This is a genomic window from Chitinilyticum aquatile DSM 21506, assembly GCF_000430805.1.
GTDB lineage: Bacteria > Pseudomonadota > Gammaproteobacteria > Burkholderiales > Chitinibacteraceae > Chitinilyticum > Chitinilyticum aquatile.
This window is the reverse complement of sequence record NZ_AUMS01000004.1, coordinates 56,767-112,167: the sequence shown is the minus strand read 5'-3', so window position 1 is coordinate 112,167 and position 55,401 is coordinate 56,767. Positions and strand designations below refer to the sequence as shown.

56 protein-coding genes (1 of these 56 only partly in view) are annotated in these 55,401 nt (G+C 62.6%); 26 read left to right on the top strand and 30 right to left on the bottom strand.

What is annotated here, in order from left to right; genetic code table 11:
• On the bottom strand, positions 1-1,065 hold the 5' portion of the coding sequence (gene proB / locus H559_RS0103265) for a glutamate 5-kinase (protein ID WP_028451511.1). It extends 66 nt beyond the left edge of the window; 1,065 of the gene's 1,131 nt are visible here — the first part of the coding sequence; it begins with the start codon at positions 1,063-1,065; the stop codon falls past the left edge of the window.
• A 373-nt stretch (positions 1,066-1,438) separates the two neighbouring features.
• Here proB and H559_RS0103260 point away from each other — a divergent pair, with 373 nt between their 5' ends.
• Both H559_RS0103260 and H559_RS0103255 read left to right on the top strand, forming a co-directional pair.
• Positions 1,439-2,209, top strand: coding sequence for a threonine/serine exporter family protein (locus H559_RS0103260; RefSeq protein ID WP_155845271.1), 771 nt, complete (start codon positions 1,439-1,441; stop codon positions 2,207-2,209).
• A gap of 10 nt (positions 2,210-2,219) precedes the next feature.
• Positions 2,220-2,678, top strand: coding sequence for a threonine/serine exporter family protein (locus tag H559_RS0103255; protein WP_162143287.1), 459 nt, complete (start codon positions 2,220-2,222; stop codon positions 2,676-2,678).
• Between the two features lie 20 nt (positions 2,679-2,698).
• Here H559_RS0103255 and H559_RS0103250 read toward each other — a convergent pair whose 3' ends face one another.
• The 3 genes from H559_RS0103250 to H559_RS0103240 all read right to left on the bottom strand — a co-directional run bounded on the left by H559_RS0103250 (position 2,699) and on the right by H559_RS0103240 (position 5,864).
• Complete coding sequence (locus tag H559_RS0103250) at positions 2,699-3,682, bottom strand: hypothetical protein (protein WP_051278873.1); 984 nt, start codon at positions 3,680-3,682, stop codon at positions 2,699-2,701.
• Between the two features lie 68 nt (positions 3,683-3,750).
• Positions 3,751-5,103, bottom strand: a complete 1,353-nt coding sequence (locus H559_RS21315) for a GGDEF domain-containing protein (RefSeq protein ID WP_051278872.1) — start codon at positions 5,101-5,103, stop codon at positions 3,751-3,753.
• Positions 5,104-5,111: 8 nt separating this feature from the next.
• A complete protein-coding gene (locus H559_RS0103240) occupies positions 5,112-5,864 on the bottom strand; it encodes a GntR family transcriptional regulator (RefSeq protein WP_028451507.1) in 753 nt (250 codons plus the stop codon).
• Between the two features lie 217 nt (positions 5,865-6,081).
• Here H559_RS0103240 and H559_RS18645 point away from each other — a divergent pair, with 217 nt between their 5' ends.
• The 5 genes from H559_RS18645 to H559_RS0103215 all read left to right on the top strand — a co-directional run bounded on the left by H559_RS18645 (position 6,082) and on the right by H559_RS0103215 (position 11,154).
• Complete coding sequence (locus H559_RS18645; protein WP_051278871.1) at positions 6,082-7,206, top strand: DUF3616 domain-containing protein; 1,125 nt, start codon at positions 6,082-6,084, stop codon at positions 7,204-7,206.
• A 187-nt stretch (positions 7,207-7,393) separates the two neighbouring features.
• Complete coding sequence (locus H559_RS0103230; protein ID WP_028451506.1) at positions 7,394-8,530, top strand: MGDG synthase family glycosyltransferase; 1,137 nt, start codon at positions 7,394-7,396, stop codon at positions 8,528-8,530.
• Positions 8,527-9,468, top strand: coding sequence for a phosphatase domain-containing protein (locus H559_RS21310; protein WP_081412850.1), 942 nt, complete (start codon positions 8,527-8,529; stop codon positions 9,466-9,468). Before H559_RS0103230 ends, H559_RS21310 begins: the two co-directional genes overlap by 4 nt.
• Positions 9,469-9,584: 116 nt before the next feature.
• Positions 9,585-9,956: a glycosyl hydrolase family 18 protein gene (locus tag H559_RS0103220; protein ID WP_081412849.1), complete on the top strand. Its 372-nt coding sequence runs from the start codon at positions 9,585-9,587 to the stop codon at positions 9,954-9,956.
• Between the two features lie 181 nt (positions 9,957-10,137).
• Positions 10,138-11,154: an NAD(P)/FAD-dependent oxidoreductase gene (locus tag H559_RS0103215; RefSeq protein WP_028451504.1), complete on the top strand. Its 1,017-nt coding sequence runs from the start codon at positions 10,138-10,140 to the stop codon at positions 11,152-11,154.
• A gap of 60 nt (positions 11,155-11,214) precedes the next feature.
• Here H559_RS0103215 and H559_RS0103210 read toward each other — a convergent pair whose 3' ends face one another.
• A complete protein-coding gene (locus H559_RS0103210; protein ID WP_028451503.1) occupies positions 11,215-12,159 on the bottom strand; it encodes a carbohydrate kinase family protein in 945 nt (314 codons plus the stop codon).
• A 122-nt stretch (positions 12,160-12,281) separates the two neighbouring features.
• Here H559_RS0103210 and H559_RS0103205 point away from each other — a divergent pair, with 122 nt between their 5' ends.
• A complete protein-coding gene (locus H559_RS0103205; RefSeq protein WP_028451502.1) occupies positions 12,282-13,517 on the top strand; it encodes a GGDEF domain-containing protein in 1,236 nt (411 codons plus the stop codon).
• Between the two features lie 37 nt (positions 13,518-13,554).
• On the opposite strand, the gene H559_RS0103200 is transcribed toward H559_RS0103205, so the two are convergent.
• From H559_RS0103200 to H559_RS0103175, 6 genes are all read right to left on the bottom strand, one after another.
• Positions 13,555-14,169: a response regulator transcription factor gene (locus H559_RS0103200; protein ID WP_028451501.1), complete on the bottom strand. Its 615-nt coding sequence runs from the start codon at positions 14,167-14,169 to the stop codon at positions 13,555-13,557.
• 13 nt (positions 14,170-14,182) lie between these two features.
• Positions 14,183-15,604: an HlyD family type I secretion periplasmic adaptor subunit gene (locus H559_RS0103195; protein ID WP_028451500.1), complete on the bottom strand. Its 1,422-nt coding sequence runs from the start codon at positions 15,602-15,604 to the stop codon at positions 14,183-14,185.
• Positions 15,604-17,778 carry a type I secretion system permease/ATPase gene (locus H559_RS0103190; protein ID WP_051278869.1) on the bottom strand — a complete coding sequence of 725 codons (2,175 nt, stop codon included), beginning with the start codon at positions 17,776-17,778 and terminating at the stop codon, positions 15,604-15,606. Before H559_RS0103190 ends, H559_RS0103195 begins: the two co-directional genes overlap by 1 nt.
• Before the next feature lie 73 nt (positions 17,779-17,851).
• A complete protein-coding gene (locus H559_RS0103185; RefSeq protein ID WP_028451498.1) occupies positions 17,852-19,243 on the bottom strand; it encodes an FAD-binding oxidoreductase in 1,392 nt (463 codons plus the stop codon).
• A gap of 83 nt (positions 19,244-19,326) precedes the next feature.
• A complete protein-coding gene (locus H559_RS0103180; protein WP_028451497.1) occupies positions 19,327-20,265 on the bottom strand; it encodes a homoserine kinase in 939 nt (312 codons plus the stop codon).
• Positions 20,266-20,305: 40 nt separating this feature from the next.
• Entirely contained in the window at positions 20,306-20,629 is a 324-nt protein-coding gene (locus H559_RS0103175; protein WP_028451496.1) for a DUF2782 domain-containing protein, read from the bottom strand.
• Between the two features lie 155 nt (positions 20,630-20,784).
• Between H559_RS0103175 and polA the strand changes: the two genes are divergently transcribed.
• The 6 genes from polA to H559_RS0103145 all read left to right on the top strand — a co-directional run bounded on the left by polA (position 20,785) and on the right by H559_RS0103145 (position 29,583).
• Entirely contained in the window at positions 20,785-23,562 is a 2,778-nt protein-coding gene (polA, locus tag H559_RS0103170) for a DNA polymerase I (protein WP_028451495.1), read from the top strand.
• A 126-nt stretch (positions 23,563-23,688) separates the two neighbouring features.
• Positions 23,689-25,527, top strand: a complete 1,839-nt coding sequence (locus H559_RS0103165; RefSeq protein ID WP_028451494.1) for a type IV pilus assembly protein FimV — start codon at positions 23,689-23,691, stop codon at positions 25,525-25,527.
• Between the two features lie 75 nt (positions 25,528-25,602).
• Positions 25,603-26,547 carry a hydroxymethylbilane synthase gene (gene hemC / locus H559_RS0103160; protein WP_028451493.1) on the top strand — a complete coding sequence of 315 codons (945 nt, stop codon included), beginning with the start codon at positions 25,603-25,605 and terminating at the stop codon, positions 26,545-26,547.
• A complete protein-coding gene (locus H559_RS0103155; protein WP_028451492.1) occupies positions 26,544-27,302 on the top strand; it encodes a uroporphyrinogen-III synthase in 759 nt (252 codons plus the stop codon). Before hemC ends, H559_RS0103155 begins: the two co-directional genes overlap by 4 nt.
• 35 nt (positions 27,303-27,337) lie before the next feature.
• Positions 27,338-28,375 (top strand): uroporphyrinogen-III C-methyltransferase, encoded by a 1,038-nt coding sequence (locus tag H559_RS0103150; protein ID WP_028451491.1) that lies wholly within the window; start codon positions 27,338-27,340, stop codon positions 28,373-28,375.
• Positions 28,372-29,583 (top strand): heme biosynthesis HemY N-terminal domain-containing protein, encoded by a 1,212-nt coding sequence (locus H559_RS0103145; protein WP_028451490.1) that lies wholly within the window; start codon positions 28,372-28,374, stop codon positions 29,581-29,583. The genes H559_RS0103150 and H559_RS0103145 overlap by 4 nt, the downstream gene beginning before the upstream one ends.
• Positions 29,584-29,858: 275 nt before the next feature.
• Here H559_RS0103145 and H559_RS0103140 read toward each other — a convergent pair whose 3' ends face one another.
• The 6 genes from H559_RS0103140 to H559_RS18630 all read right to left on the bottom strand — a co-directional run bounded on the left by H559_RS0103140 (position 29,859) and on the right by H559_RS18630 (position 37,744).
• A complete protein-coding gene (locus H559_RS0103140) occupies positions 29,859-31,574 on the bottom strand; it encodes a potassium/proton antiporter (protein WP_028451489.1) in 1,716 nt (571 codons plus the stop codon).
• A gap of 452 nt (positions 31,575-32,026) precedes the next feature.
• A complete protein-coding gene (locus H559_RS0103135) occupies positions 32,027-33,931 on the bottom strand; it encodes a bifunctional metallophosphatase/5'-nucleotidase (RefSeq protein WP_211230886.1) in 1,905 nt (634 codons plus the stop codon).
• A gap of 338 nt (positions 33,932-34,269) precedes the next feature.
• Positions 34,270-35,103 (bottom strand): class I SAM-dependent methyltransferase, encoded by an 834-nt coding sequence (locus H559_RS0103130; RefSeq protein WP_028451487.1) that lies wholly within the window; start codon positions 35,101-35,103, stop codon positions 34,270-34,272.
• 91 nt (positions 35,104-35,194) lie between these two features.
• Entirely contained in the window at positions 35,195-36,106 is a 912-nt protein-coding gene (locus tag H559_RS21305; RefSeq protein ID WP_028451486.1) for a helix-turn-helix domain-containing protein, read from the bottom strand.
• Positions 36,107-36,219: 113 nt separating this feature from the next.
• Positions 36,220-36,648: a DUF4019 domain-containing protein gene (locus tag H559_RS0103120; RefSeq protein ID WP_051278868.1), complete on the bottom strand. Its 429-nt coding sequence runs from the start codon at positions 36,646-36,648 to the stop codon at positions 36,220-36,222.
• 133 nt (positions 36,649-36,781) lie between these two features.
• Positions 36,782-37,744 (bottom strand): LysR family transcriptional regulator, encoded by a 963-nt coding sequence (locus H559_RS18630; RefSeq protein WP_051278867.1) that lies wholly within the window; start codon positions 37,742-37,744, stop codon positions 36,782-36,784.
• Between the two features lie 95 nt (positions 37,745-37,839).
• On the opposite strand from H559_RS18630, the gene H559_RS0103110 reads away from it, so the two are divergent.
• The 8 genes from H559_RS0103110 to H559_RS0103075 all read left to right on the top strand — a co-directional run bounded on the left by H559_RS0103110 (position 37,840) and on the right by H559_RS0103075 (position 43,194).
• Complete coding sequence (locus H559_RS0103110) at positions 37,840-38,040, top strand: hypothetical protein (protein WP_028451484.1); 201 nt, start codon at positions 37,840-37,842, stop codon at positions 38,038-38,040.
• 85 nt (positions 38,041-38,125) lie between these two features.
• Entirely contained in the window at positions 38,126-38,401 is a 276-nt protein-coding gene (locus H559_RS0103105; RefSeq protein ID WP_245579327.1) for a FeoA family protein, read from the top strand.
• Positions 38,398-40,695 (top strand): Fe(2+) transporter permease subunit FeoB, encoded by a 2,298-nt coding sequence (gene feoB, locus H559_RS0103100; protein ID WP_028451482.1) that lies wholly within the window; start codon positions 38,398-38,400, stop codon positions 40,693-40,695. The genes H559_RS0103105 and feoB overlap by 4 nt, the downstream gene beginning before the upstream one ends.
• A 14-nt stretch (positions 40,696-40,709) precedes the next feature.
• Complete coding sequence (locus H559_RS18625; RefSeq protein WP_051278866.1) at positions 40,710-40,940, top strand: FeoC-like transcriptional regulator; 231 nt, start codon at positions 40,710-40,712, stop codon at positions 40,938-40,940.
• A 220-nt stretch (positions 40,941-41,160) separates the two neighbouring features.
• Positions 41,161-41,496 (top strand): hypothetical protein, encoded by a 336-nt coding sequence (locus H559_RS0103090; protein ID WP_028451481.1) that lies wholly within the window; start codon positions 41,161-41,163, stop codon positions 41,494-41,496.
• A gap of 76 nt (positions 41,497-41,572) precedes the next feature.
• Complete coding sequence (locus H559_RS0103085; protein WP_028451480.1) at positions 41,573-42,106, top strand: DUF1523 family protein; 534 nt, start codon at positions 41,573-41,575, stop codon at positions 42,104-42,106.
• Between the two features lie 21 nt (positions 42,107-42,127).
• Positions 42,128-42,784, top strand: coding sequence for an esterase/lipase family protein (locus tag H559_RS0103080; RefSeq protein WP_028451479.1), 657 nt, complete (start codon positions 42,128-42,130; stop codon positions 42,782-42,784).
• 47 nt (positions 42,785-42,831) lie between these two features.
• Entirely contained in the window at positions 42,832-43,194 is a 363-nt protein-coding gene (locus H559_RS0103075; RefSeq protein WP_028451478.1) for a hypothetical protein, read from the top strand.
• On the opposite strand, the gene H559_RS18620 is transcribed toward H559_RS0103075, so the two are convergent.
• From H559_RS18620 to purE, 6 genes are all read right to left on the bottom strand, one after another.
• Positions 43,191-43,463, bottom strand: coding sequence for a hypothetical protein (locus H559_RS18620; protein WP_034639563.1), 273 nt, complete (start codon positions 43,461-43,463; stop codon positions 43,191-43,193). The genes H559_RS0103075 and H559_RS18620 overlap by 4 nt on opposite strands.
• A gap of 78 nt (positions 43,464-43,541) precedes the next feature.
• Positions 43,542-44,783, bottom strand: coding sequence for a TIGR03862 family flavoprotein (locus H559_RS0103065; protein WP_028451477.1), 1,242 nt, complete (start codon positions 44,781-44,783; stop codon positions 43,542-43,544).
• Positions 44,784-44,870: 87 nt separating this feature from the next.
• On the bottom strand, positions 44,871-45,554 hold the full coding sequence (locus H559_RS0103060) for a DNA alkylation repair protein (RefSeq protein ID WP_034639561.1): 684 nt from the start codon (positions 45,552-45,554) through the stop codon (positions 44,871-44,873).
• 18 nt (positions 45,555-45,572) lie between these two features.
• Positions 45,573-46,739 carry a 5-(carboxyamino)imidazole ribonucleotide synthase gene (locus H559_RS0103055; protein ID WP_028451475.1) on the bottom strand — a complete coding sequence of 389 codons (1,167 nt, stop codon included), beginning with the start codon at positions 46,737-46,739 and terminating at the stop codon, positions 45,573-45,575.
• Complete coding sequence (locus H559_RS0103050) at positions 46,736-47,032, bottom strand: hypothetical protein (protein WP_028451474.1); 297 nt, start codon at positions 47,030-47,032, stop codon at positions 46,736-46,738. The genes H559_RS0103055 and H559_RS0103050 overlap by 4 nt, the downstream gene beginning before the upstream one ends.
• Positions 47,033-47,044: 12 nt before the next feature.
• Complete coding sequence (gene purE, locus H559_RS0103045; RefSeq protein WP_028451473.1) at positions 47,045-47,533, bottom strand: 5-(carboxyamino)imidazole ribonucleotide mutase; 489 nt, start codon at positions 47,531-47,533, stop codon at positions 47,045-47,047.
• Between the two features lie 539 nt (positions 47,534-48,072).
• On the opposite strand from purE, the gene H559_RS0103035 reads away from it, so the two are divergent.
• Positions 48,073-48,801 carry a GNAT family N-acetyltransferase gene (locus H559_RS0103035; RefSeq protein WP_028451472.1) on the top strand — a complete coding sequence of 243 codons (729 nt, stop codon included), beginning with the start codon at positions 48,073-48,075 and terminating at the stop codon, positions 48,799-48,801.
• Positions 48,802-48,848: 47 nt separating this feature from the next.
• Here H559_RS0103035 and H559_RS21300 read toward each other — a convergent pair whose 3' ends face one another.
• The 5 genes from H559_RS21300 to H559_RS0103010 form a co-directional block, all read right to left on the bottom strand.
• Positions 48,849-49,250: an Imm10 family immunity protein gene (locus H559_RS21300; RefSeq protein WP_051278865.1), complete on the bottom strand. Its 402-nt coding sequence runs from the start codon at positions 49,248-49,250 to the stop codon at positions 48,849-48,851.
• A complete protein-coding gene (hemB, locus tag H559_RS0103025; RefSeq protein WP_028451471.1) occupies positions 49,250-50,254 on the bottom strand; it encodes a porphobilinogen synthase in 1,005 nt (334 codons plus the stop codon). The genes H559_RS21300 and hemB overlap by 1 nt, the downstream gene beginning before the upstream one ends.
• A 74-nt stretch (positions 50,255-50,328) precedes the next feature.
• A complete protein-coding gene (locus H559_RS18610) occupies positions 50,329-51,015 on the bottom strand; it encodes a hypothetical protein (protein ID WP_051278864.1) in 687 nt (228 codons plus the stop codon).
• Between the two features lie 117 nt (positions 51,016-51,132).
• Complete coding sequence (locus tag H559_RS18605) at positions 51,133-51,660, bottom strand: DUF3291 domain-containing protein (RefSeq protein WP_051278863.1); 528 nt, start codon at positions 51,658-51,660, stop codon at positions 51,133-51,135.
• 3 nt (positions 51,661-51,663) lie between these two features.
• Positions 51,664-51,921 (bottom strand): DUF2917 domain-containing protein, encoded by a 258-nt coding sequence (locus H559_RS0103010; protein WP_028451470.1) that lies wholly within the window; start codon positions 51,919-51,921, stop codon positions 51,664-51,666.
• A 91-nt stretch (positions 51,922-52,012) separates the two neighbouring features.
• Between H559_RS0103010 and H559_RS0103005 the strand changes: the two genes are divergently transcribed.
• The 3 genes from H559_RS0103005 to H559_RS0102995 all read left to right on the top strand — a co-directional run bounded on the left by H559_RS0103005 (position 52,013) and on the right by H559_RS0102995 (position 53,975).
• Entirely contained in the window at positions 52,013-52,921 is a 909-nt protein-coding gene (locus tag H559_RS0103005; RefSeq protein ID WP_028451469.1) for a LysR substrate-binding domain-containing protein, read from the top strand.
• A gap of 87 nt (positions 52,922-53,008) precedes the next feature.
• Positions 53,009-53,344, top strand: a complete 336-nt coding sequence (locus tag H559_RS0103000; RefSeq protein WP_028451468.1) for a hypothetical protein — start codon at positions 53,009-53,011, stop codon at positions 53,342-53,344.
• Between the two features lie 76 nt (positions 53,345-53,420).
• Positions 53,421-53,975 (top strand): thioredoxin family protein, encoded by a 555-nt coding sequence (locus H559_RS0102995; RefSeq protein WP_028451467.1) that lies wholly within the window; start codon positions 53,421-53,423, stop codon positions 53,973-53,975.
• Between the two features lie 21 nt (positions 53,976-53,996).
• On the opposite strand, the gene H559_RS22895 is transcribed toward H559_RS0102995, so the two are convergent.
• Together H559_RS22895 and H559_RS18595 are read right to left on the bottom strand one after the other, a co-directional pair.
• A complete protein-coding gene (locus tag H559_RS22895) occupies positions 53,997-54,704 on the bottom strand; it encodes a hypothetical protein (protein ID WP_051278862.1) in 708 nt (235 codons plus the stop codon).
• A 76-nt stretch (positions 54,705-54,780) separates the two neighbouring features.
• Complete coding sequence (locus tag H559_RS18595; RefSeq protein WP_034639557.1) at positions 54,781-55,254, bottom strand: GNAT family N-acetyltransferase; 474 nt, start codon at positions 55,252-55,254, stop codon at positions 54,781-54,783.
• Positions 55,255-55,401 lie beyond the last annotated feature (147 nt).

Genomic DNA, 55,401 nt, shown 5'->3' with positions numbered 1-55,401 from the left:
CGCCGCCTCGATCTGCCCGGTGGGCAGGCGCAGGATGCGGCGGGTTTCCGCCGCGCTGTAGTTGATCAGTCCGCGCGCGATTTCCTGGCCATCGGCGTCAACGCAGCTGACCACTTCGCCGCGCAGGAATTCACCTTCGACTGCCGACACGCCGATCGGCAGCAGGCTGGAGCCGTTTTGCTTCAGTGCGCGTACCGCGCCGGCATCAAGGACGACACGGCCGGCCAGTTGCAGGTGGTCGGCAATCCACTGTTTTTTCGCCGCCAGCGGACAGGTATTGGCGGTCAGCTGCGTGCCGATGCGCTCGCCGGCGGCAAGGCGGGTGAGCACGTTTGCCTCGCGACCGCAGGCGATGATGGTCGCCGCGCCGCTGCGCGCCGCACGCTTGGCGGCGATGATCTTGGTGTACATGCCGCCGGTGCCGACACTCGACCCCGCGCCACCGGCCATGATTTCCAGCTGCGGATCGCCGGCAGTGGCATCCTGCACCAGCGTCGCGGCGGGATCCTTGCGCGGGTCGGCGGTAAAGAGGCCGGTCTGGTCGGTGAGGATGATGAGCGCATCGCCTTCGATCAGATTGGTCACCAGCGCCCCCAGCGTGTCGTTGTCGCCGAATTTGATTTCGGCGGTGACCACAGTGTCGTTCTCGTTGATGATGGGGATGACGCCGAGATTCAGCAGCGTCAGCAGCGTCGAGCGTGCGTTCAGGTAGCGGGTGCGGTCGCGCAGGTCTTCGTGCGTGAGCAGTACCTGCGCGGTGTTCAGATTGTGCTGGCGAAACGCCTTTTCATAGGCTTCGCACAGGCCCATCTGGCCGACGGCGGCGGCAGCCTGCTTTTCGTGGATGGCGGTGGGTTTTTGCGACCAGCCCAGCCGCGCCACGCCTTCGGCAACGGCGCCGGAGCTCACCAGCACCACCTGCTTGCCCTGCTTCATCAGCTGGGCGATTTCGCTGGCCCAGCGCGCCAGGGCATGCGCATCCAGGCCCTTGCCGTCGTTGGTGACAAGGCTGGAGCCGACCTTGACGACGATGCGGTGGGCGGACTGGATCAGGCTGGGCGACATGGCGATATTCCGGCAATAGCAGGGTGGTGAAAGGGGCGGATTTTTGGCCGACATCAAGCGCCGGGCAAAGCCCGGAGCCAATCACTGTTGGCAAAATCAACGATTTATTTTTTGTTTCTCATACGTTTTTCCCGGCTTTGCCGTGAAAAACGGGCCACAGGCTGATTTTCAACAGCCTGCCAATATCCGGCTATTATATCGCCGTGCTTTCTGACAGACGGCAAATATAATACATTGCCATGTATTGCCTTTTGGATCTTGTTTTTGAAGGGTCGCGGCTATATACCCTCGTTATTGATGGCAATTAAACTCGCTGGCCGGAGGTTTGACCGTTCACAAGCTCCGGCTGGCACAATTCGATTATCATTTCAGCATGTTAGCGATCAAAGCCCTTCCCGAACTGCCCCTGACCGAGGTGCTCGACCTCGCGCTGCAGGCCGGCCTCCTAGTGCACCTGTCCGGCGGCGATACCGACCGTGCCGCCGACACCATGCGCCGCATTGCGCTGGCGCTGGGCGCGGCACGCGCCGATACCGTCGTGTCCTCGCTCAATATCGGCATGACCATCGAGCGCGGTACCGAGCGCGACACGGCCTTTCGCCGTGCGCCACATGTGGGCGCCAATTTTGCCAACCTGTCCGCCATCCAGCGCCTGCTGGACGAGCTGGAAGCCGGCCAGCTCGATGTGATTGCGCTGCGCAACGCGCTGGATCACATCGCGCGCCGCAAGCCCTTCCATTCCCGCACGCTGATGGCGCTGCTGATCGGCCTGTCCTGTGGTGCATTTGCCGCCCTGTTTGGTGGCGATTTTGCCGCCGTGCTGATTACCACGCTGGGTGGAACACTGGGCGTGGCGGTACGCTTTCTGCTGCTGGCACACGGCTTCAAGCCGGTCGTCTTCGCGATTTGCGCGAGTTTTACTGCCCTGCTGGTCGTCGGCCTGCTGCGCAGCCTGACGGCTACGCCCGATGCGGCACTGGCGGCATCGGTGCTGTTCCTGATTCCGGGTGTGCCGCTGATCAATGGCGCATCCGACATGCTGGCTGCCAATTACCTCAATGGCATGGTGCGGCTGACCATGAGCGCGATGATCGTGATCGGCATCGCCATCGGCGTCAGCATTGCGCTGCGCTTTGTAGGCTAGGAGCCCGATGATGCACGCGTGGTTGATCGAACTCTGGGCCGCGCCGGCCGCACTCGGCTTTGCGCTGCTTTTCAATGTGCCGACCCGGGCGCTGGCTGCCTGTGGCATGCTGGCCATTCTGGGGCATGCCTGTCGCAAGCTGGTGATGGATGTGGGCGGCGCCGACATCGTGTTCGGTACGCTCATTGCGGCGCTACTGATCGGGCTGGTCGCCGAATGGTGGGGGAGGCGCCAGCGCGATGTGCCGCTGATGTATGCCATTACTGCGGCGATTCCGATGGTGCCCGGTACTTACATGTACAAGGCCGTGCAGGGGCTGCTCGGCATTGCCCAGCTGCAGGCCAATGCGGCCGGCGAGGAAATCCTGGTCAGTGCCGGGGTCAATATCGTCAAGGCCAGCATGATCGTGCTGGCGCTGGCCTTCGGCATTGCCGCGCCGCATCTGTTCTGGCCGAAGAAGCATCATTAGCCATCTGCCCTGGCTGCAGGCTAGAACGAGCAGGCCAGTCCCACCGAGAAACCGTGCACGTTGTTGCCGAACATGTAGCGGCCGACGAGCCGAGTGCGGGTGATGATCATCGAATATGCGCTGGAATCCAGCTCGATGCCCGCACCGAGCGAGCTGAGGTAGTCAAAACCCAGCACGCCGGCCTGATCGCCGAAATAGCGCGAATGCGACGCTTCGAGCACATAGCGGAAGGGCTTGCCGAGCAGTTGCCAGTCGCTGATCGGTGCACGCCAGCGCGCGTAGAGGTTGGCGGTGGACGAATCGGCCTTGCTTTGCATGTCCTTGCTGCCGGCGATACCTTCCAGATGCATGTAGGAATAGCGCAGCTCCAGGTCGATTTCGTGCGTAGCCTCGACGTGCTCGTAATCGAGCATGAGCGCGGCTCCCAGGCCTCCTGCCGTCATCTGTCCGCCGTCGGCAAAGTCGAAATCGATGCCGGTCCTGTTTTCCAGCCACCACTGGCCTAGCCGCACATCACTGGCGATGGCACCGAGGGCGATATTGGCGATCGGTCGGACGACCCATTCGCCATCTTCGGAGAGCGGAAAATCCCAGCCCACGCCGCCCTGCAGCATGCCGGAATTCCACTTCAGCGGGAGCGCGCGCTGTTCGTTGCCTTTGCTGGCAATGAAGACCGGATCGTAGCGGCTGTAACCAATGGCGCCTTCCAGATAGATTGGCGTTTCCTTGCTCATCGTGGCACCGCCGCCCAGCTGGCTCATGGTTACCGAAGGGTTGCCGCTTTGCGCGTTATTGATCGACAGCGAGCTGGCGGTCAGGTCGAGAATGGCTGAATAGGACAGCAGCGCCAGCACCGCATCGCCCTGCTTGCGGATGAGTTGTCTGTCAACCTGAAAACGTTCGTTGTCGGCAGCCTGTGCCGGTACGGCAAGGATCAGCGCACTGGCTGCGCAGACAGCCAGGGCAGTGGAAGCCGGGGCCAGAGAACGATGAAGGGGCGCCATACATGGTAAGCCGGAAAAGGACGGCTCAGGATAGCACAGCCCCGATTCTGCAGACCGGAACCGCGCATTCATGCGTCCGCTGTGCTGCTGGCAAGACACACCTGGTTGCGTCCGCTGGCCTTGGCTTCATACAGGCCCTGGTCGGCGCGGATCAGCGTGTCGCTGATCGCTTCTTCCGGTCGGCGCATGGCAACGCCCTGGCTGATGGTGAAGCTGAATGGCTTGTTGCTGCCGCGCCCGAACACCTGCTGGCTGACCGTCACCCGCAGGCGCTCGGCAATGCGCGATGCGGTGACGAGATCGGTATCGGGAAACAGCAGCACGAATTCTTCGCCGCCCAGACGCGCCAGCAGGTCGATGCTGCGCAGCTGCTCGCGCAGCAGGTTGGCGAGGCCGACCAGTGCCTGATCGCCAATGTCGTGCCCGAAGTTGTCGTTGATGCGTTTGAAATGGTCGATATCGAGCATGATGGCGGCAAGCGGAGTGCCGCGCCGTTCACTGCGATCCTGCTCTTCCTGGGCGCGCTCGAAAAAGGCCCGGCGATTGAGTAGTCCGGTCAGCGGATCGGTGCGGGCGCTGACTTCCAGCTGGGCGATCAGGTCGGTGTTGTCCTGCAGCACGCGCAGCAGCTGGTCGTTGGCCTGCCCCAGTGCGGCCGAAACGGCTTTTTCCTGGCTGAGGTCGGTGAGCATCTCGAAAAATACCTGCTCCTGTTCGCTCGGCTTGTGCAGGGCGACGATCAGCGAGCGCAGATGATAACGGGTGCCGTGCGGATGAACTCCGCTGAACTCGAAACTGGCCGGGCAGCCCTGTTCGGCCAGTGACAGGTAATAGCGCAGATCCATCTCGGGGGGCAACCAGCTGGCCGGCCGGCGCTGGCCCAGCAGTTGATCGGGGAGCTGGCCGACCAGCCGTGCCAGCGAGGCGCTGATGTAGGTGAAACGACCCTTGCGGTCCATGGTACTGATCAGCGCGTGATCCTGCAGCGCGCGCAGCCAGCTGTTCTGTCTTTGCTCCTGCACTTTGAGCTGGGTATCAAGCTGCCGTTCGCGCGTGATGTCGAGCATGAAGCCCTGCAGGCCGACGGGTAATCCCTTCTCGTCGAGCACCAGCTGGCGGTGGCAGCGGATGTGACGCTGCATGCCGTCTGCCAGGTGCAGCGTTACATCGCTGGTCGCACCATGCCCGGCAAGCAGTGCCAGATCGTCGCGCAGCAGGTTCTGCGCAACCCAGAGCGGCAGCAGATGGGCATCGCTGCGGCCGTAGAGTGCTTCCGGGCTTTCCAGCCCCAGCATGTAGCACCACGCTGCACTGGCGCTGGTGTAGTGCAGTTGCAGATCTTTCTGCCAGGCCGCGACGGGCAGGCGGGCAATCCAGTCGGCATGCCGCTTGTCTGCAGGCGGGAGAATCAGCGTGTCCACGGCGTCCCCTAGTCGTTCAGCTCGACGACGTAGTGGTAGTAGTCACTACGGAAGTAGGAATAGGTCAGTTCGATGATCTGCCCGTTCTGCAAGGCGCTGACGCGGGTCAGCTTGAGCAGCGCCTGTCCGGCGGCAAGCCCGCAGCGTGCTGCCATTTCCGCATCGCAGACGACGGCCTCGATTTCCTCGACGGCCCGGGCGATGTTGAGCTGGTGATCGGTCATGTACTGGTAGAGCGAGCTGCCTACCTGCAGCGGGTCGGGCAGGATGCTGGTTGGCAGGCTGGAGCGCTCATAGCCGATGATGATTTCGTTGGCGAGCCGGATGCGCTCCATGCGCGCGACCTTGTTGCCGGACTGCAGGTTGAGCCGCCATTGTTCGTCCAGATCCGGCTCGGCTACCGTGCGGGCGATCCAGCGTGACCCGGGGGTGAAGCCGCGAGCGCGCAGCATGTCGGACAGGCTGCTGAGTTTCGATACCGGTTGATCGATCTTGGGCGTGATGCGGTCGTGCCCGTCTTCGCCGGTCGCAATCCAGTTTTCCTGGCGCAGCAGGGTGAGTGCCTGCTCGACATCACGCTGTGCCATACCGGTCACGATGGCAATGGCTGCCGCACCGGGCAGGGCCTCGCTCGGCATCCAGTAACCGGCGCAGACCGCAATGCGCAGCTTCTGGAAAAATTGCAGCAGGGCGGGTTGCGGCAGCGACGGGTCGGGGGCAAGCGCCAGCAGTTTGCGATCGGGATGCAGCGAGGAAGCCATCGGGCAGACACCATGGGCAGGGATGGTTTTAACCATAGACAAGGAACCTGTCTGCAGAAAACCCCATACTCGGGGTATGCCGGCCAAGCGATTGAAAAAGCGACGGTTTTTCTGCCCTGTTTGCCTTGTTGTCGCGCGGCATGCCAGTATCGTGCAGTCCTGTTTCTGTCATTTTTGCCTTCTATCATGAAGGCGTTCTCATCCGGAGCCACTGAACATGCCCCGTCAACTGCAAGCCTATTCGGTTCGCCTGGAATTTGGTGGCGAAGCGCTGGTGCACGCCAATCTGTCGGGCGTGGCCTTCGTGAATCACGACCTCTGGGTGGCGGGGGATGAGGCGGCAGGGCTGATGCGCCTCACGCGCCTGCCCTCGGTAGCGGGTGAAACGCTGCGCTTTGGCGATTCGCGGTTTTTCCCGCTGGCCGAATATCTGGATCTGCCGGATGCGGCCGATGTCGAAGCCGATCTGGAGGGCATGGCGTATCACGACGGCTATCTGTGGCTGGTTGGCTCGCACGGCCTGAAGCGCAAGGCGCCCAAGGCTGGACGCAGCATCACGGAGAACCTGAAGCGGCTGGCGACGGTCAGCCACGATGGCAACCGCTGCCTGCTCGCCCGTATCCCCGTCATCGAAGGCAAGCAGGGCAGTGAACTGGCGCGCAAGACCGCCGACGGCCGTACCGCCGCCGTGCTGAGCGGCAATGATCGCGAGAATGAACTGAGTGCCCGCCTTGCTGACGACCCGCACTGGGGCGCTTACCTGCGGATTCCGGGCAAGGATAACGGTTTCGACATCGAAGGGCTGGCCGTACACGATGGGCATCTGCTGCTGGGCTTGCGTGGCCCGGTCCTGCGTGGCTGGTCGGGTCTGCTGGAAGTGCGGCTGAAGGATCGCGACGACGGCTTGCGCCTGGGCAAGCTGGGCGAGAAAGTGCGTTACCGCAAGCATTTCGTCCGGCTGGCCGGGCTGGGCGTGCGCGATTTGCTCTGGGATGGCGACGATCTCTTCATTCTGGCCGGCCCGACCATGGTGCTTGATGGTGCCATCCGCGTTTTCCGCTGGGACAACGCAGCCGCTGCGCTGGCCAGCGTGCCCGAGGAGTGCCCGGCCATGCTGTGGGAGACCGGCCCGCAGGAGGTGTTCAGCCTGCCGCATGGCATCGGCACTGACCGCGCCGAAGCCATCACCCGTCTGCCGCAAACCCTGCTGCCGGGGCCGGCCAGCTGGCTGGTGCTCTACGATGCGCCCAGCCCAGCCCGCAGCCCGGCCACGCATGTCGTGCTGGGCGACCTGCTGCAGCGTGATCCGGTGCTGAAAAAGGCACCGATCAGAAAGGCATAGATACAGTGGTTTGTATATTGATAAGACCTTTTTATTAAAAGGGCTGCATGGATATACCCATGTGTATTTCGCCGGGTGGCCCTCCTTGCTGCGCCTGCAGGCAGCGGCTGCTGTAGGCGGAATCACTTGTCATGCCGCAGAAAACGCTGCACATTGCCGTTTTCTTGCACAAAGATGACGAAGCCCGATGAGTTCCCCGCTTCTGCTGCTGCATGCCACCGCCGGCGCCGGCCACACCCGCGCGGCGCAGGCGATCGCCGCCGCGCTTGAACTGGCCGGCAGCCCCGGCCACCAGCTTGTCGACACGCTCGATTGCACGACGGCTTTCTTTCGCAGGATGTACGCCAAGGCCTACATCGATCTGGTGCAGGCCGCGCCGAATGTCTGGGGGCATCTGTACGAGCGCTACGATGTGGTGAAGGCGCCGAAAAGTAAAACGGCGCGCACGCGACTGGCCTTCGACAAGGTCAACAGCCGTGCCTTCCGCAAGTTGCTGGACGAACAGGCGCCACAGGCCATTCTCTGCACGCATTTTCTGCCGCTGGAGCTGCTGTCCGACCTGAAGGGCCGCGGCAAGCTGGCGACGCCGGTACACGCGGTGGTGACCGACGTCAGCCCGCACGCCTTCTGGGTGTACCCGCATATTGATCTGTACCATGTGGCGACGCCGGCCGGAGCGCGCGAACTGGAGCGCAAGGGCATTCCGGCCGCGCGGATCAATGTGACCGGCATTCCGGTCGACCCGGTATTTGCCCGGCAAACAGCGGCACCGGAAATGCGCCGCGAGCTCGGCCTGCCGGAGCGCCCGACGGTGCTGCTGCTCTCGGGCGGTTTCGGCATCGGTCCCTTGCTGGCGATGCTGGATTCCTTCGGTGACACGGACAACGGTCTGAGTCTTGTCGTGGTCGCCGGTCGCAATGCCGAGCTGGAAGCCGCCTGTCGCGAGAAAGCCGCGACCATGCCGGTGCCGGTGACGGTGCACGGCTTCGTGAGCAATATCCACCAGCTGATGGATGCCGCCGATCTGGTGGTCACCAAGCCCGGCGGCCTGACGACCAACGAGATTCTGGCCAAGGGCAAACCGATGGCTCTGGTGGCGCCGATCCCGGGGCAGGAGCAGCGCAACTGCGAATTCCTGCTGGAAGAGGGGGCCGCCGTGCGCCTCTACGATGCGGGTGATGCGGCCTGGTATTTCAGCCAGCTGCTCGGCAACACCGACAAGATCCGCGCGATGCAGGCGTCTGCCCGGCGCATTGCCCGGCCCCATGCGGCCGAACAGATTGCCCGGTGCCTGCTTGCCGAGCTGAAGGCCTTGCCCCAATGAAGTTATTGAAATCAATGAAGCCGCTGCTGACTTTGCTGCTGCTGTTGCTGGCCGGTAGCCTGCTGGCCGCAGGGCAGAACATCATCGACGACGGCTGGGCCACCGCGCAGGGCTACCGGTTTTCCGGCCGGCTGACCGAGGACACGCATCAACCGGCCAAAGCCGACAGCGGCAGCGTCACTGCGGCCTACCGCTCCACGCGCCTGCTGTTTTCCAGCGGTGCCGAGGGCGAGGTGGGCTGGTCGGTCGGCAAGCTGGTCTGGCGCAGTCGCGCGGACGATCATGGCTACTGGGCGCTGATGACCAACCAGCCCCTCACGCTGCCTGCTGGCTGGCACGCAATCGCCAGCCCGATACCCGCCAGCAGTGCGGCCAGCCTGCTGGTGCACGACCCGCAGAACCGGCTGGGCATCATTTCCGATATTGATGACACGATTCTGGTCAGCGAAGTGACGAACAAGGCGAAGCTGCTGAAAAACAGCCTCGCCGTACCGCCGGAAGCGCGGCAGGCGGTCGCCGGCGTGGCCGCCCTGTATGCGCGCACCGCGCAGCAGAATCCGAACCCGGCCGCGACGCCGATTTTCTACCTGTCCGCCTCGCCCAAACAGCTGACCGATAGCCTCCGTCGCTTTCTGGCCAAAAATGCTTTCCCGCGCGGCGTGCTGATGCTGAAAGAAGTGGGGCATGAAAGCCGCGATCCGCTGACCGACCAGCAGAATTACAAGCTGGGCCGCATCGAGGCCATCCTGCAGGCTTTTCCCGACGTGCAATTCATGCTGATTGGCGACGACGGCGAGCGGGACCCCGAAGTCTATGCCGAGATTGCGCGGCGTTACCCGCAGCAGATCAGCGGCGTCTGGATCCGCCGCGTCAGCGCCGACCCGAAACGTGCCCGCATTGCCGGCCAGCAGGATCTGGCAACGCTGCTGGCAAACTGAAACCCGGTGGATGAAAAGCAGCCAGCCGTTCAGCGGCCAGCTGCAACTGCGCGGCAGGACGACAAGGGCCGCGAAGTCGGCCGCAGTGCCAGGGCCCGACCGACTTCAAGTCGCATCTGCACGCCGATCCGGCCAGCAAGCGGGTACTCGGTGTGCCGTTCTATGGCCGCGGCTGGACAGGTGTTGCCAGTGGCAATAACGGCCTCTACCAGAAGGCCGGCAGCGCAGCGAAGGGTACCTATGAAGCGGGTATCGAAGACTACAAGGTGCTGAAAACTGCACCGGGCAAGGTCTTCGTGCATCCGGTGACCAAGCAGTCGTGGAAGTTCGACGGCAGCACGTTCTGGTCGTATGACACGCCGGAAGTGATCCAGACCAAGGTGGATTACGCCAAGCAGAAGGGTCTGGGCGGGGTATTCAGCTGGTCGTTCGATGGCGATACCAGCAATACCGAGCTGACCCGTGCGATGAACAAGGTTCGCCAGTAAGACGCATGCAGACCGCTACCTGCGGTATGCAGCAAGGAGCCCCGGCCTCGGCCGGGGTTTTTTCATGCGCCGTTTGGGGCCAGTCGGCCGGAGGGTGTTGTTGCAATGCCGCATGATCGGGCGATTGCTAGGCAAGGGCGGGCTGCTGTGCTGAACTGGCGGCTCGCAGGAGAGACGCGCAATGGATGCTGAATATGATGTGATCGTGGTGGGGGCTGGCATGGCGGGGGTGACTTACGCCCGTACTGTGCACGATGCCGGCCAGCGGGTCCTGCTGCTCGAGCGCTCGCGCGGGCTGGGCGGACGGATGGCGACCCGACGGAACGGCGACGATGTCTGGGATCATGGCGCGCAGTATTTCACGGTAACCCACCCCGACTTTCACACGCTGGTCACCGACTGGGTTGACGACGATCTGGCCGCAATCTGGCAGGGGCGGATTTATTGCTGGGATGGCGAAACCCTGCGTGAAAGCAGTCGTGCGATCCGCTATGTCGGCCTGCCCGGCATGACTGCGCTGTGCAAGGCGATGGCCGAACCACTGCCATGCCGGCTGCAATGCCGGGTTGAAGCATTGGAACGGCAGGACGGTCTGTGGCGGGTACGCAGTGGCCAGTCCATTTGGCTGGCTCCCCGGGTCGTGCTGGCGATGCCGCCGGAGCAGGCGGCACGCCTGCTGCCGGAAGAGCATCCGCTGTTGCGCCACACTACCGCCGCCGAGATGCTGCCGACCTGGACCTTGCTGATGAGTTTTGTCTCGCCGCCGCAATTGCCTTTCGATGGCCTGTTCATCAATCGCGAACCGCTGAGCTGGCTTGCCGACAATGCCAGCAAGCCGGGGCGGCCGGCATCAAACGATTGGGTGTTGCATGCATCGCCGGCCTGGTCGGCTGCACACTTGGCCTTGCCGGCGGAGGAAGTGGCGGCGCTGCTGGAGCACGCCTTTCTGGATCTGTGCGAACAGCTGGCGCCGGGCGTGCCGGTGCCGGCCAGGCAAAGCATGCAGGCGCATTGCTGGCGCTATGCCAGGCCGGCTGGCCAGGCATCAGCCCGGGCCTTTCTGGAAAGCGCTGACGGGCTGGCACTGATCGGCGACTGGTTGCAGGGTGGACGGGTGGAAGGTGCGTTCCTGTCGGGTGTGGCGCTGGCACGCCAGCATTGCGGCCTGCCAGCTACGCTCGACGAAGAAGAGGTTTGAATGGGTATGCCTCTGCAGCCATTTTAAATAAATGGCTACAGAGGTATGGAGGGTAGCGTATCAGGCTTCCGGCAGCGTCGTGCCAAAGGCGGCGTTGAATTGTTCCGCCAGCGAGGCGCGTGTGAAGCGGTGATTCTGGCAGCCGCGCTGGGCGATTTTCAGGCTGCCGAGCAGCGAGGCAAGCCGGCCGGTGGTCGGCCAGTCCCAGCCCTGCGTGATGCCGTAGAGCAGGCCGGCACGGAAGGCATCGCCGCAGCCAGTTGGGTCGACAACCGCGGCAGCAGGTACGGCCGGGATATCGTGGCAGACGCCGTCGGCGTAGATTTTCGCGCCCTCGCCGCCCAGCGTCACGACCAGTGCCTTGACCTTGCCGGCGAGCTGTTCCAGTGTCAGCCCGGTTTTCTGCTGCAGCATGGCCGATTCGTAATCGTTCAGTGCCAGATAATCGGCCTGTTCGATGAAGGTCAGCAGCTCCTCGCCATTGAACATCGGCATGCCCTGACCCGGGTCGAAGATGAAGGGAATGCCGGCGGCAGCCAGCTGTGCGGCATGTTCGATCATGCCATCGCGGCCATCGGGGGTGACAATCGCCAGCGAGACCGGTTCGCCGATCTGGTCGACGGTATTGAGGTGGCTGAAGCTCATTGCGCCCGGATGGAAGGCGGTGATCTGGCAGTCATCCAGATCGGTGGTGACGAAACACTGGCCGGTGAACTGATCGGGCAGTTCACGGATCTGGTCACGGCGGATGCCAAGTTCGTCAAAGCGTTGTGCATACGGTGCAAAATCGCTGCCGGCCGTCGCCATGATCAGCGGCTCGCCACCCAGCAGTTTTAAGCTGTAGGCAATGTTGCCGGCGCAGCCGCCGAATTCGCGTCGCATTTCCGGAACAAGAAACGAGACGGACAGCACGTGCAGCTGCTCGGGCAGGATATGATTACGAAACCGGTCCGGGTAGACCATGATGTTGTCATAGGCCAGCGAGCCGCAGATCAGGATGGACATCGGGAACTCCTTGCATGAATCCGCTGATTATAGCGACCTGCAAGGTACCCGCGCCGGGGATTGTATTCATGCTTCCCTGAATCTGGCATGCCGACTCCCAACCAGCCCCGACCAGGCAGACCGTGACGTACCAACTCGACCCCTTCACTCTTGCCGTTCTTGCCGTGTGCTGCGCCTGCCTCGGCTGGGGCGCCGTCGCCCTGCATGCAATCGAGAGCCGCAACGAGCGCGATGGCGCGGTTGCGAACCTGGCCTGGGGTATGGGTTTCCAGGCGTGTGGGAGCCTGCTGCTGTGTCTTGGTGGGATCTGGCTGCAGCCCTGGTGCATGGCGCTGGCGCAAACGCTGTTTACCGTTGCATTGCTGCTCTGGCTGGCCGGGGTACGCCGGCTGGCCCGGCGGCAGCCCCGTCTGGACTGGCTGGCGCTGCTGGCCCCGGGCTCCCTGCTGCTTGCACTCGCGCAAGCCTTGCTGCTGCCCCGCCCGGCACTCGCCTTGCTGGTTCCTGTCTTTTTCCAGCTTCCGCTGGCGCTGCTGCTGGCGCGCGAGCTCAGCCGCCTGCTGGCGGTCGATGAAATCAGCTGGGTGCGGCGCACGGCGATTACCGTCCTGCTTCTGCACGCTACTGCGCTGTGCGCGCTCGCCCTCGCCGGATTGTCCGGCAAGCTGGATTTTGCCCCACCCGGGCCGCTTGGACAGTGGCTGGACCTGCTGGTGTTCAACCTCTGCCTGCCTTTGAGTCTGCTCTTGCTCAGCGCGCACTTGCTGCGCGCGCGTCTTTCCAGCCTGGTGCGCCATGATGCGCTGACTGGGCTTCTGAATCGGCGCGGCATGGAAGAGTTGGCCTTGCGCGAGCTGCGCCGGGCCCGCAAGCGTAATGGCAAGCTGGGCGTGATCCTGTTTGATCTGGACCAGTTCCGCCTGGTGAATGATCGCTATGGTTTTGCTGTGGGTGACGCGGCGCTGAAGACCTTCAGCCATCAGCTGCGTGCAGCAGCGCCGGAAGGCAGCTGGCTTGGACGGGTTGGCGGCGACGAATTCTGCATCCTGCTCGAACTCAATGGCGGTGGCAGTCTTGCTGCACTGCGCTCTCGACTCGGGCTGCTGCTGGGTACGGTAGACATTGATAGTGGTGACGTGGCCATCCGCCAGCCGGCCTCGCTGGGCTGGGCGGTGATGGGCCTGGATGGCGAGGAATTCGAAGTGCTGCTGCAGGTTGCGGCGCAGCGCCTGCAGCAGGGCCGCAAGGGACGGGATACCGCTGGCGAGGGTGAAGAGGCAGCGCGCGACAGCTACGTCGTCAGCGAAGCCACCATTGCCCGTCTGCAAATGGAGCAGGGGCGTCCCGCACTACCCTGATTCCCAAAGAATAAAGCGGTTCATGCACAGCCCCGGTTCAGGGCATCAAACCGTTGATTTTGAGCGTGAGCTGAACGCGGTCGGCAACGCCAAGTTTTTCGAAGGCAGCGCTGAGGTGAGCTTTCACCGTTCGTTCGGTAATGCCGAGCTGGCGGGCAATTTCCTTGTTGGCCGCGCCCTGCGCAGCCAGCCGGGCCACATCCTGCTCGCGCTCCGACAACTTTGCCAGTGCGCCGGCCGGATTGGCGCCGGCAGGCACCGGAATCTGCCGGACAGTGGCAAGCAGATGCTGAACGAGTGTACGGCCTGCCCAGATTTCGCCAGCAGAAACCACATTCAGAACCTGCTGCAGCAACGCCGCGGGTGCTGCGGCATGGCAATAGCCGCGAACGCCGCTACCAAGCAGCCGCATTCCTTCGGCATCGTCCGGCAGTGTGTTTGTGGCGATCAGCAGGCCATCCAGGCTGCGCTGCTGCCACCAGGCTTCGCTGCGGTTCAGTAGATCAGGGTGGGCAAGATCGAGCAGAACCAGCGCGTGACTATCGGCAGGCCAGTCGCTATCGGCCGTGCGAATTTCGAATGCAGCGCCGGCCGCACTGCGCCAGTGCTGTTCCAGACCGGCATCCCGGGTGACTAGATAGAGCAGTTTCATTGTATTTTGCAGGTCACCGTTCGGTCAGTGCGCTGGATTTTGCGCGCAGCACCGGTTTCAGCAGATAGGCCAGAATGCTCTTTTTCCCGGTCAGGATATCGACCTCGGCGACCATGCCGGGTTTGATCGGCAGCATCTTGCCGTCCTTTTCGAGAAAGCCCTTGTTGGTTTTTACCTGCACGAGATAGAAGGCATTGCCCTTCTCGTCGGTGATGGTATCGGCACCGATCTGTACCACTTCGGCATCCAGCCCGCCATAGACGGCAAAATCATAGGCAGTGAATTTCACCAGCGCCTTCTGGCCGGGGCGCAGGAAGGCAATATCCTTCGGAACGACCTTGGCTTCCAGTAGCAGGCTGTCATCGGCCGGGACGATTTCGACGATGTCCTTGCCGGGCTGCACAACACCACCCACGGTATTGGCGTGCAGCTGCTTGACCACGCCCTTCATCGGCGCGCGGATTTCAGATTGCTTGACCCGGTCGGCCAGTGCAACGCTGCCCTCTGAGATGCTGTTGAGCTTGCTCATCGTTTCAGCCAGTTCTGACCTGGCCTGATTGCGGAAGGTCAGTTCGACTTCCTGCACCTTGCGGGTAAATTCACCAATCGCGGACTGAATGCGTGGCAGCTGGGCAGCGGCAGAATCACGTTCGCCACGAAAACGCGCCAGATCGCGTTCCAGCCGCAGGATTTCCACTTCGGAAACCGCGCCGCTTTTCAGCAGCGGTTTTGTCGCTTCCAGTTCGCGCTGCGTCAGGTCGTAGCTTTGGGCTGCCTGGTCACGGCGGGCGCGGACTTCATTCATTTCCTGGCTGCGCTGCGCCGCCTGCTGGCGCGCAACGCCAACCATGGCATCCAGTTCGGCCATCTTGGACTGGTAGAGTGATTCTTCCTGCATGGCAATGTCGGGTGCGTCGTTCTTCACATCTTCCGGCAGAACGAAGGGCTTGCCCGATGAAATGGCATCCAGCCGCGCGGCCTTTGCCTGCAGCGAGTAGTACTGCGCACGGTTTTCCTTCAGCGATGATTCGAAGCGGGTCGGGTCGATTTTCAGCAGCAACTGGCCTTTCTCCACTGCCTCACCTTCGCGTACCTTGATTTCCTGCACGATGCCGCCATCTAGGCTTTGCACGACCTGCAGCTGGCGCGACGGGATGACCTTGCCTTCGCCCTTGGTGACCTCATCGAGCTGGGCAAACGCAGCCCAGACAATCAGTACCAGAATGGCAAGCAGTGAACAGCGCACCAGAATGCGTGCGCCCCGCGGATTCTGCTCGGCGATCACCCAGTCGGCATCGGTGATGAAATCCGTCTCGTGCTGCGGATTCTTTTCGTCGCGCAGCAGCAGATAGCGGTCAAACCAGGCGCTGCTTTTCTCGACGAGGCGGTTCCACAGACGGGAGAAGCGGGTGTTGCGTTTGATCTTGATTTCCATCAGCTGGCCCGCCCTACTCGGCCCTGTTGCAGGGCTTCGACAACTTGTGCTTTCGGCCCGTCTGCGACAACCTGGCCACTGTCGATCACGATCAGGCGGTCAACCAGCTCGAGCAGCGAGGTGCGGTGCGTAACCAGCAGCACGCTCTTGCCGGCAATGTACTGGCGTAGACGGCCTTTCAGGCGTTCTTCGCTCTGGTGGTCCATCGAGCTGGAAGGCTCGTCCAGCAGCAGGATGGGGGGATCGTTGAGCACGGCCCGCGCAATCGTGACCGCCTGGCGCTGGCCGCCCGAGAGCGATTCGCCGCGTTCGCTGATCGGCATGTCGTAGCCGCGCGGATGGGCATTCGCAAACTCGTCGACACCGGCGAGTTCGGCTGCGGCCACGATAGTGCTGTCACTGGCGAAGGGGGCTCCCATGGCGATGTTCTGCTTGAGCGAGCCATAGAAAAGAATCGGTTCCTGCGGCACGAAACCGATGGCACGGCGCAGCTCGGCCGGATCGATCTGGCGGGTGTCGATGCCGTCGATCAGTACCGCCCCCTGCAGGGGATGGTACAGCCCCAGCACCAGCTTCTCGATGGTGGTTTTTCCCGAGCCGATGCGGCCGATCAGTGCCACTTTCTCGCCGGCCTTGACGCGGAAGGATACTCCGCGCAGCGCAGCGTCTTCGCGGCCCGGATAGCTGAAGTGCACATCGCGGAATTCGATGTCGCCACGGAATACGGCACGATGCAGGAAGCTGCTGTCGGCAGGCCGTTCGATCGGCATCTCCATGTGTGATTCGATGGCGGTAAGCGAGGAGCGGGCATTCTGGTATTGCATCAGGATGCCGGCAATCTGGCCCAGCGGCGCCATGGCACGTCCGGACAGCATGGATGCGGCGATGATGCCGCCCATCGACATCTGGCCCAGCGCCATCAGGTAGACACCGGTGATGATCATGACGACATAGACCAGCTGGCTGATCATCTGCGAAAAATTGACCGTGGTGCTCGACAGCAGTTTCAGCTGTCCGCCCTTCTGGGCGAGGAAGAGGGTTGCGCGCTCCCAGCGGCGCTGGAATTCGCCTTCTGCGGTGGCTGTTTTGATTGTTTCGATGCCGGTCAGGCTTTCGACTAGCGTTGCATTGCGCTGCGCAGTGGCGCGCTGGGTCTCTTCGACCATGTTCTGCATCTTGGCTTGCGCCAGTAGCGAGAACACCACGATCAGCAACATGCCGACCAGTGGCGGCAGCACCAGCCAGGGCGAAATCCAGACCAGTACCAGCAGGAATATCAGCACGAAGGGCAGATCGACCAGCGTGGAAATCGTGGCGGATGCAATGAAATCGCGGATGGATTCGAAAGCGCGCAGATTGGCGGAAAAGGAGCCGACCGACGCTGGACGCGCTTCCATGCGCAGGCCCAGTACGCGCTCCATGATGAGCGTCGAGAGCGTGATGTCGATGCGTTTCGACGCTACATCGAGAATGTAGCCGCGTGCGGTACGCAGCACGAAATCAAAGCCCAGCAGCAGCAGCGCGCCGATGGCCAGTACCCAGAGCGTATCGAAGGCATGGTTGGGAACGACGCGGTCATACACATTCATCGAAAACAGCGGGATGGCCAGCGCGAACAGATTGATCATGAAGGCGGCCAGCAGCGAATCGCGGTACAGCCGCCAGTTGTCGAAGACCACGCTCCAGAACCAGTGCCGTGCGCGGATCTTGCCGAGCTCCGGTGTGCGCAGGTCGAAGCGGAAACGCGGGCGGACATAGGCCACGATGCCCGAGTAGCGCTCGGCCAGCTCTTCTGCGCTCAGTTCGACAACGGATTCGGCGGCTTCGGTAAAGCGGAGCTGGTATTTGCCATCCGTCGTGCGGCCAAGCAACACGCAGGCATTCTGGTCGTTGAGCAGCAGAATGGCCGGCAGTAGGCGTTCGTCGAGCAGATGGAGTTCACGGCGCAGTACACGGGCGGTAAGGCCTGCCCGCGCGGCAGCCCTGGGCAGCAGCGACGGAGTAAGACGCTTGTCTTCCAGTGGCAGGCCGGCTGCCAGTGCTTCACGGGTCCAGGGGTCACCATTCAGACGGGTGATTTCAACCAGGCTATCGAGCAACGGGTCGAAATGGGCCTGATGCTCGCCGACATGCCAGTCAAAGGTTTGCGCGCGGAACGAAGCGGTGGTGGTCATCCGTGTGCCTGAAAGAAGAGTGCTGTTAGCTTACCGTGAGTGCCTGCCTGTCAGCAATCAGGGATAAGCCGGTTCATGGCAGAAACTTGCAAGGATTCAGTAAATTCTGCGGATCCAGTGCGGTTTTGATCTGCCGCATCATCGCCAGCTCGACGGGGCTGCGGTAAGTCGCGAGCAAGCGCCGCTTCAACTGGCCAATGCCATGTTCGGCGCTGAAGCTGCCCTGACGTGCGGCCACGGCGCTGTAGACCAGTTCGTTGACCGTACTTTCTTCAGCATAGACAGCTGCGCTGTGGTCAGGCAGGAAGATGTTGTAGTGCAGGTTGCCGTCACCCAGATGGCCAAAGGCAATGATCTGTGCGGCAGGGTAGGCAGCCAGCAGGCTCTGCCCGCATTCGTCGATAAAGCCGGGAATGGCCGAGAGCGGCACGCTGATGTCATGCTTGATGCTGACGCCTTCGAGGCGCTGGGCTTCGGGAATCGATTCGCGCAAATCCCAGAATGCCCTGGATTGGGCGCCATGTTGCGCCAGCAAGGCGTCTTCGCAACCGGCCGCAAAAAGTGCTTCGGCCAGCCGGTCGTTCAAGGTTTCGCTGTCGCCGCCATCGGCCAGTTCGACCAGCACTAGCCAGTCCGGAATCGGCTGGAAGGGTTGCGGCAGTGACGGAAAATGCTTGGCAAGCAATGCCATGCACGGTGCGGAAATCAATTCGAACGAGGTAATGCGGTCGCCGACACTGCCCTGCAGCCCGTGCAGCAGCTCGAGCGCGGCTTGCGGGCTGGCGATGTTCACCAGCGCGGTGGCGTGTGCAGTCGGCGCCGGATACAACCGCAGCACGGCCCGCGTGATGATGCCCAGCGTGCCTTCCGAACCGATGAAGAGCTGCTTGAGGTCGTAACCGGTGTTGTCCTTTCTGAGTCCGCGCAGGCCGTTCCAGATGGTGCCGTCGGCCAGCACCACTTCCAGCCCCAGAGTCAGGTTGCGCATATTGCCGTAGCGCAGCACGTTGATGCCACCGGCGTTCGTCGCCAGCGCGCCGCCGATCTGGCAGCTGGCGGCGGCCGCCCAGTCGGCGGGAAACAGGCGATCCGCATCGCGTGCGGCCTTCTGTACGCTGGCCAGCGTCGCTCCGGCAGCGACAGTGATGGTGTTGTTTTCCGCGTCGATCTGCTCGATGGCGTTGTAGCGCTCGAGGCTGATGACCAGCGCCGTGCCGCTGCTGTCGGGCGTTGCGCCGCCACACAGGCTGGTATTGCCACCCTGCGGCACGACAGGAACACCATGACGATGGCACAGGGCCAGCATCGCAGCGACTTCAGTTGTGTCGCGCGGGCGGGCGACCGCCAGCGCACTGCCCTGATAGCGGCGGCGCTGGTCCAGCAGGTAGCCGGCCATGGCGTCACCCATGAGGATGCCGGCGGCATCGGTCAGGGTGGCAAGCGCGGCAAGAAATTCAGCAGACATGGTATTGCCCAATCAAATACGGGTATACCAATAGCGGTATACCCGTAAGGCCGTTATTTATGAAAGGCTTCGGAGTTATACCCTTATAGCCAGAAGTCGGTGCGCTGGCGGTGGCACAGCAGTACGCGCTGGAAATGGCCCGGGTCCTTGGCAAACGTCATTTCACCGCTGGCCGGCTTGTGGAAGTCGAACAGGCGGGATACCCAGAAGCGCAATGCTGCGGCGCGCAGCATCGCCGGCCAGGCGGTGCGCTCGCTGTCGGTCAGCGGCCGCACCGACTGGTAGGCCGCAAGAAAGGCACGGGCACGCTCGGGGTCGATGTCACCGTTGCCGGTTACGCACCAGTCGTTAAGCGTGATGGCAACGTCGTAGAGCAGCGTGTCGTTGCAGGCGTAGTAAAAATCGATGAAGCCGCCAACGTGGTCGCCGTTCATCAGCACATTGTCGCGGAACAGGTCAGCGTGAATCACGCCGCGCGGCAATGCATTGCGCGACCATTCAGCCTGGAACAGCACTTCGTCGTGCAGTTGCGCGGCTTCCTCTGCAGGCATGAAGCCGTACACTTCGGCGGCGGTATGCGTCCACCAGTGCGGTCCGCGCGGATTGTCCATGTGGCCGCTGTAGCTGTTTGCGGCCAGATGCATCTGCGCCAGCATTTCGCCGACCTCGCCGCATTGTCCGGCGTTGGGATGGTCGACCACGACGCCCGGCAGGCAGTTCACCAGCAGGGTCGGGCGGCCATTGAGTTCATCCACGTACTGGTCGTCGAAATTGGCAATCGGCGCGGCGACCGCGATGCCATGGTGCGCCAGATGCGCCATCAGCTTCACGTAGTAGTCCAGCTCGTCCGCCATCAGCGTTTCGAACAGCGTCAGCACATAGCGGCCATGCGTGGTGGTGACAAAGTAATTGGTGTTGGTGACGCCGGCAGCAATGCCTTTGAGTTCGACGAGCGTTCCCAGCGCATAGCGCTTCAGAAAGGGCTGCAGATCGGCTTCGGAAACGGTGGTAAAAACGGACATGCGACTTCCAGGTGAATAGGGGGCGTGACAGGCGCTCAGCTTACCACTCGAAGAGGGTCCAGCGCGGCACGCTCAGGCGCGGGCCGTCGGTTTCGCGCCGGCTGAATTTGCCGTCGCCGTTTTCATCGACCAGATAATAGGGTTTGCCGACTTTCGGGGTGACCTTGACCATGTAAAGGCGCCCCTTGAGACGGTATTCGATCAGCGTGCGCTGGTCTTCGTTCACGATGCGCACTTCGGTTTCCGCTTCCTGCGCGGCAGGCTCGTCGGGCGCAGTGTTGACGGGTTCGGCCGGTTTTTCGTCGGCAGCCAGTACCGGCATTGCGGCCAGTGCAAGCAGCAGGCTCAGGTGATGCAGTTTCATGGTTGTATCCTCATGGGGGCTGGCCGCCTGCCAGCGCCGTGGCTGCCGCAAAAAACGGACTGCGTGCGCATTCAGCCGGTAATATGGCGTTCGCAGACTCGCTTATCGCTGGTCGCAGTGAATTTTCTTACACCGAAGTATAGAGGTTTTATCGCATGGCCACCCTGTTGCTGATTGATGGCTCGTCCTACCTGTACCGCGCTTTCCATGCGATTCGCGAATTGTCGGCGCCGGATGGCACGCCGAGCAATGCCCTGTTCGGTTTCGTGAACATGCTGAAGAAGCTGCGTGAAACCACGCCGGCCGATTATATCGCCTGCGTGTTTGATGCCAAAGGCAAAACCTTTCGCGACGACATCTATCCCGAATACAAGGCGCAGCGCCCGCCAATGCCGGATGAACTGCGCGTACAGATCGAGCCCATCCATCAGGCGGTGGCGGCCTTCGGCCTGAAAATCCTGATGGTTGACGGCGTCGAGGCCGACGACGTGATCGGCACGCTGGCGCGTGCGGCCAGCGAACAGGGCATCGAGACCATCCTGTCGACTGGCGACAAGGACATGGCGCAACTGGTCAACCAGCATGTGCGCATCGAAAACTCCATGAGTGGCGAAGTGCTCGACGAAGCTGGAGTGTTCGAGAAATTCGGCGTGCGGCCCGACCAGATCGTTGATTACCTCACGCTGGTCGGTGATACGGTCGACAATGTTCCCGGCGTACCAAAGTGCGGACCGAAAACGGCGGCGAAATGGCTGGGTGAATTCGGCACGCTGGATGCGCTGGTGGCGCAGGCCGACACCGTGAAGGGCGTGGTCGGGCAGAATTTGCGCGACAGCCTGGCATGGCTGCCGACCGCGAAGACGCTGGTGACGATCAAGTGCGACGTTGATCTGCAGCGCGAGCTGCCCGCTGGCATTGCCGATCTGGCGCCGCTGAGCGAAGACTGGCCGATGCTGCTCAATCTCTTCAAGCGTTACAACTTCCGCACCTGGCTGCGCGAGGCTGAAGCCAAACTGGCGACGCCCGCCGGTATGCCCATGACGAGTGGTGACCTGTTTGCTGATGTCAGCGCAGCCGACGTGACTGCGCAAGCGGCCGCCACACCCCAGGCACCCAGCCTGCCGGCCCCGGTCGAGCGGCATTATGTGACCATCCAGGATGAAGCGACGTTCGATGCCTGGCTTGCAAAACTGCATGCCTGCGAGCTGGTTGCGCTCGATACCGAAACGACCAGCCTGGATGCCATGCAGGCGCGGCTCGTCGGCATGTCGTTCGCGGTGGCGGATGGCGAAGCGGCGTATCTGCCGCTGGCACATCGCGGCCCTGATTGTCCCGTCCAGTTGCCGTTTGATGCCACACTGGCGAAGCTCAAACCCTGGCTGGAATCCGCTGCGCACAAGAAGGTCGGGCAAAACCTGAAATATGACCAGCACATTTTTGCCAACCATGGCATCGCGCTGGCTGGCATTCATGACGACACGCTGCTGATGTCCTACGTGCTCGCCAGCCACCTGCGCCACAATATGGATGATCAGGCCGAGCGCGAGCTGGGCGAAACGACGATCAAGTACGAAGAGGTGTGCGGCAAGGGCGCGAAGGCCATCGGCTTCGACGAGGTCGAAGTGACAAAGGCGGCAGAGTATGCGGCGGAAGATGCCGATATTACTCGGCGTCTGGCCTATACCCTGCTGCCGCGTATCACTGACCGGCTGGCTTATGTGTACCGCGACATCGAGTTGCCCAGCCGCGACGTGCTCTATGCGATGGAGCGCCACGGCGTGCTATTGGATACAGCGCTGCTGGGCCGCCAGAGCCACGAAATCGGCCTGCGTCTGGTCGAGCTGGAGCAGGAGGCCTACACGCTGGCCGGCCAGCCCTTCAACCTTGCCAGCCCCAAGCAGATCGGCGAAATCTTCTTCGAGCAGCTCAAGCTGCCGGTGGTGAAGAAAACCCCCAAGGGCGCGCCATCGACCGACGAAGAGGTGCTGGAAGAGCTGGCGAAAGACTATCCGTTGCCCAAAGTGCTGCTGGAACACCGCGCCCTGTCCAAGCTGAAATCGACCTACACCGACAAGCTGCCGCAGATGGTCAACCAGACTACTGGCCGCGTGCACACCAGCTACAACCAGACCGTCGCGGTGACCGGGCGGCTGAGCTCCAGCGACCCGAACCTGCAGAATATCCCGGTCCGTACCGCAGAAGGCCGGTGCATCCGCGAGGCCTTTATCGCGCCGCCGGGGCATGTGATTGTGTCGGCGGATTATTCGCAGATCGAGCTGCGCATCATGGCGCATCTGTCCGAAGACGCGAACCTGATGCGCGCGTTTGCCGAGGGCATGGACGTGCATCGCGCCACGGCTGCCGAGGTATTCGGCTGCAGTGTCGATGAAGTGACCAGCGAGCAGCGCCGCTACGCCAAGACGATCAATTTCGGCCTGATCTACGGCATGAGCCAGTTTGGGCTTGCCAGCCAGCTTGGCATCACGCGCGACGCGGCGAAAACCTTTATCGAGCGCTATTTCCACCGCTTCCCCGGCGTGGCCGAATACATGGAAAACACCCGCAACACTGCGCGAGAGCAGGGCTATGTGGAAACCGTGTTCGGCCGGCGGCTGTGGCTGCCCGAGATCAAGTCGCCCAACCCGATGCGCCGCGCCGGCGCCGAGCGTGCGGCGATCAATGCGCCAATGCAGGGAACGGCTGCCGATCTGATCAAGCTGGCGATGATCGCCGTGCAGAACTGGCTGGTGAACGAGAAGCTCGCCAGCCGGCTCATCATGCAGGTGCACGACGAGCTGGTGTTGGAAGTGCCGGAGAATGAACTCGAGCGTATCCGCGAGGGAATCCCGGCGTGCATGGCGGACATTCCCGGGCTGAATGTGCCGCTCGTCGCCGAGTTGGGTTCTGGTAAGAATTGGGAGGAGGCACACTGATACATCGGCGGGCACTGGCTGACAATGCTGCACTGCAAATATCGGTTGTACGGAGACAAAGCTGTTCTAGAGTAAAAACCTGACGCAGAACGAAAAAAACCGGTTTCACCGGGCAAGGAGTCGGGCATGCAGCGCAAACTGTTTCCAGGGAGCCTCAAACTACTGGCCAGCCTGATGGCCAGTATGGGCTTGTATTACAGCAGCCACGCCGCTTCGGTGGGCGATCTCCGGGTCGGCTCCTCTCTGGGTCAGCCCTTTTCAGGGCGTGTTGTCGTTGATCTGAACCCGGGTGAGGACGTGCCGGAACCCCGCTGCATCAGGGTGATTCCCGATGGCGGCGACTTGCCAAGTATCGGCCCGGCCTATGTGCAGGTGCGCGAAGGCAGGGGGCAGTCAACGCTGCAAATCCGTTCTACCGAGGTGGTCAACGAACCCGTGGTGGCGTTCACCGTTGAAATGAGCTGCGGGCAGATACAGTGGAGTCGGCAGTTCACGGTGTTTCTGGATCCCGCGCCGGTACCGCAGGAAAATACCGTTGACGCGGCCAGGGTCAGCGCGCCGGTCTTGCCACGCCCGGCGAACAGCAAGCCGCTGAAGCAGGATGCCTCGCTTTCCCAGATTGCCGCGCGCTATTACAGCGTCAATTCCAAAGCCTACGCTCGCTATCTGGAGCGTTTGCAGAAAGCGAACCCCGCCGTGCTCGACCCGGATCAGCCCCTGCCGGCAGGAACGCCGGTGGTGTTTCCGCCACGCCCCAAACCTGCGCCTGTACCCAAGCCGCCGCAGCCCGCAACTGAGGATGCCGCTCAGCCCGTCCTATCCCTTACCGAGCCCGGATCGAAAGCGGAATCCCGTCCTGATGCCTCGCGGCAGACCCCGGAAGGGCGGCAGGCCAGTTATGTGGCCGAGCTGGAGCGCAAGCTGGCGCTGATGGAGGAGTTGCACGGCAAGCTCGAGCAGGAAGTCAACCAGCTGCAGGCCCGTCTGAACGAAATGAATGCCAGTGCGGTTGCCATGCAGAGCTCAGGGATGCCGGCTTCGGTCGCCAGTGCCGCAGCCCCTGCGAAACTGAATCCGACCACTGTGGCGGGGCGCAGTGAAACCCCGCGCCGCACCCAAGTCGAGCACCGCAGCCTGGTCTGGGCCTGGCTGGGGCTGGCAGGAGTCCTGCTTGGTGGCGGGATTGCGTTCTGGATCTGGCGCATGCGTCGTCGCCAGCGCGATGAATGGGATGATGAACAGATCGGCTCCGGCTTTGCCGCTGCCAGAACCGCGGTCATGACGCAGCTGGCGATGCGTGCGGCGCGCCGTCGCGATGAGCCGGCGTCCACGCAGCAATCGCAGTTCAGGCACACGGTGATGCTGGCCGGCATCGAGGTCGATGACAGTGACGTGCCGCTGATGGATCGAGCCACCCTGCTGATTTCGCAAGGAGAAATCAGCGATGCCATCGAAGTGCTGCATGAGGCGATCAATGAAAACCCCAGCGATGTCGAACGCTGGCTGATGCTGTTCCGCCTTTTCCGCCAGCAGGCGATGAAATCGGACTATGCCATCCTGGCGCGCCGTTTCCTGGCCCAGAAGCACGAGGCGGACGACTGGGAGCTGGTCCGCAATATCGGTGCCAGGCTTGATCCGGAAAACGTGCTCTATGAACGCAAGCAGGTCGACGAACCTGCCCGTGATGAGCCACAGCAGCCTCTCGGCCCGGACGAAGCCTTTTCCGCCGCGCTCGCGGTTCCTGTTGCCGAGCCGGTTCCGGCCAGCAAGCCCGGGCATGATGAAGAGCTGATGGATTTCCTTGGCAAGCAGGAACCAGCCGTTCCGCCTCCGGCTTATGCGCACGTCGAACCGCCCGAGCCGGTTTCGCTAGACCTGCCCGAGCTGGATCTTGGTGCTCCGGTGAAATCGGACAAGGAAGTGGCTGCGATTGAAAAACTGGATGATGCGTCGAAGCCCGCCTGATGCAATGAACCGGCACCAGAAGGCGGCCATGTTAAACTGGTCGCCTTTTCTTATTTCCCAGTACGGAGCCGTACCGTGAGCCAGCCCCAGCCTTCCCGCCTTGTGATCGCCACCCGCGAAAGCCCGCTGGCATTGTGGCAGGCCAATCATGTGAAAGCATGGCTGGAAGCGCGTTATCCCGATCTTCAGGTCGAATTGCTGGGAATGACCACGCAGGGCGACCGTATTCTAGATGTGACGCTCAACAAGATCGGTGGCAAGGGGCTCTTTGTGAAGGAGCTGGAAACCGCGCTGGCGGAAGGCCGCGCCGATCTGGCCGTGCATTCGATGAAAGACGTGCCAATGGTGCTGCCGGAAGGCTTCATGCTGGCTGCCATCGGCGAGCGCGAAGACCCGCGCGATGCCTTTGTATCGACGAGGTATGAGAATGTCGATGCGCTGCCGGAAGGCAGCGTGGTCGGCACCTCCAGCCTGCGCCGCGAGGCGCAGCTGCGCGCCCGCCGCCCCGATCTCATCATCAAGCCGCTGCGGGGCAATGTCGGCACCCGCCTCAGAAAACTGGACGACGGTGAATTCGACGCCATCATTCTGGCCGCCGCCGGCCTCAAGCGCCTGGGGCTAGGTGACCGTATCGCCAGCCTGATCGACGTGAACGACAGCCTGCCGGCACCGGGGCAAGGTGCGCTGGGGCTGGAGATCCGCGCTGACCGCCTCGACCTGCTGGCGCTGCTGGCCCCTTTCAACGACGAACATACTGCCGCCTGCGTGACGGCCGAGCGTACGCTGTCACAGCGCCTCAATGGCTCCTGTCAGGTGCCGCTGGCCGCGTACTGCACGGTCGAGGACGAGCACTTCCTGCGCCTGCGCGGCCTGGTGGCGTATCCGGATGGCTGCCACAGCGTGTATGCCGAATCAAATGGCACGCTCAAGGCCGCGAGCGGCCTGGGCGGCCAGGTGGCCGATCTGCTGCGCACCGAAGGTGCGACCGCGATTCTGCAGGCGCTGGCGCACGGCGGATGAGTGCGCTGCGCGGCCGCCGCATCTGGGTAACGCGCCCAGCCGGGCAGGCCGCCGGCCTGATCGCCATGTTGCAGGCCGCAGGGGCCGACGTACTGGCGCTGCCGCTGATCGAGATCCTGCCACCCGAACAGCCCGGTGTCTTGCAACAGGCGCTGGCGAATCTGCGCGATTATCAGCTGGCGATTGCCGTAAGCCCCTCGGCCATCGCCGCGGTGCTGGCGGCTCTGCCGCAACCCTGGCCGGCGGAGGTGCCGCTCGCCGTAGTCGGCCCGGGCAGCCTGCGCACCGCGCAGGAAGCAGGGATACCCAATCTGGTATATTCGCTTGAGCAATTCGATAGCGAGGGCTTGCTGGCTATACCCCGCATGAATCAGGTGGCGGGTGAGCGGATTCTGCTGCTGCGCGGCAACGGCGGACGCGATCTGCTGCCCGACACGCTGCGCGCCCGCGGCGCCCTCGTCGATGTCGTGCAGGCCTACCGTCGTGCGCCACCGGCGATCACTGCGCCCGGATTGCTGGCGGAACTGGCGCGTGGCTGCGATGCCATGCTGGTCACCAGCTCGGAGGCCGCGCAACACCTGTTCCGGCTGGGTGGAGCCGCAGCGCTGCAATCGTTACAATCGCAGCTGTACTGTGTACCGCATCCGCGCATTGCCGAAGCACTGCAAACGGAGGGTGCCCGGCATATTCTGCTGTCGCAGACCGGTGACGCCGCAATGACGGCCAGACTGTGCCACCATTTTGAAAGCGCCTGACGTATTCGGGTGCAACGCAAGGAACTGGAACGACCATGACGGAACAAGCAAGCGATACCCTGGCCGATGCCCTGAAGCCGCCCGTGCGCCGCTCGCGCCTGCAGCCCGCCCTGCTTCTGGGAGGCGCCGCCCTGCTGGCTTGCGCTGCCTTGTGGATTCACCAGCAGCAGGAGCTGGCCGCTCTGCGTCAGGTGGTCAGCACCCAGCTTGCCAGCGGCAGCAGCCAGCAGGTCGAGCAGCAGAAACTGCTGCGCAATCTGCAGGAACAGCAGCTGCGTCTGCAGCAGCAGCTGGCCCTCGTCGAGGGGCAGCAGAGTGCGGCCGCCAGCCAGCAGGCCAATCTGACCGCCATGTATGATGCGCTCACCCGTGGCGAAACGCAGCGCGGCCTGGCCGAAGTCGAGCAGACGCTCGCCTTTGCCAGCCAGCAGTTGCAGCTGGCCGGCAATGTGAATGCCGCGCTCACCGCGCTGGCCGCCGTTGACCAGAAACTGGCCCAGCTCAACCGCCCCGAACTGATTGCATTGCGGCAGGCCATTGCCAAGGACAGTGCTGCACTCAAAGGCCTGCCCTATCTTGATGTGGTGGGGGTGAGTGCCCGCATTGATACGCTGACGGCTCTGGTGGACAAGCTGCCGCTGGCGCTCAATGAACGCCGCTCCGTGTCGCAGGCCGCTGCCTTGCCGCAGGATGCGTCGTGGCTGGAGCGTTTCGGTGCCGAGGCCTGGCACGAATTTACCCAGCTGATCCGTATTCGCCGCATGGATCAGCCCGATGCCGTGCTGCTGTCGCCCGAGCAGGCCTTCTTCCTGCGCGAAAACATCAAGCTGCGCTTGCTGGATGCCCGTACCGCACTGTTGCTGCGCAATGAAGATGCATTCCGGGCTGATATTGTGGCGACCCAGCGTTACCTCGACAGTTATTTCGACGCAAAATCACCGGAAGCCCGCCAGTTTGCCGAAGCGCTCAAGGCATTGCAGCAGCAGGAGCTGGTGATCCAGTTGCCCAGCCTGTCCGCCAGTCTGGCTGCGACGCAGGCTGCTCGTCTGGCCAGTGAAAAGGTGAAACCGTGAAAGCACTCATCTGGCTGATTGCACTTGCGGCGCTGGCGGTCGGTTCGACCCAGATTGCCGTACTCAATACAGGTTACGCCCTGCTGATCGTCCCGCCCTGGCGGATCGAACTTTCGCTCAACCTGCTCATTGTCTCGCTGATCGTTGTGGTGGCTCTGCTCTATGCACTGACCCGCATCGTCGCCGAACTGGCCGGACTGCCCGAGCGCGTGAAGCGCTATCGACAGCAACAACGCAACGAAGAGGCCCGGGCGCTGGAGCGTGGTGCCCGCATCGCTTTCTTCGAAGGCCGTTACCAGCGCGCCGAGCGCCTGTCTGCCGAGGCACTGAAGCTGGCCGACAGCGACGAGATTTTTGCCGTGAATGCTTTGCTGGCCGCGCGCGCCGCGCATGTCGTGCGCGACTACGAGCGCCGCGACGCGCTGTTTGCCCAGCTGCAGCAGCGCCTTGGCAGCGAGCATCTGGCGACCAGCATGACGATGGCCGAACTGTATCTGGACGAACGCCGCTACGCCGACGCCGACGCTGCGCTCGCGCGAGCGCGGGCCGTTTCGCCCAAGCTCACCGCAGCGCTCAAGCTTGAAATGCGCCTGCGCCAGCGCGAAGAAAAGCACGATGCCGTTCTGCGTCTGGTCGATCAGCTGCAGCGCAGCGAGGCGATCGACGAAGAGCAGGCACTGCGCCTGAAGCGCCAGACTCACCTGCTGCAGCTGCGCCAGCAGCAGCTGTCACCGCGCGAGCTGAAGGAGTGGTGGAAGAGGCTGCCGGCGATTGAGCAGCAGGATGCCCTGCTGGTGGCCGAGCTGGCGCGCGCCTTTATCGCGCAGGGCGAGGAGCACGAAGCCCGTGTGCTGATCGAAAAGGCGCTGGCGTCCGGCGAATGGTCGAGCGAACTGGCACTGGTGTATGGTCAGCTGCAGCTCAATGACGAGGAACAGATCGGTCAGCTGCAGCAGGCCGAAGCCTGGCTGAAACAGCATCCGAACGATGCCGAATTGCTGCTGACGCTGGGCCGCCTGTGCCGCCGCCACAGCCTGTGGGGCAAGGCGCAGAATTATCTGGAAGCCAGCCTGTCGGTCGCGCCCAGCGCCGTCGCCCATGCCGAACTGGCCGGCCTGCTCGAACAGCTCGAGCGCGATGACGCCGCCAACCGCCATTATCGCGCCAGCCTGCAGCTGGCCCTGCAGCAGGGTGCCATCGCACATTAAGCGATTCACCTCAATGTGTGGTACGTATGCCCGTGTAACCCTTTAATTATAAGGGCTGCACGGGCATAGTTATTTGGGTATCTGATAATCGCGTGACCAGAGTCGCCGCCGATAGTGCCGATATCGCATGACTTACCCCAGGCAGCATCTTCCTGCTGACCAGGGCAGGGGGCATCGGCTACGGAACCGCAAGGATGACCGGCAGGACCTGCAGGCCTCCGCAATGACAACAATGCCAGCCGCAAGGGCTGGCATTGTTGTCGGGAACGGGCCCCTCAGCCTGGCAGTTTCAGGCCCACGCTGGTGATTTTTCCGCCTTCGATTTCGTGCACGGTGAGCGTGACGCCACCGAGCGCAACCTGCTCGCCGACCGTGGGCTGGCGGTGCAGGGTGGCGCAGATCCAGTCGGCCAGGCTCAGATCGGGGTCGCCCGGCATGGCGCAGCCGCAGAACATGGCCACATCGCCCAGTTGTGCATCGCCATGCAGGTAGAATTCGCCAAAGAAACGCTGCGCATCAAGCTGCTTGCCGCTTTGCTGCGCGGCAAACCGCTCGCCCAGCTCGGGCAGTGCGGCTTCGTTCGCCGCCAGCAGCACCAGATCGTCCGCGCGCAGCAGCAGGCTGCTTTCCGGATGCAGCAGCATGCCTTGCCGCCAGACGCCCAGCGTTTCCGCCAGCCCCTGCCGGATATCGAGCTGCGTGCAGGGGGCATCGACGATGTCAGCTCCGGCAGCCACGCGGTACTGCACCAGCAGCCAGTGTGCATCATCCTCCCCGTGCAGCGAATGCTGCGCCAGCGGATCGGGGTAGCCGGGCACTTCCACTTTCAGCACGCGCGCGAGCCAGGCAATGCTGCTACCCTGGATCAGCAGCGAGCTGATGACGACCGCCAGCGCGGCATCAAACATCAGGAGCGCGTGCTCGACACCAGCCAGCAGCGGAAACACCGCCAGTACGATCGGCACCGCGCCGCGCAGGCCAACCCAGCTGACGAACACCAGCTCGCGCCAGCGGAAGCGCAAGGGCGGCAGGCAGAGCAGCACGCTCAGGGGGCGTGCCACCAGCATCAGGAAGAGGGCAATCGGCAGCACCTGCGGTAATTCCGGCAGCACGCGCGAGGGCGTTGTCAGCAGACCCAGCAACAGGAACATCCCGGCCTGAGCCAGCCAGGCCAGCCCGTCCAGCACCTGCAGGCTGTGTTCACGCGCCGGCAGTGGCCGGTTGCCGATGATCATCCCGGCGCAATACACCGCGAGGAAGGCACTGCCGCCCAGCTTTGCCGTTGCACCGAACAGCGCGAGGCCGCTGCCCAGCAGCAGCAGCGGATGCAGGCTTTCCGGGAGCGTGAGGCGCTTGGCCAGCCGCGAAACCAGCCAGCCGCCGGCGCCGCCACAGACGATGCCAATGCCGAACTGGCGTACGAATTCCAGCGCCATGTCCGCAGGTGACAGCGAACCGGAGGTCGCGGCAGCAATCAGCACAATCACGAGAAAAATCGCCATCGGGTCGTTCATGCCCGACTCGATTTCGAGTGTCGCGCCCACGCGTTCGTTGAGCTTCACGCCGGAATTGCGCAGCAGCGCAAAGACGGCCGCCGCATCGGTCGAGCCGACGATCGAACCCAGCAGAAAGCCCAGATGCAGTGGCAGATCGAGTATCCAGGCGGCAAATGCGCCAGTGATGCCTGCCGTGATGGCCACGCCGAAGGTCGCCAGCAGCAGTGCCGGTTTCAGTGCCACGCGGAAGGTCGAGATGCGCGTACGCAGGCCGCCGTCGAACAGGATGACCGCCAGTGCCAGATTGCCCACCGTGTAGGACAGTTCGAAATCGTTGAAGATCAGCCCGCCCGGGCCGCTGTCGCCGGCCAGCATGCCCACGCCGAGAAACACCAGCAGCAAGGGCGTACCCAGGCGCTTGGTCAGCGAGGTTGCGACCATCGCGGTCAGCAGCAGGGCACCGAACAGCAGCGCAAGCGTATTGACGTCAGCCATGCGCACAGGCTCCGTTCGCGTTCATCAGGTGCAGGGGCGAGGCAGGCAAGCGGTGTCTCTCCATGACGGTATCACCCACCGAGCTTAGCGCCTGCACGGCGTTCATGTACAGGGCAGGATTTGTTCGGGGCGCGCAGCTGGCGCTGTCGACAGCTTGCAGTTGTCAATATTTAGGGTATGCATTCGTAGCCTTTTATATAAAAAGTCTGTATGGATATACATTGGCTTGTATTGGCATTTGCAGCAAAGCTGGCTGGTGTAGCTGCATGCCAGTGCCTGTGATGACTGGCTATGGTGCAGCCAGCTACCGGCGATAAGGCGGCTTGCCGCTCTTGCCGATGAACTGCAGGCGTCGCCGGGAAAAGGGCGACGAGCAGGAAAACGAAAAGCCCCGCGCAGGATGCCTGCCCGGGGCTGGTGCTGAGAAGTGCTGGCGTTTAGGCCTTGTCCGCCTATGGCAGCAGAACCCCTGCCTTGGTAGTCACCTTCTGATGCGAGTACTCACTGCGCAGCGGGCGAGTGACAGTGGCTTTTTTCTGCACATAGTCTGCAAAAGACTGTGTATAGAGCAGGTAGGTGTTGATGTAGCGGCCTTCCGCGTATGCCTTGCCAAGTGCGGTGTAGCCATCCTTGCCGGCAGCGATGAAGTCGTTCGTGACCAGGATGTACTCGCGGTTGGCCTCAATGGGGCTCCAGATGCCTGTTTTGCGATCCCGGACCTGGACATTGCTGAAACGGCTGCCAGCCGGTTTGCTCATGTCAAGATCCCAGCGCAGGCCGGCTGCATACGGCTGCGAACCGTCGGATTGCTTGTTGTCCAGATGATTGGCGACAGAATCTTCCAGGGCCTGCACAATTTCGCTGCCCTTCAGATTCATTTCTACCAGCACGTTCGTAAACGGCAGAATGGTGAATGCCGTATTCATGGTCAGTGTGCCTGCTGCTACCGGTACGCGAACACCGCCCGCATTCTGCAGTGCAATCTGCGAACGTTTGCTGGCATCCAAGAACGCTTCGGCCACGATCTGGGCAATATCGCTGCCCCGTGCGAGGGTATTGGCAGACTCACATCCGGTCACGCCCGCAGAACGATTGGTGCTCTCGCCTGGGACGCGTACCAGGCAGAGGGCATCGGTAGTCGAACCGATCTGCTTGGCTTTTTCCTCGTTGACCTTGCTGGTGTAACCGGACAGGAGGGTGGCAGCAGCAGAATCCGGCGCAATCACCTTGACTGCCGGAACGCTGGCCAGCTTGCTGGTGAGTGTGGCCTGGTCGGTCGCGGACATTGCAACGAACTGGCCGTTTGCATCCTTGCGCTTGAACGTGCCGCCGACCAGCAGCGAGGCCTGTCCCTGGCATTGTTCAATGGCGCCCTGTGGATTGAATTTCACATTCATCAAGCCAAAGGCTTTGGCATATTCGCCGGCCTGGCCGATACATACAGTCTGGCCATCCTTGTTTTTGACCATCGACGGATAAGTGCCTGAACTGGCCACGCCGAGCGCCGAGAAATCACCCAGCAGTGAATGAGAGTCTCCGCCGATGATGACATCCACATCGGTCAGCTTCGCGGCCAGTGCCTTGTCGTTTTCGTATCCCTGATGAGTCAGCAATACAATGTGGCGGATGCCCTGGCCTTTCAGTTCATCGATATAACGCTGGGCACTTGCGGCTTCATCAAGGAAGCGCGTGCTGTCCAGCGGGCGGGATGAGTTGACGGTTTTGCCGCTGATGGTCAGCCCGATGATCCCGACCTTGATTCCTTCATAGGTCTTGATCGTATACGGTTTGAACAGGGCCTGACCGGCAGCGGGAAGCAGCGGCGTCCCTGCCGCGGGTTCGATGTTGGCCGACAGCACTGGTGTCTTGCAGCTGCCAGCCTGCAGTTCGTTGATGAACCCTTTCAGTACGGTGTCACCATCGTCGAACTCGTGGTTTCCCAGTGCAAAGGCATCAAAGCACACGGTATTCATCAATTGTGCGTCGGCCTTGCCCTTGAAGAAGGTGTAATAGAGCGTGCCGGTCAGGGCATCGCCTGCATGCAGCTTGAGCAGATTCTTCTTGCCGGCGGCCTCCTTGAAGGCGCTGGTCACCCGCGCAAACCCACCGAGATCGACCTGGGTATCAATGCCATCAAGCTTCAGCGTCTGTGCGGCAAAGCTTTCCAGCTGCGAATGGTGGTCATTGATATGGGCGATATTGATTTCCAGTGGCGAGAAGGCGACTGGTGTCGGTGTAGGTGTCGGATTGCTGTTACCGCCATTCGCCGTTCCATTGCCACCACCACATGCGACCAAGCCAGCCGAGCCCAGCAGTATCGCGCCGAGCGCCAGCGCTGTTTTGTATGAATGCATCATGCCTCCGCCATCACAAGAAAATGGCAAGACCATAGCCGATGTTTATTGCGGGGATGTTTTGCTTGTGAGGCAGTTTCATTGCAGCGCCAAGAGGGCATGCAGACTGCTACCTGGGCAATTTGCTTGCCTGCATTCGTAGCGCCGGAATCGGGATGCGTGCCTCCCTTGTGTCGGCATGCAGGGCTATTCAGTGACGGTGCTTCTGCTTTTCTTATACGGTGTGCTGTATATCCATGAGGCCATTTATTTAAAATGGCTTCATTGTTATACCCTTCATATTGCCTGTGGCTCTGGTCAGTACGGCCTGGATTCGTTACAGGGAGCTACCCGTGCTGCGCTCAGCCTGCCGGCGTGAAGAAACGTCCAGCGAGTTCTTCCAGCCCCAGCTCGTTCAGCAAGGCAGTCAGCCGTTCGCTCGGCTGCTTTTTCGGTGTGCCCTTGTATTCGGCGATGATCAGTTCGTTTTTCATCGAATGCTCCCAGCCGACCAGCTCGGTCACCGTCACCGCATAGCCGTGCGCTTCCAGCTGCAGGCAGCGCAGCACATTGGTGATCTGGCTGCCGAATTCGCGCGTGTGGATCGGGTGGCGCCAGATTTCCGACAAGGGGGCCGTGCCCATGCGCGGCTTGTTGCGCTTGAGCACGCTGGCCACTTCGGCCTGGCAGCAGGGCACCAGCACGATGTAGCGGGCCTTTTTTTCCAGCGCGAAATGGATGGCGTCATCGGTTGCCGTATTGCAGGCATGCAGTGCGGTAACGACGTCGACCTGCGCCGGCAGCTTGTCCGAGGTGATCGAATCGGCCACGCTGAGATTGTAAAAGCGCATGCCGTGCTGGAATTGCAGTTTCTGCGCCAGCTTCATCGACGACTGCACCAGTTCGTCACGCGTTTCGATGCCGTAAATCTTGCCGGCGGGCGCGCGATCCTTGAAGAAGAGGTCGTAGATGATGAAGCCGAGGTAGGACTTGCCCGCGCCATGATCGACCAGCGTGATGTCCTGCTTGCTGCTGGTGAGTTCAGTCAGCAGCGGTTCGATGAAATTGAACAGGTGGTACACCTGCTTGAGCTTGCGGCGGCTGTCCTGGTTCATCTTCCCCTCACGGGTGAGGATGTGCAGGGCTTTCAGCAGCTCGGTCGATTGACCGGGACGGATTTCGGGATGCTCGCTCATGGTGTGGTCACTTGGGTACGTATTGACGCGCAATTATCCGCTAAAACCGGGTAGCCCCGCAGGGTGATTCAAGCTTTTGCTGATAGCCGACTCAACGCTGGCGCAGCGGGACCAGGTAGGTGCCGCCAGTTAATTGCTCATCGGTGAATTGGCGCAGGGCCATCACCGGGCGAGTGGCGTCTGCAGTCCAGAAGGTCTGTTTTTCCAGCCAGTCTTCATAGATCCAGGCCGTGTGAACATGGCTGCCCTCGAAATCGAGGCTGGCATAACAACCTCCTGGCAGCAGACGGCCTGCCAGGCCGGGCGGTGGCGGCCCCTGCGCAACCATGCAGCGCTCGGAAATGAAATCGATTGGCTGGGCAAACGCACTGTCGCTCCACCAGACATCAATCCAGCTGGTATGCGCATCCGCATGGCCTTGTTGCTTCAACAGAGCGGTCAGTTGCGAATTGGTGCTCATCAGTGCTTCGCCGTTGCGAACACCGAAATGCCGTAAATACCAGACGGGCGTTGCACTGAGCTGGCGCAGTTGCACCTTGGCGCCGACATCGTAGCGGTTCGCCTGCAGGGTCTCCCACCAGGCATGCCAGTTTTTCAACCATGTTTCGGAGTCGCTGGCCTTGAAAAACGAGTGCCAGCGCCGGTTGTTCTGTTTCAGGCAGTCGCGCCATGCGCCTTGTCGCCAGTCGCGCGGGCTGAAGCCGAACTGGCGGCGGAATGCGCGTGAAAAGCTGGCATTGCTGCCAAAACCGACTTCATGTGCGATTTGCAGCAAGCTGGTCGTTTCGTGTCTGACCCGTTCGCAGGCGCACAGCATACGCCGCTGGCGCAGATAATCGACTGGTGTAAAGCCGGTTACATCGCCCACCACGCGCTCAAGGTGATAGGGCGAATAGCAGGCAATATCGGCCATGTCCTGCAGGCTCATCTCTGCGCTGAGCCGGCTTTCAATGAAGTTGGTCAGATGGATGACGCGTGCAACGCGATGATCAAGCGGCTCCATGCTGGATACTGCCTCCGGGAAAGAGGGCGTTTGGGTACTGCCTGCTCCATGTGGACGCAACACATCCGGCCGACTTGCTGTCGTCTCTGGCGGCCGAGATTTTGGCTGGCATGCTATTGCTCGAATACCAGCGCATCCGAGTTAATGTGGTAACCGATGAGCAGGGGTTTCCCATCCTTCACGTGATAGACAAATTGCTCGGTACCTTTGCCTTTGCTGAAGGTGGTGACAAAGTTCAGCGTTACGTAGGTGCCAGAGGTGTTGTAATTGATGTTCTTGCCGGTGGCCTTGCTGGATGTGACTTCACCCAGTTTCTGGTGTACTGCCGTCATGAACTTGACAAAGCGTTCTTCGGTCGTGGCTTTTTTCAGCTCATTGCCAGCCGTGCTGTAGATGGCTTTGAATTCCCCGGCATCGTAACTGCTATGGAAGCGTGGCACTGACTGTTCGGCCTGCTTGTAATCCTCGGACATCGAGCAGCTGACCAGAAAAATGGCCGCAAGCAGCAGCCAGAGTCGTGCAAGGGATGTGGATCTGAACATGAGCGTGGCCCTCCCTTCTGCTTGTGATCAGTGGGTTATACGCCTGCCGCGCTGGCCGGCTCAAGCATGCCTTTCTGCTGTGTTGCCATTTGTGGCAACTGCCGCCTTGTGCAAAATCCCGCGCCCCCCGGCACTAAATGCCCGGTCGGCGCGCGGCCGTTTCCGGTGCCTGCGTGATGTCGGGGTGGTCAGCCGCATACAGCTGTGCGCGCAGTCGGGGCAGCATGTAGTCGATGAACACGCGGCATTTGCGTGGCAGCGGCTGGCGGTAGGGGTGGACGAGAAACACCGGCGAGAAATGCCCGTGCCAGTCCGGCAGCACCGGCTGCAGCAGGCCGAGCTGGCGGTAGCGGTCGCCCACGAAATGCGGCAGCTGGCAGATGCCGTGGCCGGCAATCGCGGCCATGGCGAGCGTCGGATTGTTGTCGCTGCAGAACTGGGCCCTGAGGGGCACGGCGGTGGCTTCGCTGCCGCGATAGAGCTGCCAGAGGCGGTTGTGCTGGTAATCGTCGTTGATCAGCACCTGATGCTGCTGCAGGTCGGCCGGCTCCTGCACGGGCGGGTGCTGGGCCAGATACGCGCTGGCGGCATAGAGGCGCTCCATCGAATAGCCGACGGCATGGGCGACGAGGCGCTCGTCGCCGACCGTTCTGGCGCGCAGGCAGAAATCCAGCCCTTCCAGCACCGGGTCCTGCAGGCGGTTGAGGGCGTCGAGGCGCACCTGCAAGCCGGGGTGCAGGCGCGTGAAATCGGCCAGCAGCGAGGAAAACACGTACTGCGCCAGCGAAGGTGTGGTGCTGATGCGCAGGCTGCCTTCGATCGCATCCTGCGCGTCCTCCACTTCATCGCGCACGCGTCCCATCAGCTCGCGCATCGCCACAGCATGCGGCAGCAGGCGGGCACCGGCCTCGGTGAGCGTCATGCGGCGCGTGGTGCGCAAAAGCAGGATGCTGCCGAGCTCGCCTTCGAGCTGGCGGATCTGCTGGCTGATGTGGCTCTTGGCGCAGCGGCGTTCCGCCGCCGCGGCGGTGAAGCTGCCGAGGCGTACCAGCGCTTCGAAGCTCAGCAGGGCATCGGGAGATAGGTTTGTTTTCATATGAGAACAGTTTATTCGGGAAATGGCGCTTATCGCCAGATGGTCATGCATATAGGATGAAAGTTATCCGAATCAATGAACAATCGAGAAGCATCATGTTGACCTGGTTGAGCGAACTCACCGCCTTTCTGATCCCCGAGCCGGCCTGGGGTGGCAATGACGAGCCTGATCTGTTCTCGCATGGCTGGCAGTACCAGCATCCGGCGTGGTGGGAAAGCCAGCCGCAGGACTCAGTGCTGCCTGCGCCGGATGAAAGCGACGGGCTGGATCAATTGCGTGACCGGCTGCGGCATTGACAGGCGTGCCGCTTGTCCGGCTGCCGCGCCGCACGTTTCCTTAAATTTGATTTAGAACAATCATCTGGCTGCATTGCTGCGTAGAATGAGAAACGTTGCTATTCACATTCTCGGCATTGTCATGCAATTGGCTGAACTCGCCGCTGGCCAGCGCGGCATCATTTCCAGACTGGCCCAGGGCAACCGCAGCTACCGCCAGCGCCTGCTGGCGATGGGCATTACTCCCGGCACTCCCTTTTCCGTCGTTCGTGTTGCCCCGCTGGGCGACCCGTACGAAATTGCCATCCGTGGCTACACGCTGACGCTGCGCAAGCATGAAGCGGCGTTGCTGGAAGTGGAACTGACGGAGGCGGCAGCATGAGCGGCTTCACTATCGCCCTGCTTGGCAATCCGAACTGCGGCAAAACCACACTGTTCAATGCGCTGACCGGCAGCCGCCAGCAGGTGGGCAACTGGCCCGGCGTCACCGTCGAGCGCAAGAGCGGTTTCCTGCGCGAAGGAACCCTGCAGGTTGAGGTGGTCGATCTGCCCGGCGTGTATTCGCTCAATGCCGCGCCGGACAATTCCGCCGACGAGCAGGTGACGCGTGATTACATCCTGTCCGGCAGTGCCAGATTCATCGTCAATATCGTCGATGCCAGCAACCTTGAACGCAATCTCTACCTGACCACGCAATTGCTCGAGCTGGGGGTGCCCACGCTCGTGGTGCTGAACATGGTCGACGTGGCCGAGCGCCAGGGGGTGAGTATCGATGCCGCGCAGCTGGCCGAGAAACTCGGCTGCCCGGTGCTCGCCATTTCGGCCAGCAAGCGGCGCGGGCTGGAACAGCTGAAAAAGGCCATCTTCGCCCAGCAGGCCAGCAGCCCGGGTCTCGCGCTAGATCTGCCGGAAAGGGTCGGGTATGCCGTTGCAGCCATTGCAAACGAATTGCAAGGGCTGCATACCGCGCAGGGTTTATCGAAAGAGTGGCTGGCGCTCAAGCTGCTGGAAGGCGATCATCTGGCTGAAACGCTCTGCCCCGCGCAGAAAAACCTCGTCGCTGAACATCAGGCGGCGCTGCTGGTTGAATACGACCTCGACGCCGACATCCTGATCGCCGATGCACGCTACCGCTATGCCGGGCAGCTCTGCGCTGCCGTGCGCCATGAAAAGGGCAAGGTTTCGCGGCATGTGACGGCGCGTATCGACCACATCGTGCTCAACCGCTGGCTGGGACTGCCGGTGTTCCTGCTGATCATGTACCTGATGTTCCTGGCGACGATTCACGTCGGCTCGGCTTTCATCGACGTGTTCGACCAGACCTTCGGCGCGCTGCTGGTCGATGAACTCGGCAGCCTGCTGGCAGCCTGGCATGCGCCCGCCTGGCTGGTGGTGTTGCTGGCCAACGGCATGGGCGGCGGCATCCAGACGGTGGCAACCTTCATTCCGGTGGTCGGCTGCCTGTATCTCATCCTCTCCGCGCTGGAAGATTCCGGCTACATGGCGCGTGCCGCCTTCGTGATGGACCGCGCGATGCGCGCGCTGGGCCTGCCGGGCAAATCCTTCGTGCCGCTTTTGATCGGCTTTGGCTGCAATGTGCCGGCGATCATGGCGACGCGCACGCTGGAGACGCGCCGCGATCGCATCCTCACCGCGATGATGGCGCCGTTCATGTCCTGCGGGGCGCGCCTGCCGGTGTATGCGTTGTTCGCTGCGGCCTTCTTCCCGCGCAATGGCCAGACTATCGTGTTTGCGCTCTACCTGATCGGCATCGCCGCTGCCGTATTCACCGCCTGGCTCTTGCGCCGTAGCCTCTTGCCCGGTGACGGAGCGCCGCTGGTGATGGAGCTGCCGCTGTATCACCGTCCGACGCTGGGCACCGTACTTCGCCGCAGCTGGGACCGTCTGCGCGATTTCGTCGTCAACGCCGGCCGCGTGATCGTGCCGATGGTGATGGTGCTGTCCATCCTCAATGCAGTCGGTACCGACGGCTCCTTCGGTCATGAAAACAGCGACAAATCGGTGCTGGCCAGCGTTGGCAAGACCATCGCCCCCGCGTTCTCGCCGCTGGGCATCGAAGCCGACAACTGGCAGGCCGCCGTTGGCCTCTTTACCGGTGTGCTGGCCAAGGAAGCCGTCGTCGGTACGCTCAACACGCTGTACAGCCAGAGTGCCGGCGCTTCTGAAGGCGAGGCGTCCAAGGCGCTGACCGAAAAGCTGGCTGATGCATTTGCTACCGTCCCGGCCAATCTGGGCGCCATCGCCGACAAGCTGGGCGATCCTCTGGGAATGAATATCGGCGACGTCAGCAATGCCGAGGAGGCCGCCAGGACGCTGGAAGCCAGCACCGGCACCTTCGGTGCAATGCAGCAGCATTTCCACGGCGCGAGCGGGGCATTCGCCTTCCTGCTGCTGATCCTGCTCTACACCCCGTGCATGGCCGCTCTGGGCGCGATGAAGGTCGAACTCGGCACCGGCTGGGCGGCCTTTGCGGCAGGCTGGACACTGTTTGTCGGCTACAGCGCCGCGACACTTTTTTACCAGCTCGCCAACTGGTCCGCCGCACCGCTGCATGCCCTGACGGTGCTGGGCATTCTGCTGGCGTGCTGGGTGGCGGCGCTGCTGCTGGGTCGCCACGTCGGCCGCCAGCCGCAGTGGCAGGCGGCGCAAGTCTAGCTTCTGGAGCAAACATGGGCCTGATTGAATTGCGGGATTATCTGCGCGGCAAGGGCGAAGTGTCCGCCACCGACATCGCGCGCCATTTCGGTGTCGAACAATCGGCGGTGCAGCAGCTGGCCGGTGAATGGCTGAAACGGGGAAAACTGAGCGAATCCGGCGGTGGCGGCAGCTGCAGCAAGGGCGGCGGGTGTTCCGGCTGCTGCAGCACGCCAGTCGGGCCGTTCTATCGCTGGCTGGGCTGAGTGCGCAGCACCGGCCCGCTCAGCAGCCTTCCAGCGGGGACGGCGCACTTTTATACGCGCAGGCCTATATTGCTGTAGCCTTTTGAGATAAAGGGCTATGGCTGTATAGGTCTGTTTTTGTTATGTATTGCTGTTCTGGTGTCCGTGCGGGACGCAAGCACCGGCTCTGCGGCACAATGGCGTACCGGCAGCGCTGCTGCCCGATCCGGAATCCTGCACGATGAAACTCGAAACGGCCCGCATGGTCGTCGCCAACTGGGATACACCGCTGTCCCGCTATTTTTTCTGGTATCTGCTGATTCCGGCCAGGCTGGAAATCCAGCGTGCCGAACCGGATCGTTTTGCGTATCGCGGCTGGCGGCAGATTCCTTACCGCTGGCTGTACCTGCTGCGCTTTGCCCTTGCCGCCGTGCTGCTGGCGGCGCTGGGTCTCCCGCAATTTGGCGGCCTGCCCGCGATCCTGCTGGTGCTGCTGAAACTGGTGGTGTTTTACGACACGGCGCTGAGCCTGATCTGGGCGCTGGCCTACTGGGCAATGCGCGAGTCACGAAGCTGACGGAATTTTTCCTTCTGCTGGCGCAGGGCTTTCCCTGTCCGTAGAATCAGGGGCTCCCGCTCCCCGGATCTTCCCCATGCGCCAGAAATTCCGTCTTGCCGCCTTTATCCTGCTCGCCCTGCTGGCGCTGGCCGGCTCCGCCTTCCTGGATTACTTCCTGCCGGAAAAAACGGTCACCACGATCACCGGTGTCGAAGTCAAACTGAGCGACAAGGATGGCCCGGTCAGCAAATCCAACCCGGCCGACGGCCCGGCCAGTGATGTGTTCTACATCTACACCGCGCGTGACGTGACCGACATCCGCGTCTACCGCAACGAAGACACCCGCTGGGGCTGGCCCTTCTATTTCAAGTTCGATTCGGCCGATGTGCAGGCACGTGCCGCCGCGCTGGCCAGCGAGAAAAAACCGGCGCTGATCACGTCCTACGGCTGGCGCATCACTATGTTCTCGGTCTACCCGAATGTGACCAGCGTATCGCTCGCCGCACCGGATGACAGCAGCTGGAGTTTCTTCCGCTGGTTCTGGTTCTGCCTGTGGGGGGCGCTGCTGATCGCGCTGGCGTGGGGCGTGCACCGGCTCACGCGAGCCAGGGTACAGCTCAAGGCCTGATTTTTGCGCGATCCGGCTGGTATGCACATACTCTTCGTTCACGGCATGGGCCGCTCGCCGCTCTCGGGCTGGCCCATGCTGCACCGGCTCAGGCGGGCTGGCCACACCGTTGAAACGTTTGCCTACTCTGTGGCGCTGGATGACTTCGCGACAATTGCCGCCAGGCTGACGCGGCGGCTGGAGGCTCAAGAGGGGCGGGGCGAGTACGCCGTGATCGGCCATTCGCTGGGGGGCGTGCTGCTGCGTGCCGCCGTAGGGGGGCTGGCCGAAGGCTCGCCACAGCCGTGTCACCTGTTCCTGCTGGGCTCGCCGCAGCAGCCGGCCCTGCTGGCGAAGAAACTCCAGCGCAATGCGCTCTATCGCCTTGCAACCCGTGATTGCGGGCAGTTGCTGGCGTCATCCGCACGCATGGCGGGGATAGGTGCTCCCGGGATTCCGGTTACCAGCATCGTCGGCACTCTCGGCTGGCGGGGGCGCCTCAGCCCGTTTGGAGTCGAGCCGAATGACGGCATCGTGTCGTATGCGGAAGTCTCGGCCGACTGGCTGGATGATGTGGTGGAACTGCGAGTGTCGCACACGCTGCTGCCTGCCAGCCGGCTGGTGGCGGAGGTTGTGCTTGCCCGGCTTGATGGCCAACACCAGAATGCCGTTGAAAATTTCCAGAAAGGAATCGGGTGACTAATATGGCTTGCCTGATTGTTAAAAGTTAAAACCGGACCAAAGCAATGCGAACCTACCGAAAGCCCGTCGACCGTGATGATGTAACCCGTATTGCCAAGGAAATGATGCTGGCCGGGCAGAAGCGCTGGGAAGTGCGCGAGTACGTGCAAGGCCAGGTTGATGATGAAGCGCTGACCGCGCAGATCATGAAAGACGCCGCCAGGCAGGAGGGCAGGGAATCGCGGCGCGAGGGCAATGGCATTCTGCTGGCCGGCTTGGGCATGATTGGTCTGGGCGTGCTGCTCAGTGTGCTGTCTTTTCTGGGGGCGGCCTTGTTCGGTGCAGCCTCGTTTCCGGTGGCCAGCGGCCTGATTCTGGCCGGCATTGTCACTACGCTGCGTGGCTGCGGCCGCAGCCTGTTCGGTTAAGGCGTTTCCTGCCCGGTAACGGCTGCACTGGCTGGCGCAGCGGCTTGCGGTGCGCTTCCCGGCGCGCTGGCGGTAGCCATTCGAGCCAGCGCCGTGCCGCCGCTGACGCCCGCCGCCCCCACATCCCAGGCGACGCCGGCGACCGTGGTTCCGACGCTGATCGCAGTTCCTGCTGCGCTGATGGCCGCACTGCCGAGTGCAACGGTGGTCGTGACGGTGCCGCAGGCGGCCAGCAGCAGGGTGGCAAGAAGGCTCAAACAGGCGCGCATGGGCAGGTATCCGGCATCAGAAAGCTGAAGCATCAGGGTATTGGCCTGAACCCTTGATGAATGAATGGCTGTAGCTATTTACGTGTTGATGTATTTAATCATGCCCTGCGCAGCGGCGCGGCCGGTGGCGAAGCAGGCGGTCAGCAGGTAGCCGCCGGTTGGTGCTTCCCAGTCCAGCATTTCGCCGGCACAGAACACGCCGGGCAGCGCGTTCAGCATATAGTCCGCATTCATGGCCGCGAAGCGCACGCCACCGGCGCTGCTGATCGCCTCGTCGAGCGGGCGGGTGGCGTTCACTGCAATCGGCAGCGCCTTGATCGCGGCGGCAAGTTGCACCGGGTCGTTCATTGCGTCTTTATCGAGTATTTCGCGCAGCAGGCCCAGTTTGACGCCACCGAGGTTCAGTTTGCTTTGCAGAAAGCTCGACAGCGATTTCGCGCCGCGCGGGGCGGAGACTTCCTGCCGCACCCGCTCGGGCGAGTGGTTGGGCAGCAGGTCGAGCGTGAACGTCGCCTTGCCGTCGCGGGCGATGCCTTCGCGCAGGTGGCGCGCAAAGGCGTAGACCAGATTGCCCTCGATGCCGGTGGCGGTAACCACGCATTCGCCGGCGCGGGTCAGCACATTGCCCTCTGCATCCCTGACGCTGGCAACGACGGTTTTGAGTGGTGCCCCGGCGAATTTCTCGGCAAAAAACGTGCTCCAGCCGGTATCGAAGCCGCAATTGGCCGGTTTGAGTGCTTCGACCCCGATGCCACGGGCGGCCAGAAGCGACTGCCATGCGCCGTCCGAGCCGAGCTTTGCCCAGCTGCCGCCACCGAGCGCCAGCAGGGTGGCACGGGGCTCCGCCGTCACCTCACCGTCTGGCGTGGCAAAGCGCAAGCGCCCGGCTTCATCCCAGCCGAGCCAGCGGTGGCGCACGTGCAGGCTGACGCCGCCGGCTTTCAGCCGGGCGAGCCAGGCGCGCAGCAGCGGCGCGGCCTTCATTTCGCGCGGGAATACCTTGCCGGAGCTGCCGACAAAGGTTTCGATGCCCAGACCATGAATCCACTCGCGCAGCGCGACAGGATCAAAGCGGCGGATGCTGGCCTCCAGCGCTGCGCGGCCATCAGCGCCGTAGCGGTCGAGAAAGGGTTCCAGCGCTTCGGAATGCGTGATGTTCATCCCGCCGATGCCGGCCAGCAGGAATTTGCGCCCCGGTGATGGCATGGCGTCATACAGATCGACAGTCAGGCCGGCTTCGGACAGCACCTCGGCGGCCATCAGCCCGGCGGGGCCGGCGCCAATGATGGCTATGCGGGAAGAGGTGGAATCGTATGTCATCGCTGGTCTGGCTGGCTTGAAAGCGCGCCATTCTACGCCATCACTGCCGGGCGCGCGGGATTGCCTGACGGGTGCGGTGCTGCGCTTTCAGTCCGGCTGATGCCTGAGCGCTTCGCGGCGCGAAAGGGAACTGAGTGCGGAGCCCATCCCTGCGACGAAGGCCGTGACGGCCTCGGCGTCGTGCCGGCAATACTGGCGCAGTGCCCACCCGATGGCCTTCTGCATGAAGAAATCGGGGTGGCCGGCCTGCTGGCGGCAATAGCCGAACAGACGGGCGCTGTCGGTTTGCGCGCCGTAGCGTAGCTGGTGCAGGATGGCGCAACGCGCGTGCCAGAGGCGTTCGCCGGCAGCCCAGTCATCAATATCGGCCAGCAGCTGCGGGTGATGCCGCAGCAGCGGACCGAGCACATTGCTGGCCAGCGCATCGTTGGTGTCCCACCACGATTTGCTGCCGATCAGCGTATCGAGAACGGCGAGCATGTCCGGGCCGAAGTGGCGCGCATGGTCGCAGAGCAGATCCACCGCGACATACTGGCATTCGCGCCAGGGCTCGGCCCAGAGCCGCATGGCACAGGAAACATAATCCGCCTCGTCAAACGACTGCCGCGCCGCCCGGATCAGCGGTGTGGCGATCTGGCGGCGCGCCGGTGTTTTGACGCCGGCAAAGGCAAACTGCTTGCGCTGATAGGCATGCATCGTCGCCGCGTTCGCGGCATCGCACTGTGCGCCGAGTCCGGTGAGCAGGTCGCTCGTGAAGGATTGCGGCGTCATGATGAGCGCCGCCGTCCCTTAGGCGCTGCGCTGGTTGCCCAGCGTTTCCATGATGGCGCGCGCCTGCTCCAGCGCGTCGGTGGCATCGTCAGCCAGCACATTGAAATGGCCCATCTTGCGGCCGATGCGCGCTTCCTTCTTGCCATACAGGTGCAGCTTGCTGTTGGGCGCCGTCATCAGGATTTCCCAGTTCGGCTCGCTGCCATCCTCGCCCCACACGTCGCCAAGCAGGTTCACCATCGTCACCGGACGCAGCAGGTCGGTTTTGCCCGGATACAGGCCGCACATGGCGCGCACCTGCTGCTCGAACTGGGTCGTCAGCGTGGCGTCGAGCGTGTAGTGGCCGGAGTTGTGCGGGCGCGGCGCCATTTCATTGATGACGAGTTCATCGCCTTCGAGCACGAAGAATTCGACGGCCAGCACACCGACGTAATCGAGCCTCTCGGCCAGCGTCATGGCCATGTCGCGCGCGCGCGCGGTGACGGTATCAGCGATGCGTGCCGGCACGATCGATACGTCGAGAATGCCGTTGGCGTGTTCGTTTTCGGCTGGCGGGAAGCTGACCACCTCGCCGGCGCGGGTGCGTGTGACGATGACCGAAATTTCGGATACCAGCGGCATCATCTTTTCCAGCACACAGGGCTGGTGTTTCAGTTCAGACAGCGCAAAGCGCACATCCTCGACCGTTTTCACCCGGACCTGGCCCTTGCCGTCGTAACCCAGACGGGCGGTTTTCAGGATGCCCGGCAGGTAGGCAGAGAGATCGTCCGGCAGGTCGCCGGCGTTTTTCACCGCCAGGAAGGGCGCTGTCGCGAGGCCGGCGTTGCGGATGAAGGTTTTTTCCGCAATGCGGTCCTGCGCAATGGCGACGCAATCGCCGGAAGGCGACACGCGCAAGCCCTGCGCAGCCAGCCAGCGCATCGAATCGGCATTCACGTTTTCGAATTCGGTGGTGATGGCGGCGCAAGAGTCGGCCATCTGCTGCAGGGCGGCCTGATCGGTATAGGGTTTGCAGAGGTGCACATCGGCGAAATCGGCGGCCGGTGCCTGCGGATCCGGGTCGAGCACCATCACGCCATAGCCCATGGTCTTGGCGGCGGTGGCAAACATGCGGCCCAGCTGGCCGCCGCCCAGAATGCCGAGCATGGCAGGCGGCAGGATGGGGGTAGAAAGCGGCTTGGTCATGATTCTTCGTCTTCCTCATTCTGGCGCAGGCGCGCCTTCACGGACTGGATGCAGGCATAGCCCCAGACCGCCCAGCCATAGGCAGCGCCGGCAACAAAGCCGAGCGGCAGGGCATTGAGCATGGCGGGCAGGAACTCGGCTGCGCGTCCGGTAATCTGCTGTACAACGGCAAACAGCGCGGCAAAGGGCAGGCCCCAGCCCAGCGAGCCTTTCAGCAGCACCGTCCGCCAGAAACCGCGCGCCAGCACGCGTTGCCATTCCGGTTCGGGCGGCTTGCTGCCGGGCAGGGGCACGATAAGTCCGGCTTAGTCCACGTCCGGCAGGCTCATCGCCAGCACGGTCTGCTTCTGGGTTTCGCGGAAATCATTCAGTTGCTTGGCCAGTGCGGCATTCTGGCCGGCAAGCATCGCCACGGCAAAAAGGCCGGCATTGGCTGCGCCAGCTTCGCCGATCGCAAAGGTGGCGACCGGAATGCCCTTGGGCATCTGCACGATGGACAGCAGCGAGTCTTCGCCGCGCAGGTATTTGCTGGGCACCGGCACACCAAGCACCGGAACGGTGGTTTTGGCCGCCAGCATGCCCGGCAGGTGGGCTGCGCCGCCGGCTCCGGCGATGATGCAGGTCAGGCCGCGTTCCGCTGCGGTTTCTGCGTATTCGAACAGCAGATCGGGAGTGCGGTGTGCGGAAACCACACGGCATTCGAATTCGACCCCGAATGCCTTGAGCTGTTTGGCCGCATGCTGCATGACTTCCCAGTCGCTATTGCTGCCCATGACCACGCCTACTTGCACCATGGCGGTATTTCCTCGCGTAAAACGCGGATTTTACCGAAAAATCAGGGATTGTCAGTATCTGGCTGGCGGAAGGCGCGCTTAAAACTGTTGTTTTTTATAAATATAAGAATATTATTATTGAGCTGTTTTTAGCCCGATGGCACCATGAATGCATAGGCGTCATGCCTGTGTTTTGTTTCCATCCTAAATATTGAGCAGCGCCGCAGCTTGTTTCCTGGCGCTGTTTTTTCCTCCCCCGCCAGAATCTGATAACAATAAGTTACATTGGTAATTGCTGTGTAATTATTTGTTATGCATGTGTACACATACAGAAAGTATGTGTTGGCTTTTGCCGGGAAGATCCGTAGAATCAATGATGAAGAGTCAAGGCGATAACCCGCAGCTTTGCTGCGAGACTTTTCATTCCTCCATCTTCCTGGCACCCGCAGTCTGGGTGCCATTTTTTTCCCTCCCGATTTTGTTCCTCTGCGGGCCGATGACATGTGCACGACACCGCGCTGGGGTAAGCTGGCACTTCTCGATTGCCAGCAACATCCCGCATGACTGAACCCGTTTTCACCGTTCCCCTTGGCGAGCCCGTGCCGGGCTGGCAGCCGCCACCCTTTCCCGAGCACCGCGTGCTGGCAGGCTGGGACTGCCGTGTCGAGCCGCTGAACCCTGCCGTGCACGCCGCACCGCTGTGGCAGGCGTTCGCCTGCGCCTCTGCAGATATCTGGGCCTATCTGACCTGCGGACCCTTCACCAGCGAGAACGACTTTACCGCGTACCTGCAGCAGATCGCCGCGCAGCGCGACCCGCAGTTCTACGCGATCTGCCCGGGGGCTGCGCCGGGACAGGCGCTGGGGCTGGCGAGCTATCTGCGCATCGCGCCGGAAGCCGGCAGCATCGAGGTCGGCTGGCTGGCGTTCAGCCCCCAACTCTCGCGCTCGCGCCTGGCGACTGCCGCGATGGTGGTGATGATGAAAAATGTTTTCGAGCTGGGTTACCGGCGGTACGAATGGAAGTGCAATGCGCTCAATGTACCCAGCCGGCGGGCAGCACAACGGCTGGGTTTTTCCTATGAAGGAACGTTCCGGCAGGCGACGGTCAACCGGGGCCGCAACCGCGACACGGCATGGTTTTCGGTGCTCGATGGCGAGTGGCCGGCGCTGGCGATGGCGTATGCCAGCTGGCTGGATGAGGCGAACTTTGATGCCGCGGGCCGGCAGCGGCAGAGCCTGTCGGCGCTTACTGCGCCGCTGCTGGCCGCAAGAGACGAGCTGGTCTGAATGCCTGACTTGGCGGGTATTTGCTCGTAGCCATTTTCAGGGAATGGCTAGGGTAGTATGGGTGGCCAGGTATGTTGTCCAAGCGGGGGCGCTGTAATGCCGAGTGCCTGCTGCAGCGCTGCAGTAACCGTCGCGATCTCCACGTCATCCGGCAGCGCCAGCACGAGGCCGGGGCAGGTGAAGCGCTGCGCGCAGGCTGCTGTGAAGTGCAGGACGATCTGCCGGCCTGCCAGCGACCAGCCGGCAAAGCCGTCGTAGCCCGAGTTGGCGCGATCGCCAATCTCGAAATAGCAGCGGCCCAGTTCATCGGGCTCGCCGCTTTCGAGGATGAGGTAGTTTTCGGGATCGGGGTCGTTGCCTTCGGCAAAGGCGACGGTCAGGATATCCTCGTCACTGTCATGGCTGGCATGAAACTGGTCGACCCGGATGGGGTGAAACGCGTCCGGCATCAGCCCTCGCGCAGCCAGCGCGCCGCATCCAGTGCGTAGTAAGTCAGTACGGCATCCGCGCCGGCGCGCTTGAACGCCAGCAGGCTTTCCAGCACGACCTTCTGCTCGTCCAGCCAGCCGTTCTGCGCGGCGGCCTTCAGCATCGCGTATTCGCCCGAGACCTGATAGACGAAGGTCGGCACGGCAAATTCGTCCTTCACGCGGCGCACGATGTCGAGATACGGCATGCCGGGCTTCACCATCACCATGTCGGCGCCTTCCTGCAGATCGAGCGCGACTTCGTGCAGTGCCTCGTCGCTGTTGGCCGGATCCATCTGGTAGGTTTTCTTGTCGGCCTTGCCGAGGTTGCCGCTCGAACCCACCGCGTCGCGGAAGGGGCCGTAAAAGGCCGACGCATACTTGGCGGCGTAGGACAGAATGCGGGTCAGCTCGTGGCCATTGCGATCGAGTGCGCTGCGGATGCTGCCGATGCGGCCGTCCATCATGTCCGAAGGGGCCACGATATCGGCACCGGCCTCGGCGTGGCACAGCGCCTGCCGCGTCAGCGCGGTCACGGTGATTTCATTCAGCACATAGCCGTTTTCGTCGATGATGCCGTCCTGGCCGTGGCTGGTGTAGGGGTCGAGCGCGATGTCGGTGATGATGCCGAGCTGCGGAAAGGCGGCCTTCAGTTCGCGGATGGTGCGTGGCACCAGCCCGCGCGGGTTCCACGCTTCCTTGGCATCCAGCGACTTCAGGTGAGGCTCGATCACCGGAAACAGCGCCAGCGCCGGAATGCCAAGGCGCACGGCTTCCGCAGCGGTTTCCAGCAGGCGGTCGATGCTCTGGCGTTTCACACCCGGCATCGAGGCAATCGTTTCTTCGCGGTTCACGCCATCAAGCACGAATACCGGCAGGATCAGGTCATCGGGCGTCAGCGTGTTCTCGCGCATCAGGCGGCGCGAAAAGTCATCACGGCGCATGCGGCGCAGGCGGGTGGCGGGGAAGCTGCGATTGAAACTCATGGCCGGGCATCCTGAAAGGCAATGCCGCTATTCTAGAGCAAGCCGGTGGCATGCAGCAGTGGCAATAATGATGTTCAGGGGGCGCAGCCGGCAGGAATGCCGGTGCCCGAGCCGCTGCTGCCGAGCTGCTCAAGATGGACCGGCGGTGCAATGGGCAGCGTTTTCCACTCGACTTTTCCGCGAGCGGGCTCGAATTCATTCAGGCCGGTGGTGATCTTGCATTTGCCCGTGAGCAGGTTGTAGCTGCGTTCGCTGCGCTCGCCGCTGTTGCGCATGAATTCGCCGCTATCGATGCCGGTCAGCCGCAAGCGCCGGTCTTCGAGGCGGAAGCGGTAGGTGACCTCTGAGCTGCCCCAGCTGCCGCAACTTTGCCAGTAGTTGAAATGGATGACGAGGCTGCCACGCCGGATGCTGACGCCGCTGCCATCAAGCGGGTCGGCCAGGCAGGGGGCTTCGGCGTCATTCGGGCCTGGCAGGAACTCGGCGTTATCCACGGCCTTTTCATAGCCCTGCCCCTTGGCCAGCAGCACCAGCAGGCGGCGCGGGTTGAGGTTGAGATCCGGCTCGCCCAGTTCTTCGTTCTTGACGTGTTTTGCCGGATCGGTGCCTTCGATGACCAGCACGGCATCGCTGCGGCTATCACCGTTCAGGTCGCCGTGCTGCTGCTGCACGAGTTTCCAGCCGGGCGGTACCCAGGACTGGAAGCCGCCGGCGAGGGCGGGCGAGCAGGCCAGAATCAGCAGAAGAGGGAACGGGCGCATGGTGAAATCCTGTAGCAAGGTTTCGGCAGTGTAGCGCGGAGTCGCCCGCAGGAGCTGATCATTGCGCTGTTGTTATGGGTATATGACCCTAGCCATTTGAAATATTTGACTGCAGCCCTATACCCATGCCTTTGTTCGGGCTGTGGCTGGAGTTTGTGCGGGTGCCGGCCAGGGGCGGGCGAAGCTGAAGGCGGCCGGGCCGGGGCCATGCCGGCGGAGCTGCTCCAGCGCGGCCATTCCTTCCGTGACCGTCGGCCGGTGGCCGGCCGGCACCCACCACAGCGCCAGCATGGTGCCTTGCGGTTTGGCAAACCAGTCGCGCCGCTGTTTCAGGATGGCGAGGTGCGGGCCGCTGTACACATAGGCCTGCAGACTGGCCAGCGTGGCCCAGACTGACATGTTCACCAGCAGCAGCGGGTCGGCGCTGGCCTGGATGTTCGTGGCGTTGCCGCTGTCGTCCTGCAGGCGCCAGATGAAGCCGGGACTGGTTTCGGCCAGTGCATTGAGCGCATCAAGCTGGCCGGTGAAACCGACCATGCGCGGATCATCCAGCGGGGCGATGGCGTGGGCGACGTTGATCTGCGCCAGCTGCCAGTCGGGATGGCCGGTGGCGGACGATGCAGGGAAGAAGGGGGAATCCGGCATGGTTCAGTTTCCGGGGCGTGATTGTGTGCGGGGAAAAATGCTCAGCGGCGCGCCGTGAAAGCACAGCGCAGCCGGGCCTTCGAGCAGCAGGTGGCCACGGCCGAGCCGTACCTGCTCGCCGGCGGCCAGCACCAGATCGTCAAGCCGCGCACTGCTCGACAGCCACAGCAGGCCGCTTTCACAGGCCAGCTCGGCGGGGGCGGCCAGCTCGGCAATCAGCAGCTCGCGTTCCTGCAGGACAAGGCGAAGATAGTCGTTCATGGCTGTACTCCATTGGCATTTAATGCACTATATCGACGAATTCCTGCCGTTGCGCTGACGTTTTTTCGGGTTTTCTGTTAGTTTCATTCACATGAATACACTTCCTCCCCTTGCGGCGCTGCGCGCCTTCGAAGCGGTCTGCCGGCTGGGCAGCGTGGTCCGGGCGGCCGATGCCCTGGCGGTGACGCACAGCGCGATCAGCCACCAGCTGGCGGCGCTGGAAGATTACCTCGGCCTGCCGCTGTTCGAGCGGCAGGGACGCCGGCTGGTGCCGACCGAGGATGGCCGCTTCTACGCGATGAAAATCCGTATGGCGCTGGGTGATGTGGCCGAGGTGACGCGCGCGCTGCAGACGCGGCCTCGGCCGAACGAGCTGAAAATCGCCACGCTGCCCTCGTTCGGCATGCAGTGGCTGATGGCGCGTCTGCCGGATTTCCAGGGCCGCCATCCGCAATACCGCATTGACGTGCGTGCGGGCATCGGCTTCGATGACCTGCATAATGGCCAGGTGGATGTGGCCTTGCGCATGGGTAGCGGTGACTGGGACGGCCTGCAGGTCACGCCGCTGCTGCCTGACTGGCTGGTGCTGGTTGGGCGTGCCGATCTGGCGGATTTTCCTGCCAGTGCGGCCGATGTCGCTGCCGTGCGGCTGATCGGCACAATGGAGCCGTGGGGGCACTGGGCACAGGCGGCCGGGCTGGGCGAGTGGCAGCCCGACTACCGCTTGTCCTGCAATGACAACAATCTGGCGCAGCAGGCGGTGGCCGGGGGGCAGGGGCTGGCGCTCTTGCGGCTGTCGCTGGTGCTGGATGATCTGCTGGCCGGCCGCTTTCGGGCGGTGGCGGGTGTGGCCGTGCCGCATCCGCTGAGCTACTGGCTGGCCTGGGCCCCGCGGCTGGCAGGCAGTCCCAAGCTGCACCATTTCCGGGACTGGTGTCAGGCAGTGGCCACGCGCAGTGCGGATGAGATGCGCGACTGGGTGGCGGCACAGGAGTCCTGACGAAGCCTGTGAGGCGGCGGGTGAGCGCATCGTTGTATTAAAGAATTTGCTGATATGGCCGATGAACGGAGCCTGGAGGTATGACGAATGAATCACACAGACATCCGCCCCTTTGCCCGTTCCGGTTACTACAGCGTGGCCGAATACAATGCCCGCATCGCCAGCGCCCAGGCCTGTCGTGCCGGTATCGAGGCCTTCTGGCAGAAAGCGGCGGAAGCCGGCAGTACGGCGGACTGGGAGTATTACGCCGCCGCCGCCCGCGACATGGAAGTCTTCGCACCCAAGGTAGAAGCGCAGGCGCGCAAGCTGGCCCGCGCGCTGGGTCTCTCCGAGGCACAGTTCGGCCGCATCATCACACTGGAAGAATGCGAACTGCTCGGCCAGCGATCATTGGCAAACCTGCACGAGCCCGCTGTCGCCTGAACATTCTGCCGCCTCGCCCGGCGGCATTCTCCCGCACTATACTGGCAGCCCGATCACAGCAAGCCGCGAGCCCGCCATGGCACTCACTGCGTCCACCATGCTTCTGCTGGGCACTCCGCTGCCCGATGCCACCCTCGCCGATGGTGGCGGCACGCCGTATACGCTGTCGGCGCTCGCCGGCCAGCATGGCCTGCTGGTGGCCTTCATCTGCAATCACTGCCCGTATGTGCAGCACCTGAACCGTGCGCTGGCGCCACTGGGTGCCATCCTTGCCGAAGAGGATGTCGGGATGGTGGCGATTTCCAGCAACGATCCGCTCACCTACCCGGCCGATGCGCCCGACGCGATGCTGCGTCATGCGAAAGCCGAGGGTTACACCTTTCCCTATCTGTTCGATGCCACGCAGGAAGTCGCCCGTGCTTTCCACGCGGCGTGCACGCCGGATTTCTTCCTCTTCGACAGTGAACTGAAGCTGTTTTATCGCGGCCAGTTCGACGCCAGCCGCCCGGGCAAGGGCGAACCGGACGGTGCTGATCTGCTGGGTGCAGTGGCGCTGCTTGTCGCCGGCGGCAAGCCGCCGCAGGAGCAGTTGCCCAGCGTGGGCTGCAATATCAAGTGGCGGCAGGACTGAAGGGCGATGTCCGCAATCAGGCTAGCGCCCGCCGCCGCCCTTGCCTCCGCCATTTCCACCGCCACCGCCACCGCCTTTCCCTCCCCCGCCGGCGTTTCCGCCGCCTCCGGCTCCTGCATTGCCGTTTCCCTGTCCTGTTCCCTGACCGTTGCCCTTGCCGTGGTCTGCGCCCTTGGCTGCGGCATCGTTTCCGGCCTGCTTGCCACTCTTGTTCTGGCTGCGCTGTGCCGCGGCGGCCTGCTGGTTCTGGCGTCCGTGCCCTTTCAGCTGGCCGACGGTGGTGCCCAGTGCCTGGGCGATGGTTCCCCAGCCCATTCCGCTCTCGCGCATTGACTGGATGCCCTGCAGGGTGACGGTGCCGCTGGCGGTAAGCAGAGTGCCGCCGTTCAGCGCCGCGCTGATCTGGGCGGGACTGGGATTGGTGATGCCGTACTGCTGCAATGAGTAACTGGCCGCTGCCAGTGCCAGCGACACATTGCCCCAGCCCGTGCTCTTGTTGCTGGTAACAGAGCTGCTTTGCGTACCGTCGCTCAGCGTTGCCGTGCCGCCATTGCGCAGTGCCGTGGTAAGCGCTTTGGCATTTTCCGGTGAACCCGCCCAGCTGCTATAGGTATTGATCAGCTGCGACTGGCTCGGGCTGGTGGTTTGCACGCTGCCGGCCGTTGCGGCAAGGGCTGCGGGCAAGGGGCTGGCAAGCGCCAGCAAGGCAGAAAGAAGCAGGCGTTTCATGGCGAACCTCCGGCAGGATGCGGTGTGGATTGTTAAGCCTATGCCGCTTCCGTCATTGCCAGCGCTGCCGGCTGGCTCAGCGGAGCAACTTTTCCGCCGTGCGGTCAAGCCGCATTTCCACGTGCGCGATGCCGTCTTCGTCGTATTCCTCGCCGTCGCGTACAAAGCCCTGGCGCTCGTAGAAACGCTGCAGCCGCGCCTGTGCGCCGATACGGTTGCCTGATCCCGGGTAAAGCTGTTCCGACTGTGCCAGCCCTTCCTGCACCAGCGCATCGGCAAGCCCCATTCCGCGCAAATGTGCCGCAAGCACGATGCGCCCGAGCGAGGGCTCCGCGTATTTCACGCCGGGGGCAAGCAGGCGCAGGCCGGCCTGCACGCGACTATTGGCATCCAGCCCGACCAGATGCCAGCCATCCTCGTCAAAGACATCCATATCGGAAAAGACGCAGGCCTGCTCGACGACAAAGATGTCGCTGCGCAGGCGCAGGTAGTCGAACAGGATGCGGGGCGGGATGGTATCGAAGGTGTGCCAGTGCCAGGTCAGGGACATTGAGGAAAGCTGCAGACAAAGGAGCGACCTTAACTGGCAGTTTCCGCAGGGTCAATGCATGCCAAGTGTCGGTCATGCTGGGGAAGCATGAATATTTCGGATAAACGGTCGCAAGCATCGGCCATGGCAAGAAATCGGCTCCGATTC

Excerpts from the sequence above, each read along its gene's own strand:
- H559_RS21310 (WP_081412850.1), top strand. The coding sequence starts at position 8,527 with ATGAAGTTATTGAAATCAATGAAGCCGCTGCTGACTTTGCTGCTGCTG.
- H559_RS0103155 (WP_028451492.1), top strand. The coding sequence starts at position 26,544 with ATGAGTGCGCTGCGCGGCCGCCGCATCTGGGTAACGCGCCCAGCCGGG.
- H559_RS0103120 (WP_051278868.1), bottom strand. The coding sequence starts at position 36,648 with ATGTTCAGATCCACATCCCTTGCACGACTCTGGCTGCTGCTTGCGGCC.
- H559_RS0103210 (WP_028451503.1), bottom strand. The coding sequence starts at position 12,159 with ATGTCCATCCTGATCTGCGGCTCGCTGGCCTATGACAACATCATGGTC.
- H559_RS0103105 (WP_245579327.1), top strand. The coding sequence starts at position 38,126 with ATGAGAAACGTTGCTATTCACATTCTCGGCATTGTCATGCAATTGGCT.
- H559_RS0103165 (WP_028451494.1), top strand. The coding sequence starts at position 23,689 with ATGCAGCGCAAACTGTTTCCAGGGAGCCTCAAACTACTGGCCAGCCTG.
- H559_RS0103000 (WP_028451468.1), top strand. The coding sequence starts at position 53,009 with ATGAATCACACAGACATCCGCCCCTTTGCCCGTTCCGGTTACTACAGC.
- H559_RS0103230 (WP_028451506.1), top strand. The coding sequence starts at position 7,394 with ATGAGTTCCCCGCTTCTGCTGCTGCATGCCACCGCCGGCGCCGGCCAC.
- H559_RS0103010 (WP_028451470.1), bottom strand. The coding sequence starts at position 51,921 with ATGAACGACTATCTTCGCCTTGTCCTGCAGGAACGCGAGCTGCTGATT.
- H559_RS0103195 (WP_028451500.1), bottom strand. The coding sequence starts at position 15,604 with ATGGAAATCAAGATCAAACGCAACACCCGCTTCTCCCGTCTGTGGAAC.
- H559_RS0103240 (WP_028451507.1), bottom strand. The coding sequence starts at position 5,864 with ATGGCTTCCTCGCTGCATCCCGATCGCAAACTGCTGGCGCTTGCCCCC.
- feoB (WP_028451482.1), top strand. The coding sequence starts at position 38,398 with ATGAGCGGCTTCACTATCGCCCTGCTTGGCAATCCGAACTGCGGCAAA.
- polA (WP_028451495.1), top strand. The coding sequence starts at position 20,785 with ATGGCCACCCTGTTGCTGATTGATGGCTCGTCCTACCTGTACCGCGCT.
- H559_RS0103200 (WP_028451501.1), bottom strand. The coding sequence starts at position 14,169 with ATGAAACTGCTCTATCTAGTCACCCGGGATGCCGGTCTGGAACAGCAC.
- H559_RS0103055 (WP_028451475.1), bottom strand. The coding sequence starts at position 46,739 with ATGACCAAGCCGCTTTCTACCCCCATCCTGCCGCCTGCCATGCTCGGC.
- H559_RS0103080 (WP_028451479.1), top strand. The coding sequence starts at position 42,128 with ATGCACATACTCTTCGTTCACGGCATGGGCCGCTCGCCGCTCTCGGGC.
- H559_RS18595 (WP_034639557.1), bottom strand. The coding sequence starts at position 55,254 with ATGTCCCTGACCTGGCACTGGCACACCTTCGATACCATCCCGCCCCGC.
- H559_RS18645 (WP_051278871.1), top strand. The coding sequence starts at position 6,082 with ATGCCCCGTCAACTGCAAGCCTATTCGGTTCGCCTGGAATTTGGTGGC.
- H559_RS0103150 (WP_028451491.1), top strand. The coding sequence starts at position 27,338 with ATGACGGAACAAGCAAGCGATACCCTGGCCGATGCCCTGAAGCCGCCC.
- H559_RS0103175 (WP_028451496.1), bottom strand. The coding sequence starts at position 20,629 with ATGAAACTGCATCACCTGAGCCTGCTGCTTGCACTGGCCGCAATGCCG.
- H559_RS0103135 (WP_211230886.1), bottom strand. The coding sequence starts at position 33,931 with ATGATGCATTCATACAAAACAGCGCTGGCGCTCGGCGCGATACTGCTG.
- H559_RS0103085 (WP_028451480.1), top strand. The coding sequence starts at position 41,573 with ATGCGCCAGAAATTCCGTCTTGCCGCCTTTATCCTGCTCGCCCTGCTG.
- H559_RS0103190 (WP_051278869.1), bottom strand. The coding sequence starts at position 17,778 with ATGACCACCACCGCTTCGTTCCGCGCGCAAACCTTTGACTGGCATGTC.
- H559_RS0103140 (WP_028451489.1), bottom strand. The coding sequence starts at position 31,574 with ATGGCTGACGTCAATACGCTTGCGCTGCTGTTCGGTGCCCTGCTGCTG.
- H559_RS0103075 (WP_028451478.1), top strand. The coding sequence starts at position 42,832 with ATGCGAACCTACCGAAAGCCCGTCGACCGTGATGATGTAACCCGTATT.
- H559_RS0103180 (WP_028451497.1), bottom strand. The coding sequence starts at position 20,265 with ATGTCCGTTTTTACCACCGTTTCCGAAGCCGATCTGCAGCCCTTTCTG.
- H559_RS0103255 (WP_162143287.1), top strand. The coding sequence starts at position 2,220 with ATGCACGCGTGGTTGATCGAACTCTGGGCCGCGCCGGCCGCACTCGGC.
- H559_RS21300 (WP_051278865.1), bottom strand. The coding sequence starts at position 49,250 with ATGCCGGACGCGTTTCACCCCATCCGGGTCGACCAGTTTCATGCCAGC.
- purE (WP_028451473.1), bottom strand. The coding sequence starts at position 47,533 with ATGGTGCAAGTAGGCGTGGTCATGGGCAGCAATAGCGACTGGGAAGTC.
- H559_RS0102995 (WP_028451467.1), top strand. The coding sequence starts at position 53,421 with ATGGCACTCACTGCGTCCACCATGCTTCTGCTGGGCACTCCGCTGCCC.
- H559_RS0103065 (WP_028451477.1), bottom strand. The coding sequence starts at position 44,783 with ATGACATACGATTCCACCTCTTCCCGCATAGCCATCATTGGCGCCGGC.
- H559_RS0103060 (WP_034639561.1), bottom strand. The coding sequence starts at position 45,554 with ATGACGCCGCAATCCTTCACGAGCGACCTGCTCACCGGACTCGGCGCA.
- H559_RS18630 (WP_051278867.1), bottom strand. The coding sequence starts at position 37,744 with ATGAAAACAAACCTATCTCCCGATGCCCTGCTGAGCTTCGAAGCGCTG.
- H559_RS0103215 (WP_028451504.1), top strand. The coding sequence starts at position 10,138 with ATGGATGCTGAATATGATGTGATCGTGGTGGGGGCTGGCATGGCGGGG.
- H559_RS21305 (WP_028451486.1), bottom strand. The coding sequence starts at position 36,106 with ATGGAGCCGCTTGATCATCGCGTTGCACGCGTCATCCATCTGACCAAC.
- H559_RS22895 (WP_051278862.1), bottom strand. The coding sequence starts at position 54,704 with ATGAAACGCCTGCTTCTTTCTGCCTTGCTGGCGCTTGCCAGCCCCTTG.
- H559_RS0103130 (WP_028451487.1), bottom strand. The coding sequence starts at position 35,103 with ATGAGCGAGCATCCCGAAATCCGTCCCGGTCAATCGACCGAGCTGCTG.
- H559_RS18625 (WP_051278866.1), top strand. The coding sequence starts at position 40,710 with ATGGGCCTGATTGAATTGCGGGATTATCTGCGCGGCAAGGGCGAAGTG.
- H559_RS18610 (WP_051278864.1), bottom strand. The coding sequence starts at position 51,015 with ATGCGCCCGTTCCCTCTTCTGCTGATTCTGGCCTGCTCGCCCGCCCTC.
- hemB (WP_028451471.1), bottom strand. The coding sequence starts at position 50,254 with ATGAGTTTCAATCGCAGCTTCCCCGCCACCCGCCTGCGCCGCATGCGC.
- H559_RS0103110 (WP_028451484.1), top strand. The coding sequence starts at position 37,840 with ATGTTGACCTGGTTGAGCGAACTCACCGCCTTTCTGATCCCCGAGCCG.
- H559_RS18620 (WP_034639563.1), bottom strand. The coding sequence starts at position 43,463 with ATGCGCGCCTGTTTGAGCCTTCTTGCCACCCTGCTGCTGGCCGCCTGC.
- H559_RS0103035 (WP_028451472.1), top strand. The coding sequence starts at position 48,073 with ATGACTGAACCCGTTTTCACCGTTCCCCTTGGCGAGCCCGTGCCGGGC.
- H559_RS0103185 (WP_028451498.1), bottom strand. The coding sequence starts at position 19,243 with ATGTCTGCTGAATTTCTTGCCGCGCTTGCCACCCTGACCGATGCCGCC.
- H559_RS18605 (WP_051278863.1), bottom strand. The coding sequence starts at position 51,660 with ATGCCGGATTCCCCCTTCTTCCCTGCATCGTCCGCCACCGGCCATCCC.
- H559_RS0103260 (WP_155845271.1), top strand. The coding sequence starts at position 1,439 with ATGTTAGCGATCAAAGCCCTTCCCGAACTGCCCCTGACCGAGGTGCTC.
- H559_RS0103005 (WP_028451469.1), top strand. The coding sequence starts at position 52,013 with ATGAATACACTTCCTCCCCTTGCGGCGCTGCGCGCCTTCGAAGCGGTC.
- H559_RS0103250 (WP_051278873.1), bottom strand. The coding sequence starts at position 3,682 with ATGGCGCCCCTTCATCGTTCTCTGGCCCCGGCTTCCACTGCCCTGGCT.
- H559_RS0103090 (WP_028451481.1), top strand. The coding sequence starts at position 41,161 with ATGAAACTCGAAACGGCCCGCATGGTCGTCGCCAACTGGGATACACCG.